Annotated in this window: 50 protein-coding genes and 2 pseudogenes (1 of these 52 cut by a window edge); 19 read left to right on the top strand and 33 right to left on the bottom strand. The window is 64.4% G+C overall.

Annotation, left to right across the window (positions count from 1 at the left end):
- The 3 genes in view from A5678_RS11540 to A5678_RS11550 are tightly spaced (at most 16 nt apart) and all read right to left on the bottom strand, a layout consistent with a single transcriptional unit that may run on beyond the window.
- Positions 1 to 52 carry the beginning of a MaoC family dehydratase N-terminal domain-containing protein gene (locus A5678_RS11540; protein WP_068042290.1) on the bottom strand. 500 nt of this gene lie to the left of the window's left edge, so 52 of the gene's 552 nt are visible here — the first part of the coding sequence; its start codon is at positions 50 to 52; its stop codon lies off the left edge, out of view.
- A gap of 16 nt (positions 53 to 68) precedes the next feature.
- Positions 69 to 1,250, bottom strand: coding sequence for an acyl-CoA dehydrogenase family protein (locus A5678_RS11545; RefSeq protein ID WP_068042294.1), 1,182 nt, complete (start codon positions 1,248 to 1,250; stop codon positions 69 to 71).
- Positions 1,250 to 2,422 carry a cytochrome P450 gene (locus A5678_RS11550; protein WP_068042539.1) on the bottom strand — a complete coding sequence of 391 codons (1,173 nt, stop codon included), beginning with the start codon at positions 2,420 to 2,422 and terminating at the stop codon, positions 1,250 to 1,252. Before A5678_RS11550 ends, A5678_RS11545 begins: the two co-directional genes overlap by 1 nt.
- 279 nt (positions 2,423 to 2,701) lie before the next feature.
- Between A5678_RS11550 and A5678_RS11555 the strand changes: the two genes are divergently transcribed.
- A complete protein-coding gene (locus tag A5678_RS11555) occupies positions 2,702 to 4,159 on the top strand; it encodes an aldehyde dehydrogenase family protein (protein WP_068042541.1) in 1,458 nt (485 codons plus the stop codon).
- On the top strand, positions 4,156 to 6,519 hold the full coding sequence (locus A5678_RS11560) for a CaiB/BaiF CoA-transferase family protein (protein WP_068042297.1): 2,364 nt from the start codon (positions 4,156 to 4,158) through the stop codon (positions 6,517 to 6,519). The genes A5678_RS11555 and A5678_RS11560 overlap by 4 nt, the downstream gene beginning before the upstream one ends.
- 2 nt (positions 6,520 to 6,521) lie before the next feature.
- Here the strand turns inward: A5678_RS11560 and A5678_RS11565 are convergent, their stop codons facing one another.
- The 3 genes from A5678_RS11565 to A5678_RS11575 all read right to left on the bottom strand — a co-directional run bounded on the left by A5678_RS11565 (position 6,522) and on the right by A5678_RS11575 (position 8,907).
- On the bottom strand, positions 6,522 to 6,992 hold the full coding sequence (locus A5678_RS11565) for a MaoC family dehydratase (RefSeq protein ID WP_068042300.1): 471 nt from the start codon (positions 6,990 to 6,992) through the stop codon (positions 6,522 to 6,524).
- A complete protein-coding gene (locus tag A5678_RS11570) occupies positions 6,989 to 8,182 on the bottom strand; it encodes an amidohydrolase family protein (RefSeq protein WP_068042303.1) in 1,194 nt (397 codons plus the stop codon). Before A5678_RS11570 ends, A5678_RS11565 begins: the two co-directional genes overlap by 4 nt.
- Before the next feature lie 80 nt (positions 8,183 to 8,262).
- The gene (locus A5678_RS11575) at positions 8,263 to 8,907 is read right to left on the bottom strand and encodes a cysteine hydrolase (protein ID WP_068042306.1); all 645 of its coding nucleotides are present in this window, start codon (positions 8,905 to 8,907) and stop codon (positions 8,263 to 8,265) included.
- A gap of 49 nt (positions 8,908 to 8,956) precedes the next feature.
- Between A5678_RS11575 and A5678_RS11580 the strand changes: the two genes are divergently transcribed.
- Entirely contained in the window at positions 8,957 to 9,394 is a 438-nt protein-coding gene (locus tag A5678_RS11580; protein WP_068042543.1) for a nuclear transport factor 2 family protein, read from the top strand.
- On the opposite strand, the gene A5678_RS11585 is transcribed toward A5678_RS11580, so the two are convergent.
- Both A5678_RS11585 and A5678_RS11590 read right to left on the bottom strand, forming a co-directional pair.
- On the bottom strand, positions 9,384 to 10,283 hold the full coding sequence (locus A5678_RS11585; protein ID WP_068042309.1) for a TIGR03619 family F420-dependent LLM class oxidoreductase: 900 nt from the start codon (positions 10,281 to 10,283) through the stop codon (positions 9,384 to 9,386). The genes A5678_RS11580 and A5678_RS11585 overlap by 11 nt on opposite strands.
- Before the next feature lie 13 nt (positions 10,284 to 10,296).
- The gene (locus tag A5678_RS11590) at positions 10,297 to 11,391 is read right to left on the bottom strand and encodes an acyl-CoA dehydrogenase family protein (RefSeq protein ID WP_068042312.1); all 1,095 of its coding nucleotides are present in this window, start codon (positions 11,389 to 11,391) and stop codon (positions 10,297 to 10,299) included.
- 116 nt (positions 11,392 to 11,507) lie between these two features.
- Here A5678_RS11590 and A5678_RS11595 point away from each other — a divergent pair, with 116 nt between their 5' ends.
- Genes A5678_RS11595 through A5678_RS11610 form a run of 4 tightly spaced genes read left to right on the top strand, consistent with a single transcriptional unit; the run spans position 11,508 to position 16,411 of the window.
- Positions 11,508 to 12,704: an amidohydrolase family protein gene (locus A5678_RS11595; protein ID WP_068042315.1), complete on the top strand. Its 1,197-nt coding sequence runs from the start codon at positions 11,508 to 11,510 to the stop codon at positions 12,702 to 12,704.
- A gap of 7 nt (positions 12,705 to 12,711) precedes the next feature.
- Complete coding sequence (locus tag A5678_RS11600) at positions 12,712 to 13,677, top strand: acyl-CoA dehydrogenase family protein (protein ID WP_068042318.1); 966 nt, start codon at positions 12,712 to 12,714, stop codon at positions 13,675 to 13,677.
- On the top strand, positions 13,674 to 14,873 hold the full coding sequence (locus A5678_RS11605; RefSeq protein WP_068042321.1) for an acyl-CoA dehydrogenase family protein: 1,200 nt from the start codon (positions 13,674 to 13,676) through the stop codon (positions 14,871 to 14,873). Before A5678_RS11600 ends, A5678_RS11605 begins: the two co-directional genes overlap by 4 nt.
- Positions 14,873 to 16,411 (top strand): class I adenylate-forming enzyme family protein, encoded by a 1,539-nt coding sequence (locus A5678_RS11610; RefSeq protein ID WP_068042323.1) that lies wholly within the window; start codon positions 14,873 to 14,875, stop codon positions 16,409 to 16,411. Before A5678_RS11605 ends, A5678_RS11610 begins: the two co-directional genes overlap by 1 nt.
- A 4-nt stretch (positions 16,412 to 16,415) precedes the next feature.
- Here the strand turns inward: A5678_RS11610 and A5678_RS11615 are convergent, their stop codons facing one another.
- From A5678_RS11615 to A5678_RS11665, 11 genes are all read right to left on the bottom strand, one after another.
- Positions 16,416 to 17,609, bottom strand: coding sequence for an amidohydrolase family protein (locus A5678_RS11615; protein ID WP_082945509.1), 1,194 nt, complete (start codon positions 17,607 to 17,609; stop codon positions 16,416 to 16,418).
- A 56-nt stretch (positions 17,610 to 17,665) separates the two neighbouring features.
- Positions 17,666 to 18,424, bottom strand: coding sequence for an SDR family NAD(P)-dependent oxidoreductase (locus tag A5678_RS11620; RefSeq protein WP_068042326.1), 759 nt, complete (start codon positions 18,422 to 18,424; stop codon positions 17,666 to 17,668).
- Positions 18,421 to 19,011, bottom strand: a complete 591-nt coding sequence (locus A5678_RS11625; RefSeq protein ID WP_068042329.1) for an SDR family oxidoreductase — start codon at positions 19,009 to 19,011, stop codon at positions 18,421 to 18,423. The genes A5678_RS11620 and A5678_RS11625 overlap by 4 nt, the downstream gene beginning before the upstream one ends.
- Positions 19,012 to 19,034: 23 nt before the next feature.
- Complete coding sequence (locus A5678_RS11630; RefSeq protein ID WP_068042547.1) at positions 19,035 to 19,457, bottom strand: hypothetical protein; 423 nt, start codon at positions 19,455 to 19,457, stop codon at positions 19,035 to 19,037.
- A gap of 36 nt (positions 19,458 to 19,493) precedes the next feature.
- Positions 19,494 to 20,153 carry a hypothetical protein gene (locus A5678_RS11635; protein WP_068042549.1) on the bottom strand — a complete coding sequence of 220 codons (660 nt, stop codon included), beginning with the start codon at positions 20,151 to 20,153 and terminating at the stop codon, positions 19,494 to 19,496.
- A 447-nt stretch (positions 20,154 to 20,600) separates the two neighbouring features.
- A complete protein-coding gene (locus A5678_RS11640) occupies positions 20,601 to 22,052 on the bottom strand; it encodes a class I adenylate-forming enzyme family protein (protein WP_068042331.1) in 1,452 nt (483 codons plus the stop codon).
- On the bottom strand, positions 22,049 to 22,849 hold the full coding sequence (locus A5678_RS11645) for an enoyl-CoA hydratase/isomerase family protein (RefSeq protein WP_068042334.1): 801 nt from the start codon (positions 22,847 to 22,849) through the stop codon (positions 22,049 to 22,051). Before A5678_RS11645 ends, A5678_RS11640 begins: the two co-directional genes overlap by 4 nt.
- A complete protein-coding gene (locus A5678_RS11650; RefSeq protein WP_068042337.1) occupies positions 22,846 to 23,658 on the bottom strand; it encodes an enoyl-CoA hydratase/isomerase family protein in 813 nt (270 codons plus the stop codon). The genes A5678_RS11645 and A5678_RS11650 overlap by 4 nt, the downstream gene beginning before the upstream one ends.
- Positions 23,655 to 24,902, bottom strand: coding sequence for an acyl-CoA dehydrogenase family protein (locus A5678_RS11655; RefSeq protein ID WP_068042340.1), 1,248 nt, complete (start codon positions 24,900 to 24,902; stop codon positions 23,655 to 23,657). The genes A5678_RS11650 and A5678_RS11655 overlap by 4 nt, the downstream gene beginning before the upstream one ends.
- 16 nt (positions 24,903 to 24,918) lie before the next feature.
- The gene (locus tag A5678_RS11660) at positions 24,919 to 25,725 is read right to left on the bottom strand and encodes an enoyl-CoA hydratase/isomerase family protein (protein WP_068042342.1); all 807 of its coding nucleotides are present in this window, start codon (positions 25,723 to 25,725) and stop codon (positions 24,919 to 24,921) included.
- Between the two features lie 8 nt (positions 25,726 to 25,733).
- Positions 25,734 to 26,993: a hypothetical protein gene (locus A5678_RS11665; RefSeq protein WP_068042345.1), complete on the bottom strand. Its 1,260-nt coding sequence runs from the start codon at positions 26,991 to 26,993 to the stop codon at positions 25,734 to 25,736.
- Positions 26,994 to 27,084: 91 nt separating this feature from the next.
- Here A5678_RS11665 and A5678_RS11670 point away from each other — a divergent pair, with 91 nt between their 5' ends.
- Positions 27,085 to 27,909: an enoyl-CoA hydratase/isomerase family protein gene (locus tag A5678_RS11670; RefSeq protein ID WP_068042349.1), complete on the top strand. Its 825-nt coding sequence runs from the start codon at positions 27,085 to 27,087 to the stop codon at positions 27,907 to 27,909.
- Positions 27,910 to 27,912: 3 nt separating this feature from the next.
- Here the strand turns inward: A5678_RS11670 and A5678_RS11675 are convergent, their stop codons facing one another.
- On the bottom strand, positions 27,913 to 28,779 hold the full coding sequence (locus A5678_RS11675) for an SDR family NAD(P)-dependent oxidoreductase (protein WP_068042352.1): 867 nt from the start codon (positions 28,777 to 28,779) through the stop codon (positions 27,913 to 27,915).
- Between the two features lie 56 nt (positions 28,780 to 28,835).
- Between A5678_RS11675 and A5678_RS11680 the strand changes: the two genes are divergently transcribed.
- Entirely contained in the window at positions 28,836 to 30,404 is a 1,569-nt protein-coding gene (locus A5678_RS11680; RefSeq protein WP_068042355.1) for a class I adenylate-forming enzyme family protein, read from the top strand.
- 3 nt (positions 30,405 to 30,407) lie between these two features.
- Here the strand turns inward: A5678_RS11680 and A5678_RS11685 are convergent, their stop codons facing one another.
- Genes A5678_RS11685 through A5678_RS11695 form a run of 3 tightly spaced genes read right to left on the bottom strand, consistent with a single transcriptional unit; the run spans position 30,408 to position 33,288 of the window.
- The gene (locus A5678_RS11685; protein ID WP_068042357.1) at positions 30,408 to 31,712 is read right to left on the bottom strand and encodes an amidohydrolase family protein; all 1,305 of its coding nucleotides are present in this window, start codon (positions 31,710 to 31,712) and stop codon (positions 30,408 to 30,410) included.
- Positions 31,709 to 32,143: a Zn-ribbon domain-containing OB-fold protein gene (locus A5678_RS11690; protein WP_068042360.1), complete on the bottom strand. Its 435-nt coding sequence runs from the start codon at positions 32,141 to 32,143 to the stop codon at positions 31,709 to 31,711. Before A5678_RS11690 ends, A5678_RS11685 begins: the two co-directional genes overlap by 4 nt.
- Positions 32,143 to 33,288, bottom strand: a complete 1,146-nt coding sequence (locus A5678_RS11695; RefSeq protein ID WP_068042362.1) for an acetyl-CoA acetyltransferase — start codon at positions 33,286 to 33,288, stop codon at positions 32,143 to 32,145. Before A5678_RS11695 ends, A5678_RS11690 begins: the two co-directional genes overlap by 1 nt.
- Before the next feature lie 58 nt (positions 33,289 to 33,346).
- Here A5678_RS11695 and A5678_RS11700 point away from each other — a divergent pair, with 58 nt between their 5' ends.
- Genes A5678_RS11700 through A5678_RS11715 form a run of 4 tightly spaced genes read left to right on the top strand, consistent with a single transcriptional unit; the run spans position 33,347 to position 37,231 of the window.
- Positions 33,347 to 34,174 (top strand): HpcH/HpaI aldolase/citrate lyase family protein, encoded by an 828-nt coding sequence (locus A5678_RS11700; RefSeq protein ID WP_068042365.1) that lies wholly within the window; start codon positions 33,347 to 33,349, stop codon positions 34,172 to 34,174.
- 32 nt (positions 34,175 to 34,206) lie between these two features.
- Entirely contained in the window at positions 34,207 to 35,322 is a 1,116-nt protein-coding gene (locus A5678_RS11705; protein WP_068042368.1) for a TauD/TfdA family dioxygenase, read from the top strand.
- Positions 35,319 to 36,410, top strand: a complete 1,092-nt coding sequence (locus A5678_RS11710; RefSeq protein WP_068042371.1) for a hydroxyacid dehydrogenase — start codon at positions 35,319 to 35,321, stop codon at positions 36,408 to 36,410. Before A5678_RS11705 ends, A5678_RS11710 begins: the two co-directional genes overlap by 4 nt.
- A complete protein-coding gene (locus A5678_RS11715; RefSeq protein WP_068042374.1) occupies positions 36,407 to 37,231 on the top strand; it encodes an enoyl-CoA hydratase/isomerase family protein in 825 nt (274 codons plus the stop codon). Before A5678_RS11710 ends, A5678_RS11715 begins: the two co-directional genes overlap by 4 nt.
- A gap of 19 nt (positions 37,232 to 37,250) precedes the next feature.
- On the opposite strand, the gene A5678_RS11720 is transcribed toward A5678_RS11715, so the two are convergent.
- The gene (locus A5678_RS11720) at positions 37,251 to 38,438 is read right to left on the bottom strand and encodes an amidohydrolase family protein (RefSeq protein WP_068042376.1); all 1,188 of its coding nucleotides are present in this window, start codon (positions 38,436 to 38,438) and stop codon (positions 37,251 to 37,253) included.
- A gap of 191 nt (positions 38,439 to 38,629) precedes the next feature.
- On the opposite strand from A5678_RS11720, the gene A5678_RS11725 reads away from it, so the two are divergent.
- Positions 38,630 to 39,424, top strand: coding sequence for a TetR/AcrR family transcriptional regulator (locus A5678_RS11725; RefSeq protein WP_068042379.1), 795 nt, complete (start codon positions 38,630 to 38,632; stop codon positions 39,422 to 39,424).
- Here A5678_RS11725 and A5678_RS11730 read toward each other — a convergent pair.
- The gene (locus tag A5678_RS11730; RefSeq protein ID WP_068042382.1) at positions 39,413 to 40,573 is read right to left on the bottom strand and encodes an acyl-CoA dehydrogenase family protein; all 1,161 of its coding nucleotides are present in this window, start codon (positions 40,571 to 40,573) and stop codon (positions 39,413 to 39,415) included. The two genes, A5678_RS11725 and A5678_RS11730, sit on opposite strands and share 12 nt — an antisense overlap.
- 103 nt (positions 40,574 to 40,676) lie before the next feature.
- Here A5678_RS11730 and A5678_RS11735 point away from each other — a divergent pair, with 103 nt between their 5' ends.
- Positions 40,677 to 41,696: an acyl-CoA dehydrogenase gene (locus A5678_RS11735; RefSeq protein ID WP_068042385.1), complete on the top strand. Its 1,020-nt coding sequence runs from the start codon at positions 40,677 to 40,679 to the stop codon at positions 41,694 to 41,696.
- Positions 41,697 to 41,704: 8 nt separating this feature from the next.
- Here the strand turns inward: A5678_RS11735 and A5678_RS11740 are convergent, their stop codons facing one another.
- Entirely contained in the window at positions 41,705 to 42,613 is a 909-nt protein-coding gene (locus A5678_RS11740; protein ID WP_068042552.1) for an enoyl-CoA hydratase, read from the bottom strand.
- Positions 42,614 to 42,738: 125 nt separating this feature from the next.
- On the opposite strand from A5678_RS11740, the gene A5678_RS11745 reads away from it, so the two are divergent.
- The 4 genes and pseudogenes from A5678_RS11745 (at position 42,739) to A5678_RS11760 (ending at position 47,111) form a co-directional block, all read left to right on the top strand.
- Positions 42,739 to 43,824, top strand: coding sequence for a dihydrodipicolinate reductase (locus A5678_RS11745; RefSeq protein WP_068042388.1), 1,086 nt, complete (start codon positions 42,739 to 42,741; stop codon positions 43,822 to 43,824).
- Entirely contained in the window at positions 43,821 to 44,474 is a 654-nt protein-coding gene (locus tag A5678_RS11750) for a nitroreductase family protein (RefSeq protein ID WP_197502106.1), read from the top strand. The genes A5678_RS11745 and A5678_RS11750 overlap by 4 nt, the downstream gene beginning before the upstream one ends.
- 11 nt (positions 44,475 to 44,485) lie before the next feature.
- Positions 44,486 to 46,006 (top strand): annotated as a pseudogene (gene fadD4 / locus A5678_RS11755) (fatty-acid--CoA ligase FadD4).
- A gap of 460 nt (positions 46,007 to 46,466) precedes the next feature.
- Complete coding sequence (locus A5678_RS11760) at positions 46,467 to 47,111, top strand: cutinase family protein (protein ID WP_068042555.1); 645 nt, start codon at positions 46,467 to 46,469, stop codon at positions 47,109 to 47,111.
- A 150-nt stretch (positions 47,112 to 47,261) separates the two neighbouring features.
- On the opposite strand, the pseudogene A5678_RS11765 reads toward A5678_RS11760, so the two are convergent.
- The 7 genes and pseudogenes from A5678_RS11765 to A5678_RS11800 form a co-directional block, all read right to left on the bottom strand.
- Positions 47,262 to 48,323 (bottom strand): annotated as a pseudogene (locus A5678_RS11765) (N-acetylmuramoyl-L-alanine amidase); the annotation flags it as partial.
- 1,353 nt (positions 48,324 to 49,676) lie between these two features.
- Positions 49,677 to 50,045 carry a VOC family protein gene (locus tag A5678_RS11775; RefSeq protein ID WP_068042398.1) on the bottom strand — a complete coding sequence of 123 codons (369 nt, stop codon included), beginning with the start codon at positions 50,043 to 50,045 and terminating at the stop codon, positions 49,677 to 49,679.
- A gap of 41 nt (positions 50,046 to 50,086) precedes the next feature.
- On the bottom strand, positions 50,087 to 50,848 hold the full coding sequence (locus A5678_RS11780) for an enoyl-CoA hydratase/isomerase family protein (protein ID WP_068042400.1): 762 nt from the start codon (positions 50,846 to 50,848) through the stop codon (positions 50,087 to 50,089).
- Positions 50,845 to 51,609, bottom strand: a complete 765-nt coding sequence (locus A5678_RS11785) for an alpha/beta fold hydrolase (RefSeq protein WP_068042401.1) — start codon at positions 51,607 to 51,609, stop codon at positions 50,845 to 50,847. The genes A5678_RS11780 and A5678_RS11785 overlap by 4 nt, the downstream gene beginning before the upstream one ends.
- Entirely contained in the window at positions 51,606 to 52,661 is a 1,056-nt protein-coding gene (locus A5678_RS11790; protein ID WP_068042403.1) for an acyl-CoA dehydrogenase, read from the bottom strand. Before A5678_RS11790 ends, A5678_RS11785 begins: the two co-directional genes overlap by 4 nt.
- Positions 52,658 to 53,794, bottom strand: coding sequence for an acyl-CoA dehydrogenase family protein (locus A5678_RS11795; RefSeq protein ID WP_068042405.1), 1,137 nt, complete (start codon positions 53,792 to 53,794; stop codon positions 52,658 to 52,660). The genes A5678_RS11790 and A5678_RS11795 overlap by 4 nt, the downstream gene beginning before the upstream one ends.
- A 281-nt stretch (positions 53,795 to 54,075) precedes the next feature.
- Positions 54,076 to 57,336: an adenylate/guanylate cyclase domain-containing protein gene (locus A5678_RS11800; protein WP_231983641.1), complete on the bottom strand. Its 3,261-nt coding sequence runs from the start codon at positions 57,334 to 57,336 to the stop codon at positions 54,076 to 54,078.
- Positions 57,337 to 57,671 lie beyond the last annotated feature (335 nt).

A 57,671-nucleotide genomic window follows, 5' to 3' on the forward strand; every position in this document is an offset into this window, starting at 1 on the left:
CGATTAGCGCGTCGAGGCGCTGCCGCAGTTCGTCTTTGGTCAATTCAGTCACTGGGTTGGTAGTCCTTTCAGGAGGCTCGCATGTCGCGGGGTGCGCGTGGCATTCCGAGACCTGCCATGGCGATGATGTCGCGTTGAAGTTCGTTGGCGCCGCCGCCGAATGTGTTGATGACGGCGAGCCGGTAGGCGCTCTCCAGTTCGCCCTTGAGCGGAGCCGACGCATCCTTGCGCAGGCCCGCCTGGCCCACCACGTCGAGCAGCTCGCGGGCGACCTGCTGAGTTAGCTCGGTGCCGAACACCTTTGCGGCCGAGGCCTCGCCCATCGCTAGGCCGCCCGAGCTCATGTTCGTGTTTACCCGCAGGTTGAGCAGCCGGTAGGCCGCAACCTGAGCCTCGACCCGTGCCAATGCCTGTTGCACCCAGGGCTGGTCGATCACGAACCCGTCGTCGAGCTCGGTCGTCTTGGCCCACTGCAGCGTCTTGTCGAACAATGGCTCCAGCGCACCGAGGTTGCCGAGTGCCGCGCGCTCGAGGTTCAGCTGGTTGGTGACCAGCTTCCACCCCTGGTTCTCGCCGAGCACGATGGCGCTCTCGGGCACGCGCACGTCGTCGTAGAAGGTGTAATACGTCGAAACGCCGGGCATCGTTCGCAGGGGTTTCCAGGAAAAACCGGGCGAGTCGGTGGGCACGATGAATACCGTGATGCCCTTGTGCTTCTTGGCTTCCGGATCGGTTCGGGCGGCCAGCCAGATGTAGTCGGCGAATTCTGCACTGCTGGTGAACATTTTTGAGCCGTTGATCACGAATTCGTCGCCGTCGCGCACCGCGCTGGTCCGTAGGGAGGCCAGGTCGCTTCCCGCACCGGGTTCTGAGTAGCCGATCGCGAAATCGACGGTGCCCTTGAGGATCGCGGGAAGGAACTTCTGTTTCTGATCCTTGGTCCCGTACTGAATAAGCGTGGGGCCCACGGTGTTCAGCGTGATCATCGGGAGTGGCGCATGGACTCGGCGTGCTTCCTCGGCGAAGATGTACTGCTCGAGCGCGGTCAACCCGCTGCCGCCGTATTCGACCGGCCATGCGACGCCAAGCAATCCAGCCTCGCCGAGCGCCCGCCGACATTCGGTCACCGCGGCCCCGCCCTCCATCAAGCCTGCGACCGCCTTGCGGCGTTCGGGGGTCATCACGGCTTCGAGGCGTTCGCGGTAGTCCTTGCGCAGCTGTTCCTGTTCGGGGGTGTAGTCGAAATCCATCAGACACCGGCTCCCATCCGTACCGGCATACGCTTGACGCCCGGCACCATCGTGGCGCGCAGCCGCGTCACATCGCCGGTCAGTTCGATACTCGGATAGGTGCCCAGCAGCACCTCGAACATCACCCTGGCCTCCAGCCGTGCCAGTTGCGCGCCCAGACACGCGTGTTCGCCGGCGCCGAAGGCTATGTGTGGGTTCGGGTTTCGGGTGATGTCGAACTCCTCGCTGGTGGGGCCGAAGATCTCCTCGTCGCGGTTGGCCGCACCGTAGAGCATGACCACCGTTTCACCGGCCTTGATCTGCTGGCCGCGGATCTCGACGTCCTCGGTGGCTTCGCGCGCCATGTGGGTCACCGGGCTGGTGAACCGCAGCATCTCTTCGACGGCCAGCGGCAAAAGCTCGGGCTTCGAGCGGAGTAAGGCGAACTGATCGGGGTTGTCCAGCAGCGCCAGCGTGCCCAGCGCGATCAGGTTGCGTGTCGTCTCGTTGCCGGCGACCAGCAGCAGGAAGGAGAAATTGAGCAGGTCCGCATCGGTCAGGCGCTCGCCGTCGACCTCGGCGGCCGCCAGGATGGACAGCAGGTCGTCTTGCCCGGTGACCTTGCCGGAACGCCGCGCGTCGATCAGTTTGGTGAAGTACTCGTAGAGTTCGCCAAGTGCCACCATGTTGTCCAGCTCGATGTCGGGATCGGCGGTACCCACCGCCGCGTCCGACCATGCCCGGAACTGTTCCCAGTCCTCGGCCGGCGCGCCGAGCATCTCCGCGATCATCCGGGTCGGAAGCGGCGCGGCAATCTCTTCGGCGAACTCGTACACCCGTGCCGGGTCGACGTCGTCGAGAATTCCCTTGACGATCTCGCGCACCTTGGGTTCCAGCAACGTGACCTGGCGACGGGTGAACCCCGAGTTGATCAGCTTGCGCAGCTGCCGGTGCCGTGGCGGGTCGGTGAAGATCAGGTTTCCCTCCTGCACCGGGCTTGGCATGGCGGGATCGGGTATCGAGATGCCCCTCGTCGAGGTGAACGTCATCGGGTGACCGGAGATGTGGCGGATGTCCTCGTATTTGGTCAGGGCCCAAAAGTTCGTGACGTCGTTCCAGACCACCGGCGTGCTGTTTCGCAGTTCCCGGTAGCCCGGATACGGATCGCCGGCGTAGTAGTCCGGCGAGTGCAGAGGCAGCGTGGACGTTGGTCTGGGGGTGGAGTCAGCGGGCACTGCGGGCCTTCCTCGACACACGGGAAATCGGACAGTTAATTCATGAATGTCCGGTAATGTCTGTGTCTACAGACAAGCACCGCAAATGTCAATCACCGTTTGCCCAGTTGAGTGGCAACAGCGTTGACGCCAGTGCATCCTCAGGTGTACATAATTGAAGAATTGTCGGACACGTTCGCATCGGCATCGGGCGACACCGCACAGTTCGGCGACCAACCGGGAAGGTCCAGTGATGTGATGGCCGAGTCGAGCCTGGTCGACAGCTATGGCGTCTATATCGATGGCAACTGGGTCGAACCGGACACCGCGCGGTATGACGTCGTCAACCCGGCAACCGAACAGGTGATCGCCTCGGCGCCGGATGCCGGCGTCGCGCAGGTCGAGCAGGCCATCGGTGCGGCGCGTGCCGCCTTCGATTCCGGGCCTTGGGCCGTGGCGGATCCAGCCGAGCGGTCTCGCAGCCTCCAACAGCTCAGCGACGCGCTGCTCGCCCGGGGCGATGAGATCTACGCGCTGGCGCAGGCCGAGTGGGGCTGCACAGCAAACGAGCGGCTAATCCATGTGGAGGGGCCCGCGTTCATGGTCGGCCACGCGGCCGAACTTGCGCTCGAACCGGCTGAGGCGCCCATGGACGCGTGGGGAGCAGCGGGCACCACCCTGTTGCGCTACGAGCCGCTCGGTGTGGTCGCGGCGATGACGCCATGGAATTTCCCGCACACGCTCAACGTGATGAAGCTGGGTGCCGCGCTGGCCGCGGGCAACACGCTTGTCCTCAAGCCCTCGCCGTTGACACCGCTGGCCGGTCTCGCACTGGCGCGGCTGATCGATGAGGAGACCGACATTCCACCCGGCGTGGTCAACGTCGTCACCCCGAGCAGTGTCGAGGCCAGCAGGATCTTGACCATCGATCCCCGGGTCGACATGGTGACCTTCACCGGAAGTTCGGCCGTCGGTCGCGATGTGATGGCTGGCGCCGCAACCTCAATGAAACGGATCCTGCTCGAGTGCGGCGGCAAATCGGCGAGCATCCTGCTTGACGACATCGACCTGACCGACGAGTTGTTCGAGCGGCTGCTGTTCGAAGGGTGCACGATGCATGCGGGTCAGGCGTGCATCCTCAACAGTCGTCTGGTGGTCGCGGACAAGTTGTACGACGATGTCGTCGATCGGCTTGCCGAGCTGGCTCGCAACGTCACAGTGGGCGACCCGACCGACGAGGCGACCGGTATGGGTCCGCTGATCAGCCGTCAACACCTGGACAGGGTCGAGGGTTTCGTCAGGCGCGCCGAAAGCGACGGAGCGAAGATCGTCGTTGGCGGTGGGCGGCCGACCGGACTCGACCGCGGTTTCTATTTCGAGCCAACGGTTTTGACCGATGCCACCCCCGAGTCGTTTATCGCGCAGGAGGAGGTGTTCGGGCCGGTGTTGACGGTCCTGCGTTACCGCGACGATGACGAAGCGGTCCGCATCGCAAACGATTCGGCCTATGGGCTCGGTGGCGCGGTCTGGGGCACCGACATCGAGCGGGCGGTCGGACTTGCGCGACGGATCAGGACCGGTCAGGTCTCGATCAATGGCACGATACCCGGCGACGCGCCCTTCGGCGGGTTCAAGCAGAGCGGAATCGGCCGCGAAGGCGGCGTGATGGGGCTTCGGGCCTACATGGAACCCAAGGCGATCGGAGTGCCTGCGTGACGGGAGCGCTCGCCGGATTGCGTGTCGTCGAAGTCGGTACAGAAATTGCGGCGCCGTATTGCGCGAAACTGCTCGTCGATCTCGGCGCCGACGTATACAAGGTTGAGCCCCCGGCAGGGGATCCGCTGCGAAGCTGGGGCCCGTCGAGCGGACTGTTTGAGTACTTGAACGCCGGAAAGCGCGGGCTGGCAATCGATCTCGAAGCACATCCCGACACCCTCGCTGACTTGATTGCTCAAGCAGACGTGTTGGTCGAGGATCTGCCAGCCGGATCAGCCGACAGGTTGGTTTGGGGGCTTGATCGCGAAGCTCTGCAACGCCTCAACCCGAATCTCGTCGTCGTCCGGATCTCCGACTACGGCCAGGAGGGCCCACGCCGGAATCGCCATTCGACGTCGCTGACCCTGCAGGCCGCATCAGGGTGGGTCAACACTCGCGAACTCGGCCGGGCGCCGGTACAGGCCGGCGTCCGTATCCCCGAGTACATCGCCGGCAGCTACGCCGCGCTCGGGGCGCTGACGGCCCTGCGGGTCGCGGATGCCGGTCTTGAGCGAGTGATCGAGGTCGATGTCTCGGCGTTCGAGTCTCTGTTGTCAACCTTGGCCTATCCGATGCTGATGGCCGAACGCTTGAAAAGCCTTGGTCTTCCGCCGAATTCAAAGGCGGGCCCGATGCTCGGCATCGTGCGCGCCGCAGACGGCTGGATCGGGATCAACTGCTTGACCGGGCAGCACTGGCTGGACGTCTGCGCGATGGTAGGGCTGCCGGAATTCGGAGAGCACCAGATAGCCATCATGCTGGGCGGTCCCGAACGCGAGGAGTTCTTCGCGAAGGCGCAGCCCTGGCTCGATTCGATGACCGTGGCCGATCTGGTCGAGTTGAGCCAGGCGATGCGCATCCCCGCGGCGCCGGTCAACGACGGAGCATCCATCCTCGACTGTCCCCAGTACCGCGAACGGGGATTCTTCGTCGAAAGCGAAGCGGGCGGCCAACGCTTCCTCCGCCCCGGCGCGCCGTTCCGGTTGGCCCGCACGCCGGTCGGGCCACCGAAACCAGCGCCGCGGCTCGGCGACAGAGCGGCAGCTTCCTCGCACGATCGCCGGACGACGCCCGCCGCATCCGAAGTTCACGATGTCGCAATGCCATTCGCAGATCTCAAGGTTTTCGACCTGAGCACATTCTGGTCCGGCGCGTACCTCACCTGCTATCTGGGTGCGTTCGGCGCTGATGTCGTGAAGGTCGAGTCGATCCAACGCCCGGACGGGCATCGGTATTCGGGTGCACTGTTGCGCAGCACCGAGCATTGGTACGAGATAGGACCGATGTGGCAGGGCACCAACCTCAACAAGCGCGATATCACCTTGGATCTCGGCACCCAGGCCGGCCGCGAGTTGGCCCTGAAGCTCGCCGCCGAGGCAGACGTCGTGGTGGAGAACTTCTCGCCGCGGGTGGTGGAGCAGTTCGGGCTGGATTACGCGTCGCTGGTAGAGGTGAATCCGGACGTCATCATGGTCCGCATGCCGGGCCTTGGGCTCGAAGGCCCATGGCGCGACTACGTCGGATGGGCACTGAATTTCGAGCAGATATCGGGGATGTCGGCAGCGACCGGTTACCCCGACGGTCCACCCTGCAACCTGCAGGGGCCTGCCGATCCGATCGTGGGTGTACATGCCACCGTCGCACTGCTGGCTGCGTTGGAGCACAAGCGCAGAACCGGTGAAGGCCAACTGATCGAGGTCGCGCAGATCGAGGTCGGCGCGGCGGTTACGGCCGAACCCGTCATCGAATACTCGCTGACCCGCCAGTTGCGCGAACGAGAGGGCAATCGACACCGGCGCTACGCGCAAGGTGTCTACCCGGCCAGTGGCGATGACGAGTGGGTGGCCATCTCGGTCCGGGATGATTCCGACTGGGCCGCCGTCGTCGACGTGATCGGCCGGCCCGAACTCCGCGACGACCCGCGGTTCGCCTCACCGGCGGCACGGCTGCACAAGCACGCCGCGTTCGACGAAATCCTTTCTGGATGGACGGCGGGTCGACCGCCCGACGAGATCGCCGAAGCGCTCCTTCGCCGTGGTGTGCCCGCGGAGCGGATTCTCACCGCCGACCGGATGTACGACGTCGACCAGCTCGAGGCGCGCGGCTTCTACGAGGCGCTTGAGCATCCGCTCTCTGGGCGGCATCGGTTCCCGGGCTGGCCATTTCGGATCACACCGGGGCCCCTGCGGCATCACCGCGCACCATCGCCGACACTCGGTCAACACAATGACGAGGTGCTAGGCGCCCTCGGACTATCGGCCGACGAGCTGACGAAGCTGCGTGACGAACAGGTTATCGGCGAACGGCTGCTGAACGCGTAAGTTCAGGCATCGACCATGGCCGCGATGGTGTCGACCACGCATGCCGGTCGGTCGGACCCCTCAACCTCGACGGTGACCCGCACGGTGGCCCTGCCGCCCGTCTCGTTGCGTTCCAGTTTGACGAGTTCGGCGCCGGCGCGGATCCGCGAGTCGACCGGCACTGGGGCAGGAAAGCGAAGCTTGTCAGAACCATAGTTGACTTGCATCGACAGTCCCGTCACCCGGTAAATCTGTTGCACGAGAATGGGAACCAGCGACAGCGTGAGATATCCGTGCGCGATCGTCTTACCGTACGGACCTTTGGCCGCCCGCTCCGCGTCGACGTGAATCCACTGGTGGTCACCGGTCGCATCGGCGAACAGATCGATTTCCCTCTGGGTGACCTCGTGCCACCCGCTGTAGCCCAGGTGTTCGCCGACGTGCGCTTCGAACCCCGAGATGCCCTCGTAGACCGTGGGCGAGGGCTGCGTCATGCCGGGACCTTGAGCCCCAACTGCTCAATGGCGTTGCCGCCCATGATCTTCGCCTTGGCCGTCTCGGAGATGCCGTCGAGACGGTCGACGAAGCTCAACGGGTCGCCGATGCCCTCGGGGTGCGGAAAGTCCGAGCCGAACATCACGTGATCCTCACCCATGATGTCAACGATTCCCTTGATGTCGTCCTCAAGGAACGGGTGGATGTAGATGTTGCGCTTGAACACCTCGACGGGATGCTCGTCGAACTCTTTGGGCATGATCTTGTACGCGGTGTTGAGCTGTTCGAGAAGATTGCGCACCCAACCGCTGCCGTTTTCGACGCAAAAGATTTTCAGGGCGGGGAAGCGCGACAGCGCACCATGGCAGATCATCGCGGCCAGGGTGTCCTCGATGGCGCGGTGCCCCATCACCACCTCGCGCAGCGCGCTCGGCTTGAACGACAGGTACTCGTCGCCGCCCTCCCATTCCATCAGGTGCTTCTGGTATCCGCTGTCCGATGCGTGCATGGTCACCGGAATGCCAGCCTTGACGACTTCTTCCCAGAACGGATCGAACTCGGGCAGACCCATGGACCGCGAGCCGCCGAAGCGACTGGGCACCGGAGCCGGGCGAACCAAGAACGTTTTCATTCCCCGTTCGAGGCACCAGTGCAGCTCCTTGATTGCCTCGTCGACCAGAGGCAGGCAAACGACGGGCGTCGCGAAAATTCGGTCGTGGTAGTTGAACGTCCAGTGTTCGTGCATCCACTCGTTGAGGGCGTGGATGATCGCGTGGGTCAAGACGACGTCATCGGTGGTGCGCTCCTCGATGAGGCTGGCGAGAGTGGGGTACATGACGCATTGGTCTATGCCGAGCTCGTCCATCAGCTCCAGTCGGGGACCCGGATACTGGTATGCGGGGATGACATCCATTGCTTCACCGATGAACTCGCGGAAATTGAGTCCCTCTGGATTGTTGCCCAAGAAGTAGTCCTCGGCGCTGCCCGGTCTCGCGACCCGCTCGAATGTCGGGTTGGGAATCATGTGGCTGATGTGGTCCTTGACGACGAGCTTGGGCCGTCCGTTGACCTCGACGTAGCCGACCTTGCCACGGTGTTCCTTCGGCAGGTACTTGGTGAGCGCGTCCGTCGTCTCGTACATGTGGTTGTCGATATCGAAGACCGGATACGGCAAGGACCGGGTAGACATGTGACTGATCCCTCCAGAGCAGCGAATATGACCATTTACGTTATATGAAAATGACGTTATCACTGAATGCGCCGCGACAGCTATCCGGGGCCAGGTCGCGCGAGCTCGTTCCACGCTTTCACGACGGCTTCGGTGGTGGTCACCGTGGCCAGCAGGGCCAACGTGTTGTCGATGATCGATTCCGCGTATTCGCGTGGGTAACCACATACGCCATCGCGGGGAAGCACGAACTGATAGCTGCGATTGACGGCGTCCATCACGAAGTTCTGAATCGCGATGTTGACCGAGACACCCACGCCCACAATGGTCTGAACACCGAGGTTGCGTAGCACCGAGTCGAGGTCGGTACCCGTCATCGGTCCGACACCGTGCGTGCGGGTGAGGACCAGATCGCTTGGTTCCGGGCCGAACTCAGGAAGTACCGAGCCGCCCGGGCTGCCGGGGGTCAACTCGGCCGCGAACGACTTCCCGGCCATGAACAGCCTGGCGTTGGTATTGGACCCGCGACCGTCTGGGCGCTTTTGCATGACGCAGTGCACGACCGAAACGCCAGCCGCGCGAGCCGCCTTGAGGAGCGCGGCGATGTTCGGGATCGCTTCCCGCCTAGCTTCCTCAGCGAGCATGGGAAGACCCGCCTGGGGGCCGATCACGCCTCCCTGGCATTCCTGGGTGATCAGCGCGGTGGTGGCGGGGTTCAGCAAATTCAACAGGCTCGGTTGCGGCATGAGAATAAACGTTATCGTGAGCGAGAACGCAATTTCCAGAGGAGTGCAGATGGAAGCCTGGGAACTCGACATTCGTGAGTCGGTGCGCCAGACACTCGCCGACTACACGGCCGCCACCGACCGGTTCGATCTGCGCGGCCTGGCAGCCTGCTTCGGACCCGAAGGCGTCCTCGAGTTCACCGGAGGGGCACAACCGCTCATCGGTCCCGCTGAGATCGAGACCGGGCTCGGGGCTGCCGTGTCGCAAGGGCCGGACCCGCAGAGACAAACGCCAACACATGTGCGCCATCACGTTTCGAGCATCCGGTTCGGGTCGGTCGCCAGGGACCGGGTGGAGGTCAGTAGCTATTTCGCCGTCCACACCGACATCGGCCTCGATCATTGGGGACGCTATCGTGACGTCCTTGCACCGTTGAACGGACGGTGGTTGTTCGCGCATCGGCGCATCAGCGTGGACGCCTTTGCCACCGACAGCCTTATGCGATGAACTCCGCTGCGAACGCCTGCGCGTGTGCAACGTATTCGGCCCGGGTGGCCCCCTGGGGGGCGATCGTCAGCCAGGTCACGCCCATGGCTTCCAGCTGCGCGATTGTGGCGTGCCGTTCGTCGGTCGACTTGGTGTCATCGAGCAGGTTGCCTGCCGAGAAACAGATGTCCAGCGGTTCGGTACGGCCGATCTCGGCCGCGTATTTCTTGGCCCAGGCGATGGCCGACGCCAATTCCTCAAGCGTCGAGATCTCCGCGGTTCGTGACGCGGTCGCGTAGCCGAACGTGTTGAAAGGCGCCCATCCCTGTGCGCGGGCAACCGCACGGCGGACGGCGGGCTTGCTGTTGCCGCCAACCCAGATCGGGGGCGGTGTCGCCGGCACGGGGTACAGTCGCACACCGCGGGCGGCGAACGAGGTGCCCTCGTAGGCGACATCCTCACCCGTGAGCACCTTCGCCAGTACATCCAGCGCCTCGTCCAGCAACGCCCCGCGGTTATCGAAATCCATTCCCAGCGCTCTGAATTCGGGCTTCAGGTAACCGGCGGCAGTACCGAGTATCAGCCGGCCACCGGATAGGACGTCCAAACTTTGGATCGACTTCGCGCCCAGGAATGGGTTGCGGTAGGCGGCGATGTAGACATTGGTGAGTAGCTTGACGTCCGTCGTAGCGGCTGCCGCAAAGGACAGCGCGATGAACGGGTCCAGGGCGTGGTGGCCGCCGTGGTCCAGCCATTTCGCGTCGGGGGCGGGGTGGTCGGTGACGTGCACGGCGGCGAAGCCGCTCGCCTCGCCGACGCGCGCGATCTCGGAGATCGCTTCGGCGGTGACGAATTCAGTCACGGCGTCTACCCGCTGGGTGGGCAATTCCAGGGAGTACGAAATGGTCACGGTGGGGGTCCTTTCATGGTGCGGCCAATGCGGCCAACCGTTGGGCATGGTGATCGGGGCTGCCGAAGATCAGCTCGGTGGCCTTGGCGCGCCGAACGTAGAGGTGTGCGTCGTGTTCCCAGGTAAACCCGATGCCGCCGTGGATTCGCATGTTGTCCAAGGCGACTTGCAGAACGGCTTCCGAGCAGGCCATCTTCGCCACTGACGCAGCAATTGATAGGTCGCTGCGGTCAGCGGACTCCGCAGCGTGGATGGCGGCAGAGCGGGCGCCCTCGACAAGCACCAGCATGTCCGCGCAGCGGTGCTTGACGGCCTGGAAGCTGCCGATGGCCCGCCCGAACTGAACTCGCTCCTTGGCGTAGCCCACGGCCATGTCGAGGCAGCGTTGGGCGGCGCCGACCTGCTCGGCGGCCAGCGCGGCGATCGCGAGGTCGGACGTGCGGGCCAGGCCCGCGGCCGCCTGCCCATCGGTTCCGATCAACCGGGCGGGGACGTCCTGAAACTGTAGACGCGCGACCTTTCGCGTGCGGTCGAGCGTGGCGAGCGGTTTGCGAGTCAGCCCCTCAGCGTCCGCCGCGACCGCGAACAGTGATGTGCCCGCGCTCGTATCCGCCGCGGCCAGAACAACATCGGCGGTATGGCCATCGAGAACGAGATCGGCATCGCCATGAATGCGATGACCGGTGCCGTCGGCGCGCGCGGTCAGGGTGACCGCTCGCGGCTCCCACGCATCGAGGCGGCCGTTGAGGATCGCCGTCGCGGTGATGGATCCGTCGACGAAACTCGGCAGGTAGTCGGCCATCGCAGCGGTGTCGCCGCTGCAAAGGATCGCTTGCGTCGCGAGTCCGACGGTGGAGAAGAATGGCGCACACAGCAAGGCTGCACCCATCTCCTCGAACACGACCGCGAGCTCGGACATGGTGGCACCGGCCCCACCGAACTTTTCGGGAACGGCGATGCCGTGCAGTCCCAGTTCGCGGGCCATCTGGTGCCACACCGATTCGTCATATCCCGCCGCGGTGGACATGAGGTCGCGTACCCGGTCGGACGGGGAGGTGACCGCCAGGAACTCACGTATCGCCTGCCGGAGTTCGTCGGCTTCGCTCATCGGGGGTTCCTTTGGTGTGGGTCTACCCGGCCCGGCCCGGGATAGGCATTGCCGGGAAAGGATAGTATGTTTTCTGAAATAGGAGAATCCTCATTCTCGCATGAAGGAGCCGCGCAGTGACGACGAAACTCGACTACGGGATCTTCGATTGCGACACGCACTGCTATGAGACGCGGGACGCGTTTACTCGGTACCTGCCCAAGGAATTCAAGGATCGGGCAATCACCACCGTGCGGGGAGCGGACGGCGTCGAGGTGATTCTCGCCGGCCATCGTGTCGCGACCTTCAACAGTGAAGGCGGTCTGGGCCTGGACGTCGCGTACCGCCCTGGATCTCTGAAAGAGATGCTGAGGCAGATGGGATCCGGAAACCCCGAGGAGTCCTACGAGCCCCAGCCAATGCAGCCCGAGTACATCGAGCGTTCGGCACGGCTGGCTGTGATGGAGAAGCAGAACGTCGAGCGGATGGTGATCTATCCGAGCGGAATGGCCCTGGCTGGCGAGCACTACGTTGACGACACGGCGGCGCTATACGCGAATCTCCGGTCGTTCAACCGCTGGTTCGACGAGGAATGGGGCTTCAACTACGAGAACCGCATCTACGCAACCGGGCTGCTCTCACTTCGGGACCTCGACCTGGCCGTCGCCGAAACCGACGCACTGATCGCGCAGGGTGCGAAGTTTGTCATGCTGCCGACGGGCCCGGCATACGGCAGATCTCCGGGTGACCCCTACTTTGATCCGATTTACGCGCGTCTTCAGGAAGCCGGCTGTGTCCTGGTGTTCCACATCATGCCCTTCTGGTACTTCGATGCGATCTCACCTGCCTGGGGCCACAGTGCGGATCCTGCCTCCTGGCACATGTCGGCCTGGCAATGGATGAACGTCTACGGCCAACGCCCGATCGAGGACACCCTCTCGGCGCTGATCTTCGACAATCTCTTCGGTCGCTTTCCCGGGTTGGATGTGCTTGTCGCCGAGCACGGTGCGGAGTGGGTGCCGTTCTTCACGAAACACATGGACAAGAGCCGCGGCATGGGGCGAAATGGTCCGTGGATCGGCGGGAAGCTGACGGAGAAGCCGTCTGCCATCTTCCGGCAGCACGTTCGGGTGGTGCCATACCCCGAGGACGATACGCCCGCGATCGTCAGCAGCCTGGGCTACGACGACTGCCTCGTGATGGGTTCGGACTACCCACACGCCGAAGGGCTCGCCGAGCCCGCCGACTTCGTCAAGTTGCTCGACCCGCTCGACGATGCCACTAAGAAACGGATCATGCGCGACAACGCTGTCCAGTTGCTCAGTCGGAGCTAGACGCTCTATGTCAGACGACGACGTCGACCTCGTTCTGCTGCGCGCAGGCGCGCGCGATTTCCTGACCGGGCGCGGCGCGCAGGACTCGGTCAAAGAGCTGGCGGCCATGGATTGGACGGGGCTGCTTGTCGAGGAGAAACTCGGCGGCAGCGGATGGCGCCCGGTCGAGACGACAGTCATCGCCGAGGAACTCGGCCGCGCGCGGAACTCCTCGACGTGGTTCGGCTGTGTGCTGGCAGCTGCGGCATTGACTTCTGCCCCTGGCGAGGTGCGCGACCGATGGTTGCACGCGATGCTCGACGGGACCGCGACGGCAGGCTGCGCGCTGGCAAGCGACACGGTCCGGGTTGCGAGGGGCGATGTCATCGACATCTTGGTCACACTGGGGCGCAACGGAGTCCACCTTTTCGAGATATCGGAAGCGACGCCGAGAAGCCGAGATGGCGAGCTGCTGGATGTCGACCGCGCGGCATGGCGCGTCGAACTCGTTGGCGCGCACGGCGTGTTGATCGGTGGACCCCAACGGGCGGCTCAGCTGCTTGCGGTGGGCAGGATCCTGCTCAGCGCGGATTCGCTGGGAGCCTTCGCGACCACATTCGAGCGGCTGGTCGCCTATCTGAAGGAGCGCATCGCTTTCGGTGTGCCGATCGCGAGTTTCCAAGCGGTGCAACACCGGCTGGTGGATCTGCTGGTCTTCGAGGCGAAGGCACGCGCGGTCATCATGAAGGCCGCCCGTGCCCTGGAGGCCGACGAAATCTCGGACGGCGCCAACGCGTTGTCCGCCGCCGCGCACGCATTTGTCGCTGCGAAAGCAGCCGCTGCCGTCGACGAGTGCATGCAGCTCTCGGGCGGTATCGGATTTACGTGGGAGTACCCCTTGCACCACGAACTGCGCCGGGTGTTCACGAACGGCTATCTGCTCGGCACAGCTCGCTCCAGTCGTGCGCTTCTCGCGGAGGGGTCGGGTTGTTGAGCGCCGCACCCACTCGGCCCAGCGAAGCGCAGCTGACCGAGTTCAGACATCGTGTCAGGGCGCATATCGCCGAACACGCACCCCCATTCGACGCGCGGGAAGGCCACCGTGCGCCGGAAAACCCTGAGCAGGAAGCGCAATTGCGCAGTTGGTTCGCCACGTTGTTCGACGCTGGTTTCGTCGGCGCAGACTGGCCCGTCGAGCACGGCGGACGCGCCGACCACCACCCGCGGCACGACCGCATCCTCAGCGAGGAGATCCTGCGTGCCCGTGCTCCGCGGCCCATCGATCAGGTCAACCTTGCGGCCCATGTGCTGCTGCACTTCGGGTCGGACGAGCAGAAGGCCGAACTGCTTCCGCCGATACGCCGCAGCGAGCACGTATGGTGTCAGTTGCTCAGTGAGCCCGATGCCGGGAGCGACATCGCCGCCGTCCGCAGCAAAGCTGTCGAGCAACCTGATGGCACGTGGGTGATCGACGGCCAGAAGATTTGGATCACTGACGGGCACTGGGCCGACATGGGGCTAGCGCTCATCCGCACCGACCCGACTTCATCGCGCCATCACGGCCTTTCGGTGTTCGCCGTGCCAATGTCGGCACCCGGCGTCGAGGTTCGTTCGATCCGCACGATTAACGAGGCGATCGAAGTGAACGAAGTTTTCCTCGACGGCGCGACGGTGCCGGCGAGAAGCCTGATCGGCGAGGTCGGCCAGGGCTGGTCAATCATCATGGCGGGCTTGGACTTCGAACGCTTCGGGATCGGCGGCAACGTCATCCTGCTTGAGCTGCTGATCGATGACCTGGTGATGGTGGCGCGCAACGCCACCGTCGATGGCGTCCCGGCGTTCGAGCACGATGACATCAGGCAGACAGTGGCCGAATTGGCTGTCGAAGTCGAGGTGGCGAAGTCCTTCATCGACGATCACGTCGAACGGCTCATCATCGGTGCGGATCAACCGGGCGACGGTTCGATCGCCAAGCTCAGCTTCTCCGAGACGTATCATCGGGTTTCGGCCTACGGCACCGAACTCGCCGCCATGGTGTGCACCGTGGCCGCCGATCCGAGCGTCGAGCTGGCGAAACAGCGTCTGCGAGAATGCTGGCTGTGGTCGCGTGCTTATACGATTTCCGGCGGAAGCAATGAGATGATGCGCAACATCCTCGCCAAACGTCGGCTTTTATTGCCGAGCCGGTGATGTCCGAAACTTACTGGGGTCTCGTCGACGCGGTTGCGCATGAACATCCGGACCGAGTGGTTCTCGCCGATGACTTCGGTCGCAGCCTCACGTGCGCAGCCCTTCGCGACGAGGCGTTGCGGACGGCGGCAGCGCTGTCGGGTTCCGGAGTTGGCGAGGGCACCGTGGTGTCGTGGCAATTGCCGACGACGTTGGAAACGATGGTGGTGATGGTGGCGCTCACCCGATTGGGCGCCGTGCAGAATCCCATCCTGCCCATTTGGCGCGAACGCGAAGTTCGCTTCGCGACCGAACAACTCGCGACCGAGGTCCTGGTCGTACCCGGTCACTGGCGCGGTTTCGACCACACTGCGCTCGCCCGCGAACTGGCGGAGCAACGGCCCATGTCCGTCCTCGTGATCGATCACGACGCGCCGATCACCGAGGCGCTCCGCCTGCCTGCCGGCGACCCGGCCGCGCTGCCTGCGCCGCCGGCATCCGCGGAGGACCCCCGCTGGGTCTACTACTCCTCGGGTACCACGGCGGCGCCGAAAGGCGCCCGGCATTGCGACCGTTCGGTCATCGCGGGTTCTGCCGGGGTGGTCGGCATCGTGGGGGCATCGAGCAGTGACGTCAACCCGATCGCCTTTCCGGTCTCGCACATCGGTGGTGCCGCCATGCTCGCGGCGAGCCTGCGCACCGGCATGCGCTTGGTGCTGTTCGACTCGTTCGATCCCGCGACGTCACCGCAAGCGATCGCCGCACACCGACCAACGCTGTTGGGCACCGCGACGCCGTTCCTAGTGGCGTTCATGGCCGCGCAGCGCGCGCACGGGACGCAACCGCTCTATCCCGATCTACGTGGCTGCGTGGGCGGTGGCGCACCGATCACCGCCGAGCTGGGACGCCAAGTGCGGGAGACGTTTTCGGTCAACGGTGTCGCCAACTCCTGGGGCCTGACCGAGTTCCCGGTCGCGACGTCGCAGCGGCCGGAGGCCGCCCCGGATCTCCTCGATCGGACCGTGGGGCGCCCTGTCGCCGGAGTGTCTGTGCGGGCCGTCGACGACAGAGAGCGCGAGGTCGGCGTCGGCGAGGAGGGTGAACTTCGGCTCAAGGGACCCCAGTGCTTTCTGGGATATGTCGACGGCTCGCTGGACGCCGACGCATTCGACGACGACGGCTGGTTCCGCAGTGGCGATCGGGGGCGCATCGACGGCGATGGCAACGTCACCATCACCGGACGCATCAAGGATGCGATCATCCGCAACGCCGAGAACATCTCGGCGCTGGAAATCGAGGACGTGCTGGTTACTCACCCCGCAGTCGCGGACGTCGCGGTCATCGGCGTTCCGGATCCGCGCACGGGAGAACGGGTTTGCGCTGTCGTGGTCGCTGAACACGGATGTGATGTGACACTCGCCGCGTTGGCCGGACACTGCCAGGCGCAAGGCTTGAGTCGGCACAAATACCCCGAGCGACTCGAAGTGGTGGGTGCGCTGCCGCGAAACCTCACTGGGAAGGTGCTGAAGAACGAACTCCGTGCGCGGTTCGGTGGGTGACGTCTTAGAGGCCGATGAGCTGCTTCAAATTGCCGCCCATCACCCGTGCTGTGGTGTCGGCGGGAAGGTTCGCGAGTTCCGTGACGAAATCCGCGGGGTGGGCGAGTCCCTCCGGATGCGGAAAGTCCGAACCGAACATCACCCGGTCAGCGCCGAGCACGTCGATGAGGTGTGACATGTCCTCTTCATGGAACGGGTTGACCCAAACGTGCCTACGGAAGACGTCGCAGGGGTGTTCGCTGAAGTCCTTGGGCTTCTTGCGGTAAACCCGATCGAACACCTCCATCAACCGCTGGGCCCACGATCCGCCGTTTTCGACGACACCGATGCGCAGGCCGGGGAAGCGCTCGAACACCCCATGGGCGATGAACGCCGCGAGCGTGTCGAAAATGTGCCGGCTCTCTTCGTAGATGAACCCGCGAAGCTTGGTGAGCTGGAACCCCTGGAACTCGTCGCCGCCTTCCCAGTCGTCGACGTAACGGTCGTAGCCGGAGTCCGAGTTGTGCATCTGCACCGAGATGCCCGATGACTCGACGAGCCGCCAGAAGTCGTCGAACTCGGGCAGCGCGGGCGAGCGGGACGTGCCGTCTTCGCGCGGTACCGGGGCCGGCCGGATCAGCGCGGTCCTGGCTCCCTTCTCCAGGCACCACTCGAGTTCCTTGACCCCTTCGGCCGGGTCGTTGAGCGAGATCGCGGGCACGGGGAAGATGCGGTTCTGATAGTTGAACGTCCAGTCGTCGAGCAGCCAGCGGTTGAAGGCATGCGTCACCGCGTGGGTCAGTTCGGTGTCGGACTTGGTGCGTTCCTCGAGCATGCCCGCCGTGGTCGGGAACATCACCGCTCCGTCGACACCTTGGGAGTCCATCAGCTCTAGCCGCAGGTCCGGACGCCGGAACGCGTCGGGGCAGCGGATGGGCTCGGCCAGTTCACGCAGCGACTTGCCCTCGGGATTGATGCCGCGGTAATAGTCGGCCCACGCACCCGGCGTCGGGATTACCTCGTACGTCGGGTTTGGGATGCACTCGGTGACCACGCCGAGGATCTGCAGCTTCTTGCGGCCGTTAACATCGACGAACTTCAGCGCCTCGGAATATTTTTCGGGCAGGTAGCGCGTGTAGGCATCGATGGTCTCGTACATGTGGTTGTCGGCATCCCAGACCTCGAATGCTTTTCCGTCGGTCACCAGCGCCTCCAACATGCCTGAGAATGTTGATTCTCAAGATAGCAAACGGCTGTCTACGGCCGCCACCGGGCCTAAAGGTTCATGAAATGTCCGCCGTCGACGCCCAGCGTCTGGCCGGTGATGTAGCGGGCGTCGGGGCCGATCAGGAATGCCACGGCCGACCCGATATCGCGCTCCGGATCGCCGATGCGGCCCAGCGGGATTCTGCGGGACAACCTCTCCTCCATCGCCGGTTCGGCCTCGATCGCGGCGATCATTGCCGGCGAATACGCAAGCGGTGAGACTGCGTTCACCGTGATGCCGTGCGGGGCCCACTCGCGCGCCAGGCTCTTGGCGAAGCCACGCAGCGCGCCTTTCATCGTGGCGTAGAGCGGCAGCGTCGCGCTGCCCTCCATACCCGCCGGCGAGGTCATGACCACCAGTGATCCTCCTCGGGCGCGGAGAGATTCGAATGCTGCCGACGCGCAATGGAAGGCCCCGCCGACCGACACCGAATAGTGGTCGTCCCAGAGGCCATCGTCGACCTGAACAAGCTGGTGCGGCTGGCTCGATGAGTTACTCGTCGCGTTGTGCACAACCGCATCAAGCCGTCCGGTGGTGTGAATCGCCTGCGCGACGGCATCAACGACCGAGCGTGACAGGGTGACGTCGCAGCGAATCCAGGTCGCCAACTGTCCTCGAGCGGTGATCTCTTCTGCCACCGCCTGTCCGGTCTCGGACCGTGTGGCAACAAGGACGTGGGCTCCGTCGGCCGCGGACGCGAGCGCGATGCCTCGTCCGACTCCGCCGCCCGCGCCCGTGACAAGCACGGTCAACTCATCGAGGCTCATGGAGACATCACCGAACCTCCGTCGGCGACGATCGTCGCACCGACGAGATGGGTGACCGCATCGCTCAGCAGGAATCTCGTTGTCTCGACGATCGTCTCGATGGGCCTGTGCTCGTCGCTGACCGCGGCGGCTGTCAGGTGGGACGTTGTACCGCTCAGCGTCGGCGCGAACAAGTGCGCGGGAACCGCGATCATGTTGACGACGATCTGCGGGGCCCACTGGCGGGCTGCGGACTTGGCCATCGCTCGAATGCCCTCGATCGCCGTGGTGTACGGCACGAGATCTACCGCTCCGCTCATTCCGATGGTCGGCACGATTAGGACGATCCGGCCGCCTCGGCCGCACATCGACGCGTGCGAGCGTTGGAGAGCCGTCAAGGTTTGTCGCATCGGCTGTTCTGCGAGTCGACGCCAGTCGACTTCCCCGATGGTCGTCAGAGGTGTCTGTCGTGCACCGCTACCTGCGACGATGACGACACCATCCAGGCCGGGGGGTAGCGACGCGTCGAGCTGGTGAACAGCAGAGCCGAGGCAGTTGGCGACGGCGCCCGAGACAACGTCGTCAGAGCCCAGGACTGCGGTACTCATCGGCGGCGGATGTGCTGTCGGCCTCAATGACTCGGCGGCGCGAGGCCCGCCGATTGGCGTGCGATGCGTTCTTGATGAATCCTGACCAACTCTCTGAAGCCGATACGCTCATAACGCGGCTTGGGCTGAATACCCCAGTCGTCCTTCGCCGTTCGCTGACCGGCTGCCTCCGGTGCACCGCCGAATGGCGGCCCGCCGAGCGGGTAGGGCTGCTGGCACTCCAGCGCATCATTGGAAAAGCGCACCTTCATCAGTTCGCTGCAGATTTCGGTGAGTGACAGCGTCGGCCAGCCGTACCAGACAGCCATCACCGGGACTGTCAGCGAGCCCTCGATGACCAACCCGAAGAGGCAGATATACAGTGCCCGCTTGAGCCAGCTATGCATTCGCGCCCACGTCGAAGTGGTGCCGATCGGCAGCGAATCGGCCGAATTCTCAGTCTGGATAGTGGAATCAGACACGATAGCCCTTTCTCGGCTCGGCTAGTCGGAGAAGACTTCCCGATTGACGGTGTGCAGGTACGGAATGGCGAGGAACGGCGTGATGTAGAAGACGTTGAACGCCCACCACCCGATCACCGGAAAACCTACTGCGGTATAGCGGACGTCGGCGTACATCGTCATGTTGAAGATGTAGCCCATCCACACGATGATCCCGAACCAGCAGGTCACGATCAGCCATTGATGACCCCATCGCTTCATCTGGAGGAAGGCGATTGCAGCGGCAATGCGCATGGGGAATGCGATGAGAACGCAGACCATTACCCACGCCTTCTCGCCCGGTGCGCCGGCACCGCCGATCCATAGCTCGTTGTAATGCCAGAAGTAACCGGCGTCGACCAGGTTGCCCCACGCGGTGAACACGGTGCGGGTGATCAGGGCATGGTTGGCGAACAGGTCCAACGCCCAACCGATGCTGTTGAGCGCAGCATCCAGGATGATCACGAAGCCGATCAGGGTGACCATCGTCGGACGTACAGACAGACCTCCGCGTTGGGCCTTCCGCAGCAGGTAAAGGCCGCGACAGAATACGGGGAGCCCGACGATGCCGAGCACGAGCGTGCCCATCAGGCCCGTTCCGGCAATTAGCCATCGGTCGGCGCGCCGCTGTATTGCTCGGCTTTGCTGTTCATGTTCGCCCATGCTGAGCGGGCCGCCGGCGGCTGCCTTGGTCGGAAAGGTCATGTCGCTACCAGTGCCTGGTGAGATACATCTGCAGCTGAATTGCAAACATCGCGATCAACATTCCGTAAACAAAGACCTGAAATGCGATGAGTCCCCGCTTACGCCGGCGGTCCAGGTCGTCCATGCGTTCTCCTAACTTGACGTTGCTGAAAAGCATTGCAGTTAAGGGTAAGTGGCGGCGCGAGTTCCTCAGAACGTGCCGATGTTGCCCAGCATCCAGTAGAAGAAGGCGACCAGGCCGCACATCGCCGCCCAGGTCACCGCCATCCGGACTAGTTCTTGCCACACGATCCGACCTCCAGGGCCTAGCAAAAATGCAAGTTTACGCTTTAGGGTAACATCACTCTCGGAAATGAGAGTAGACGTTTCCAACATAGGTGCCCATGGCCCGCGGTTGGCCAGACATCAGGCGCTGGCCATGGCGGCCAGCTCGCGTTTCACGACTTTGCCGACATCGTTGCGCGGCAGCTCCTCAACGAACACGACCCGCACGGGTACGCGGTAGGGCGTCAGGCGCTCGCGGCACCAGGCGAGTAGGTCGTCTTCGGACAGTTCGCGGCCGTGACAGGCGACGAACGCCCAGGGCACCTCGCCGAGGCGCTCATCGGGAATCCCCACCACGGCCGCTTCGCGTACACCCTCGGCGGCCAGCAGTACGTCCTCCACGGTGCCCGGGAAGACTTTCAGCCCACCGCGGTTGATCATGTCCGACACTCGGCCGTCCAGCCACAGGAACCCGTCATCGTCGAACCAGCCGAGGTCGCCGGTGTGAAACCAGCCGTCATCGGTGAGCCTGTCGAGGAAGGCCGGGTCGATCTTGCGAGCCGCCGTCGTCGGCGTGCGGACCATCACCTCGTCGTCGGCGATCGTGACATCAATGCCGAGCAGCGGGCGTCCGACCGAGCCGAGCTTGGTCTCGCCCCATTGCCGCGCGTCGGCGGCCGACCATCCGACGACTTCGCCACCGAGTTCGGTTTGGCCGTAGGAGTTGAGCACGATCACGCCGAACTTCTCCCGGAACCGGCCTGCTTGCACGGGGGAGAGGGGAGCGGTGATCGATCGCACGATCTTCAGCGGCGCGAGGTCGGTGACCGACTCGTCGTGCAGGACCATCGTCAAGGCCGCGGGGGGCAAAACCGTGGAGCGCAACCGGTGCCGCTTGACCAGTGTGGCGAACTCGGCAGGTGAGAACTTGTCCATCAGCACGACCCCCGAGCCCGCCCGAAAGGCGAACAGCACCTGGTAGATGCCGGCCCACAAGGACAGCGAGAGCGGAACGAGGTTCGGCATCGGTGTCCGGTTCGCTTGGGCCGCCGTAGGTTTTGCGCCGCGGAGCCTGGCCAACAGCCGGTCGATCAGGTCGAGCACGGTTGCATGACGCAATGGCACCGGCTTGGGTGGGCCGGTGGTCCCCGACGTGAACTGCAAGAGCGCCACGTCCGCGTCGTATTGCCGTGGATCGGGCGGCGGTTCGGACGATAGCGACAGCGACCACGTCATGTTCGACCCTGCCATCACGGGCAGCATAGAGTCCGAGAACCGGTGGGCCAGCTCAGGAGTGGTGATTATTGCGACTGGCCGCAATATTGCGAGCTGGGACGCCAACTCCGCATCGGCGGCCCGGGGGTTCAGCGGCGTGTAAACACCCCCGGCGCACCATGTTCCGAACAGCGCGGCCACCGTGCCGGCGTCATTGGGCAGCATCGCCGCGACCACTTGTCCGGTCACCAAGCCGGCTCCGGCCAGTAACGCGGCCAAGTCGTCCGCGCTCGCCATCAGGTCGTCGCGCGAGACATCGACGGTCAGCGTGTGCACGGCCGTGTCGGGCAGGTCGGTCAAAAGTCCGGCCAGACTCACGAGTCCGCCTCCAGCGGTTGCCAAACGGGCGTGCGCTTGTCGGCGAATGCCTGCGGTCCTTCGTTCTGGTCGGGATGGCCCCACATCGAAGTCAAGTGCTTGGCGCCAGCTCGGCACGCATCCGTCAAGCCGTATTCGAGCGCGCCCCACAGCGCGCGCTTGGTCGCCCGCATCGCGGCGGGCGAGTTCAACGCGATCTTCTCGGCGAGTTCCTGCGCGACCTCGCGCAGCTTGTCGGGCGGGTCGACGATCTGGCTGATCATGCCGAGGTCGTACGCGCGTTGGGCAGTCAGGCGTTCGTGGCTGCCGACGAGCGCCATCCTCAACACCGCCTCGGCGGGCATCTTTCGCATCAGGGCGATTGTTTCCAAAGCGCTGACCTGGCCGATGGAGACGTGCGGATCAACGAAGGTCGCGTCGGACGAAGCGATGACGATATCGGCGTCGGCGACCCAATGCAGTCCGCCGCCTGCGCACACCCCGTTGACGGCAGTGATGATCGGCTTTCCCACGTTGCAATGCCAGCCCGTCAACTTCAGGTCGAGCGTGCGCATCGACTCCTGGAACTGCTGCACCGCCTCGCCGTCCAGGTCCTCGACGTCGGCACCGACCTGAAATGCCCTGCCGTTGCCGGTATGCACAATGACGCGTACGGCGGGGTCCGCGTCCAATTCCGCCCATGCCCTGGGAAATTCCGAACGCATAACCGCGTCGTATGCGTTCAGTCGATCGGGCCGGTTGTTGGTGATCCAGCCGACCGGGCCGCGCCGCTCGACGACCAGCCTCTGATAGCTCACGAAACCTCCGTGGGCTCAAGCGGCTGCCAGCTCGCGGGTCGCTTGTCACGCCACGCACGGACGCCCTCGGCATGGTCGGGGTGATTCCGCAGCCGCCAAATCTCTTCGCTGGCAGCGTGTGTGGCTGCGGACAGGCCGACTTCGAGGGAATGCCACAACGCCTTCTTGGTGGCGCGCATCGCGGTGGGCGAGTTGGTCGCGACAGCGGCGGCCAGCCGGCCAGCGGCCGCGCGAAGCTGACCGGCCGGCACGACATCCGAGACGATGCCCAGCTCGTATGCCCGTTGCGCCGAGATACGCTCGCCCTTACCCCTCAACGTCATTCGGGTGATCGCCTCCATCGGCGATTTGCGTAGCAGCGTGATTGCCTCGTACGCGACGGCCTGCCCCACCGAGACATGTGGGTCGACGAACGACGCTTCCTCGGCGGCGATCACGATGTCGGCGTCGGCAACCAAGTGCAGGCCCCCGCCCGCACACACCCCATTGACCGCCGCGATCACCGGCTTCCACACGGCGCAGTGCCACGACGAAATCTTCAGCTCGGCGTCCCTTGTCCGGCGTGAGTGCCGTCGCATGGCCTCCTTGTCGCGAGCCACCTGCACGACGTCCATTCCAGTGCAGAAGGCCTTGCCGTTGGCGGTATTGACGATCACATGCACGTCGCGGGCGGTATCCAATTCGGCCCAGGCAGCCTCGAGTTCGTCAAGCATCAGCGCATCGAATGCGTTGCCGGCATCCGGGCGGTTCAGGATCAGCCAGCCGACGCCGTCCGACTTCTCGACGATCAGCCGCTCGTAGCCGGTCACGAGCGTGGAACTTCCTTCCAGGGCTTGCCCTTCCACGGATCCGGCTCTCTGGGCAGGCCGAGCACGCGCTCGCCGAGGATGTTCTTGTTGATGTCGGTTGTGCCGCCCTCGGTGGCGTTGGCCAGGCTGCGCAGCATGCCCTGCACCTCCCGGGGCAACACGTCGGGATCGTCGGTCGTCGGCCAAGCCACCGCAGCGGTGCCCAACAGGTCGACCATCAAATTCTGGATCTGCTGATTGAGCGTGGCCTGATGGACCTTGCCGATCGAGGACGCCGCACCGGGCGACTGGCCGGCCGAAAGTGCCGCACGCACGCGCGCGTTGGTCCAGCCACGGATCTGTTCCTGCGCCCACAGCCGCATGATCTTGCTTCGCACCACGGGGTCGTCCCAGCGCCCGGTTTCTCGGGCCAGGGAGATCAAGCGCTCAGCACCGGAACCGCCGAGGCGGCCCATACCGCCCGATCCCGATCCGGAAACCATCTGCCGCTCACTGGACAGGGTCGACGCGCTAACTCGCCAGCCGTCATTGATGTCTCCGACCCGATGCTCGTCGGGAACCCGCGCGCCATCGAGGAAGACTTCGTTGAACTCCGCTTCGCCGGTGATCTGGCGCAGCGGTCGCACGTCGACGCCCGGTTGATGCATGTCGAGCAGGAAGTACGTAATTCCCTTGTGCTTGGGCTGGTCCGGGTCGGTGCGCGCGAGCAGGATCGCAAAGTCCGCCTCGTCGGCCCACGTGGTCCACACCTTCTGTCCAGAGATCACCCAGTGATCGCCGTCGCGCACGGCCCGGGTTGCCAACGACGCGAGGTCGGAACCTGCCCCGGGTTCGCTGAAAAGCTGACACCATTTCTCTTCGTTGCGCACGATGGGCGGCAGGAAGCGCAGTCGCTGTTGCTCGGTGCCGTGACTGAACAATGCCGCCGCGGCGTTGTTGAGCCCCAGGGGATTCAGCCGGGTAAGCCGCAGCGGGGCGAGAACGGTCTCGATGGCGCGTGCAACGTCGTTGCCGACGCCGAGGCCACCGTGCTCCGGAAGCCAAGTCGGTGCAACCAGTCCCGAGTTGGCGAATGTCGGATACCAATCGCGGTAGTCGGCCGCGGAGCGGACTGCCCGCAGGGCCGCGGGTCCTTCGGCGGCGGCCGAGCGCCACGCCGCGGGCACCTCCGCGGCGATCCATTGCCGCACGGCCTCGACGGCGTCGGCGACGGCGGTCTCGGGGGTGATCGGCAACCGAGTCATGATCCCGCAGCGGCCTTCATCGGCCCTGGAACTTCGCGTCGCGTTTGTCACGGAAGGCCGCCAGGCCCTCCTTGAAATCGTCGCTGCGACTCGATAATTCCAGCGCCAGGGCCTCGTTCTGGAGATGGCGGTCGAGATCGAGTCCGTTGCCGCTGTGCAGCAGCCACTTGGTGAGCCCGAGGGCAACCGTGGGCGCCTCACCGAGTTTGGCGACAAGCTCCTCTGCGGCAGAGGCCAGTTGCTCGGGTGCGTAAGCGCGGTGGATGATGCCCCAGTCGGCCGCGGTGGCCCCGGAGATCTCCTCGCCGAGCATCAGTAGCTGTCTGGTGCGCACCATCCCGATTACACGTGGCAGCAACCATGCGGCGCCGCTATCCGGTGTGAAGCCGCGGGCCATGAACGGTTCCCAGAACCGAGCGTCGTCGGCGGCCAAGCAGAAGTCGGACGCCAAGGCGATGTGAAACCCCAAGCCGGCCGCCCAGCCGCGGACCACCGCGACGATCGGCACCTGTGTCTCCAGCATCAACGGGATGAGCCGGTTGGCCTTGTTCGGTAGCCGACGCTGAGTACTGCCCACCCGCGGCTTTCGCTCCGACTTCGCGTTGTTCGCGATGAGATCGGATCCCGCGCAAAAGTCCGGTCCGTCGGCGTCGATGCGGATGACACGCACCGCCTCATCGACGCCAGCGGTCGCGAGATATTCGATCAATGCGTCGAGCATCGTGTCATTGACGGCGTTGCGGCGCTCAGTGCGGTCCAGGGTGAGGCACAGAACCGGGCCTTGCTGCTCGGCCCGAAGCCCGGGAACGCTCGCATATTTCACGGCAGCTGTCACCGTTCTGCGAATTCAGCCGATACGGCGGCGAGCAGATCCGTCAGGTTCGTCGCTCCGCCGGGCGGATCCGGCAGCCGGACCGGGCCGCGGTCCCGGCTGGGTAACAGGATGGTCGCGTGTCCCGGTGTGGTGATCTCGTTGCGGTGGTTGGTCGCCGCGAGTTCGACATCGACCGCGGGGCGCTCGCCTTCGGCAAGGTACTTTCGAGTTACGGTGCCGGCGATTGTGTGCAGATCACCGACGTAGTTGAACAACCGGAACTCGCAGTCCAGCTTCCACAACCAGGCGTCGTCCCCCATCCAGTCCGTACACAGATGGATCAACCACGTCTCACGCATCCGGCCGTAATCGAAAGTGGTGGGGTTGCCGGCATTTCTGGCCGCGTCCGGTTCCCAGTGCACGCGCTGCTGCGCATCGGGTACGCCGTGGTCGTTCGGGCTGTAGAAGCGGGGAATGCGTTGCCGGTTGCGCCACGCCAACCGCAGGGGACGGACCCCGTACATACCGGTGCCCATGCCGACATGCCAGCAGACCATGTCGGTGACGGTGAGCGGTCCCTTGGTCAACGTGCCGATTGCATCGCCCTCGTTGACGTCTTCCCACCACCGCGGTTCAGCACCACGCAGGGATTCCCGCGCGTAGCGTTCGTCGATCTCGGCGATCTCCTCGGCTGTCCAGGTCTTGAGTTCGATCGACTCGTATTTCTTGCGGCCGCGAGCCTTGCTGCGCTCGGTGCGGATCATGTTGCGGTACTGGCCGCCGAGAATGGTGCCCTCGTCGTCTCGGAAGACTTGCGCCGACCACTCGTGAATCGCCCGACCGGCGAACTCACTGCTTTTGTCGAGCGCGGCGACGAGCGCGTTGCGCCTGAATACTCGGTGGTTGGCCCGCAGCGGAGCCCACCATTCTCGTGCGGACGACGCATAAAACGCATGCACCCCGCGCAGCGGGTCGCCCTTGGTCAGGGCCCGATCCTTCTCCGAGAGCTCGGTGACTTCGTCTTCGCCTATCAACGTGTCACCACCGACCAGTGCCGGCGGCGCGATCGATTCACCCCACACCGACTTTGCGGCGTAGTCCGGATCGGTCCACATGGGATTGGCGTCACCGTAGGCTTCGGCGACGTGGCGGAAAGTGTCCTCGTTGGGGCGGAAGTAGTGCGGTGGCTGAGTGTGCGGAACGGCGATGCCGATGGTGCGACGCAACCTGGCCAGCCCCTCATCGGTGATTTGGCCCGGTTGAGAGGAGCGGGTCATGGCGCGCCTCCTCAGTTCTGGCGAATATCGTGGCCCGGACAACTGTGGAAATTAAGATACCCGAAAAGCGGAAACGCCGTTAACGGCAGGGGTGAGTGAGTTGAGCGAGGAGCAGCCAGGGATCCTGGAGGCCGTTGGTGCAGACGGTGTTTGCCGCATCACCATCGACCGCCCCGACGTGGGAAATTCGTTGTCACCGTTGGCTCGTGACGCGCTGACCGAGGCTTTTCAACGCGCTGACGACGACCCAGCGGTGCGCGCGGTGTTACTGGGCGCGACTGGGCAGCGGCACTTCTGCGCGGGGGCCGGCTTGCCCGCCGGATCAGCGCCCCAGCCGTCTGTTGCCGACAAGCGGTCAGGGGACGTTGCTCGCATGCTGCAGAATGGATGGCAGAGGTTGGTCGCATCGATCCTCGACTGCGATAAGCCGGTGGTCGCTGCGGTGACGGGTACCGCGGCCGGTGCAGGAATCAGCCTGGTGCTCGCTTGCGATCTCGTCGTCATGTCCACGGAGGCAAAGCTTGTCGCGGCGTTCGTGCATCGCGGGGTGCTGCCTGATTCCGGCGCCATTCATCTGCTGACGAGGATCGTGGGGCTGCGCAAGGCCACCGAGCTGCTGATGCTCGGCGAACCCGTCGACGCCGCCACGTGTGAGCGGCTGGGACTGGTCAACCGCGTGGCCGAACCGGACGTTACGGGCGCGGAGGCAGAGAAGCTGGTCAGCAGGCTTGCCGCCGGCCCGACGGTGATGCTCGGGCACACCAAGCGCCTGCTCTTGGTGTCCTCGGAGTCGGGCCGTGATCGAGCTTTCCAGCAGGAGGCGTGGGCACAGGAGGCGGTATCGCGCACCACCGATCTTCAGGAGGGCCTGCGGTCGTTCGCGGAGCGCCGCGAACCGCGATTCCTGGGCCGCTGACCCTCACTGCTTGGCTGGCCCACCGCGGATCGTGAACTTCGCGGCGTCATCGATCTCGTCGATCGCCTCAGCGACGGATTCCGCAGTGAGCGAGGTGTTCTCGATCCCTTTGGTCACGCCGATGAATACCCGTGACACCTTGCCCGCTCCCACCGAATAGATGTGGGCAGTGCGGTCGCAGTCGCGATGCGACAGGTAAACCACGACCGGAGTCACCAACTCAGGGTTCATCGCCTGACCGGCTTCGCCCATGATGGTCTCGGTCATGCGCGTCCTTGCGATGGGGGCGACCGCGTTGATGGCGATGCCGTTTCGTGCTCCTTCGATGGCGAGCACGTGCATCATGCCGACGAGCCCCATCTTGGCCGCGCCGTAATTGGCCTGCCCGAAGTTGCCGAACAGGCCGGTACCCGAGGTCGTTTGGACTATCCGTCCATAGTTTCGTTCGCGCATGACCGGCCATACCGCGCGGGTGACGTGGAACGCCCCGGAGAGGTGAACGGAGATGACCGCATCGACCTGTTCGGCGGTCATGTTCTTGAATGCCGCGTCACGCAGGATTCCCGCGTTGTTGATGAGAATGTCGACCTGTCCAAATTCCTCCATGGCCGCCGCCACGATGGCCGCGCCGCCCTCCTCGGTAGCGACCGAGTCGCCGTTGGCGATCGCCGTGCCGCCCGCCGACGTGATCTCGTCAACTACTGCCTGCGCGGCCGATATTGATGCACCGGTACCGTCCACTGCGCTGCCAAGGTCGTTGACCACTACGCGCGCGCCCCGGCGGGCGAGTTCGAGGGCATGACAGCGACCGAGGCCACCGCCTGCACCGGTGACAATGGCGACATGATTATCGAAATTCATTGACGGCATGGTGAGAGGTTACATTTACTCCTAATGAGAACCATCATTTGCATCGGACGGCATCCATGAGTGGCGCGCCGGCGCTGTTGCAGTGTGCGCAGCGGCGCGCAGCGGCATTGCGGGACCGATACCGCGAGGCGGGGTTCTGGTCGGGCCAGCCCGCCGACGTCGTTCGTGCTGCCGCGGCACTACATCCGGAGAAGGTGGCTCTGTGCGCCAGGGGGGCGGAGTTCAGCTATGCCGAACTCGACGCGCGCATCGATGCGGCATGTGGCGCTTTGGCCGCTTCGGGCGTCGGAGCGTCGACACCGACCGTTGTGGTCGTGGGTAACGACGTGGATTCAGTGGTTGCCGTCCATGCGACGATGCGCCTCGATGCCGTGGTCCTGCTGGTCCCCCGCAGCGCCGGCGAGGCACAGGTTGCCGACATCATCGCGCGCACGGGAGCTGAGTTCGGCGTCGCGCCGAATTGGCCTGCGACCCCGCGGAAAGCGCTGTCCGCGCAATTCGCGTGGATCGCGATGGACGCCGATTACCGACCGCAGACTGCGTACCGATCCCAGCGCGCGGCCGACGAGCCCTGCCTCGTGCTCTACACGTCGGGAACCACCTCGGCGCCCAAGGGAGTCATCCACTCGCAGAGCACGCTGATGAAGGCTTCGTCCAATTACATCGCGGCGGCCGGACTCGGCCCGGCAGACCGGATTTTTCTCATCAGTCCGCTCGCGTCGGTGACCGGGGTGTTGCAGGCGTTGGTCATCGCGCCGATGCTTTGCGCGCCCGTCATCCTCGAGGACAACTGGGACGCCGCCGCAACGTGTGAGCTGCTGGTCTCGTCGGGTGCGACGTGGTACGGCGGTCCCGATCGCTTGCTGGACAGGCTGCTCAACGAGGCGGTGGCGCGCGGCCTGGACGTGCCGCTGCAAGCGGTCTATTTGGGCGGAACCATGCTGGACCGGCGCATCGTCACGCGCATCGAAGACGATTTCGGGATCATTGTGATGCGCGCCTACGGTTCATCCGAAGTACCAGTGAGCACCTCTGGTCTCCGGTCGGAGCCTGCCGGGGTGCGTCACGCCGACGACGGTGTCGCGCTGGAGGATGTCGAGGTGAGGATTGGATCCGCGGGGGATCCGACCGAGTGCTGCATACGGGGGCCGCACACGTTCCTCGGGTACACGGACGTCGATGACGACGCGCAGGCGTTCGATGGGGACTGGTTTCGCACCGGCGACGTGGCCGAAATTTCGCAAGGCCGGGTACGCATCGTCGGGCGCCTGAAGGACATCATCATTCGCAACGGACTGAAGATCGCGGCCGTCGAGGTGGAGGAGGCCGTCGCCAGGATCGCCGGGGTGCGCGAGTGCGCGGCCTACTCGGTGGCCGACGTCACGACCGGCGAACGACTGGCCGTTGCCATGGTGCTCGACGCCGATGTCGACATGTCGCTCGCGAAGGTCACCGACGCGCTCGTTGCGGCGGGAGTGCCCAAGTACAAGTTGCCCGAGGAACTGGTGTTCTGGAACGAGCCGCTGCCGGTCAATGACAACGGCAAGGTCGAGCGCAACAAGCTCGCTGCGCGCTCGGCGGGGCGGCCGCGGGCGCTTGCCGACCGTCTCGTTGCAACGGGCTGAGCGTCAATCCTCTGATTTGCCAGTCGTATTCATGGTCAGCTTGCCCAGCTGATCCTGCCAACCGGAACCCTTGCCGTGGTCGTGCTTGGACAGCGCCTGGATGGAGACGTCGTGCCCTTCGGCAGCCTCACGCAGGGAGCCGACGGTGGCCTGTTCCTTGGCGATGTGAGAGGTGAACGGATCCCAGTGATACCAGCGCATCGCGTTCTGGTAGGTCATCTTGTTGACCTCGTCGTCGGGCACGTTGTTCCGCTGCAGCACCTCGTGCAGCTGCTCGGGGGCACCGGGCCACATGCTGTCGCTGTGCGGGTAATCGGCTTCCCAGCAGATGTTGTCGATGCCGATCTCGTTGCGCAGCGCCACTCCGGTGTGGTCGGAGATGAAGCAGGTCAGGAAGTGATCGCGGAAGACCTCGGACGGTTTCTGCTTGCCGAAGTCCTGACCGGTCCACGTGGAGTGCATCTCGTAGGTGCGGTCGGCTCGCTCGAGGAAGTAGGGGATCCAGCCCGTCCCGCCCTCGGAGAGTGCGATCTTGAGTTCCTTATATTCCTTGACCGGCTTGGACCACAACAGATCCGCCGCGGCCTGCACGATATTCATCGGCTGCAAAGTGATCATCACATCCATCGGCGCATCTGGAGCGGTGATCGCCAACTTGCCGGATGACCCGATGTGGACGTTCATCACGGTGTCGGTGTCGACCAACGCTTGCCACATCGGTGTCCAGTAGTCGTCGTGAAAGCTCGGATATCCCATCGCCGCTGGGTTTTCCGTGAACGTCAATGCGTGCACACCGCGTTCGGCATTGCGACGGATCTCCCTGGCACACAGTTCGGCATCCCAGATCACCGGCAGCGTCATCGGAATGAATCGGGCCGGGTAGGCCGCGCACCACTCCTCGACGTGCCAGTCGTTATACGCCTGAAGGAGGGCCAAGCTGAATTCGGGATCTTCGGTGACGAACAGTCGGCCGGCGAATCCGGGGAACGACGGAAAGCAGATCGAGCCCAGGATGCCGCCGGCATTCATATCTTTGATGCGCTCGTCGACTTGCCAGCAGCCGGGGCGAATCTCATCGAGACCCTGCGGTTCGATCCCGTATTCTTCTTTCGGTCTGCCCGCCACGGCGTTGAGCGCCACGTTCGGGATCACCACGTCGCGGAATCGCCAGGTGTCTGAGCCATCGGGGTTGTGCACCAACCGCGGCGCTTCGTCCAGGTACTTCTGAGGCAGATGGTTGTTGAACATGTCGGGTGGCTCGACGATGTGGTCATCGACGCTGACCAGGATCATGTCTTCTTTGTTCATCCCTGTTCCTTCCCAACATCTGCTGTGACCGGCCGAAAAACCGGGACAACAAAGCCGTCATCGTCATCGCGAAAGGCGATGGTGAGTTCCATATCGGTACAGAGCGTTTCGGCCGAGCAGTCTTCGAGGACCGTCATCAGCCGGGGCCCCTCGGTGAGATCCACCATTGCCACCACATACGGCGTGCACGTGTCGAAGGGCGCCGCATTCTGGTGCACCACGGTCCACGTGTAGAGCCGTGCCCGCCCGGACGCCGGTGCCAGCGCGACGTCCTCGCTCCAGCAGTGCGGGCACATCGGACGCGCGTAGAGCGAGTTCTGGCCGCACCCGGCGCACGTGTTGATCATCAGTCGGCGATCCTGGATGGCCTGCCACCACGATTCGCTGTCGGAGTCGATCGTTGGCCGGTTGGCGGCCACCGGCACGTCCATCACTGCCTCCCGAGGATCATCGTGGCGCTGTGGGTGAAAAAGCCCCCCATTGCATGCACGCATGCCAGACGCGCGTCGTCAACCTGTCTCGGCCCGCATTCGCCGCGGAGCTGCCTGGTCGCCTCGACCATCAGGAACATTCCCCGCATCCCGGGATGGCAAGAGGCCAGACCGCCGCCGTCGGTGTTGGTCGGTAACGCCCCGCCCGGACGCAGCACACCCGATGCGATGAACGGCCCGCCCTCGCCCTTTGCGCAGAAACCCAGATCCTCGACCGTGAGCAGCACGGTGGAGGTGAATGAGTCATAGAGCTGACACACATCGATGTCGGCGGGCCCGACGCCGGCTTGCGCGAACGCGCGGGGGCCGGACAGCGCGGCGGCCGACGTGGTGAAGTCGGCCCACTCGCTCATGCTGACATGCGATGTCGAGTCGGCGGCACCGAGAATCCAGATGGGCTCCTTGGCGCAATTCTTCGCCACTCGCTCGCTGGCCAGCACTACCGCGCCGCCGCCGTCGGTGCGCAGGCACACGTGCTTGGAGGTGAAGGGATCGGCGAGCATCGGCGCCGCGGCGACCTCGGCGGCGGTGATCCGTTCGCGCTCGAATGCGTTGTCGTTCATTGCCGCCCACTCGTGGGCCGCGACCGCGACTTCGGCCAATTGCTCTGCGGTGGTGCCGTATTCGATCATGTGGCGCCTGGCGGCCATCGCATACTTCGCGATCAGCGTGGCGCCGTATGGCGCCTCGTACTGCATGGCGCCGCCGGTGCTCATCGCCGCCGCTGATGCGCGTACGCGGCGCTTGACGTCGGAGCGCGCCGTTGATCCGTACGTCAGCAGTGCCACGTCGATCGCGCCGGCGGCGATGGCGTCGGCGGCGTGCCCCGCCATTACCTCCCAGGACGATCCGCCGACGTTGGTCGCGTCGACCCAGGACGGTCGCAGGCCGAGGTATTCGCTCACCTCGACGGGCGGCAGCAGCGCCCCGTGACCGCCGAAACCGTCGACGTCATCCTTCGTCAGACCGGCGTCGGCAATGGCGCGGCGTGCGGACTGAGCCATCAGCGCCAGCGCGGTCTTGTCCGGCGCCCGTCCACAATCCGACAGGCCGGCGCCCACGATAGCGACCCGGTTCGCTGGCATACGTAATGGTTACCACATCGATAATGCCGTTAACGACTTGGTGGAATGAACGTTCTCAGTGGGCTACCGTGAGCGTGTGCGTAAACCACTGCGCGAGGCATTGCGCGGCGACGAGCTGGTGCTGTGTCTGGCGCTGATGAGCGCTCGCACTCCCGATGTCCCCGCGATCGCAGCAGCATGCGGATACGACGCGGTCTACGTCGACCTCGAGCACACTTCCACGTCGCTGGAGACGGCGGCGATGCTTTGCGCGAGCGCATTGGGCGCAGGAATCTCGGCCTTGGTCCGCGTGCCGTCTCATGATCCGAGTGTCATTGCGCGTGTCATCGACAACGGCGCAACTGGAGTGATTGTGCCGCATGTGAATTCGAAAGAAGAAGCAGCAGCTGCCGTCGATGCCGCGCGGTTTCCTCCGATCGGACACCGCTCCATTTCCGGGCCCAATGCGGTCAGCGGTTACCAGCCCAGATCACCGGCCGAACTCACCGCTGTCCTCGAGCGTCGCACCGTGGTCGCGGTGATGATCGAGACGCCGCAAGCGGTCGACGCCGCAGACGCCATCGCGGCTGTCGAGGGTATCGACATGATCCTTCTCGGCCCCAGCGACCTGACGGCCGAAATGGGCATCCACGGCGACTATGAGAATGACCATTTCCGCCATGCAGTAGAATCGGTCGCGGCGGCTTGTCGTGCATACGGCGTGGCGCTGGGAATAGCCGGCATTAAGTCCGTTGGCCTGCTGAAACGCTTCACAGATCTGGGTCTGCGTTTCATTTCGGCAGGTACGGACATCGGGATGATGACCGAGGCGGCGACCGCCCGCGCGGACGCGTTGCGAGAGCTCGACGGCCGCCGCACAAGTAGTACCGACGGACTACCCGGATAGCCGAAAGCCTCGCCGCCACAACAGGAGGACGGATGCCCACCGCGATCTACACCGAGCAAGTCGCCGATTCGATGGCCTGGACCGGCGCCGATTTCTCGAGCAAGGACGATTTCGCTTTCGACCTTTCAGCCCGCAATCTGGCGGCCCTGGAATCGATCTTGGCCAAGACGTCGAAAAAGGACCGCGACGACATCACCCCCGAGGATGCTCGCCACCCGGATCTCGACGACGATCTGGCGAGGCTGTACCGGGACCTGATGTTCGGAAAAGGCCTGGCGTGCGTGCGCGGATTTCCGGTCGAACAACACCCGATCGACGACCTCGAGCGCATCTACTGGGCGTTCTGCACCCATCTCGGCTACCTGGTATCCAACAACTCGTTCGGGCACCGAATGGTTCGGGTCCAGGAGGAGATACTGCCGAACGGCGTGCAGCCCGCACGTGGCACCAAGTCGCGCGCGGAGCTGGCCATGCACAACGACGCCGCCGACATCCTGTCGCTGCTGTGCGTCTACCCCGCGGCCACCGGCGGTGAAAGCCAATTCGCCAGCGGGCCGGCGGCGCACAATCGGATTCTCCAGGAGCGGCCCGACCTGCTTCCGGTGCTGTATCAGGGGTTTCCGCACCACCGGCGCAGCGAGCAGCCCGATGACCAGCCGGACGTGACACCGTACGACGTCCCGGTGTTCTCGCAGATCGACGGCAGGATCTGCATCAACTTCACCTACAGCAGCATCCTGCCGGCGATGCACGCCCTCGGCAGGGAGTTCACGCCCGAACAAGCCGAGGCGATCGAGTTGCTGCGTACCATCCTGGTCGAGCAGCAGGTCGAGTTCCGGCTCGAGTCGGGCGAGGCGGCCGTCGCGAACAACTTCGCCATGTGCCACTCGCGTTCCGACTTCGTCAGCAGCAACGATCCGAAGAGGGCCCGCTGCTTCCTGCGCGCATGGATGGAGGTGCCGCGCGAAGACCGGCGACTGCCGGTCGGCCGTGAGTACTTTCACATGGAGAACAAGGACCTGCGCCTGGGATATGACATAGTCCCGGGCCGGGACGGCTCGATCGCGCGCAACGACTACAAGAACGTCAACGCCGAACTCGCCGACATGTTCAAGGCGGCACAGGCGAAACCGAAACTCAAGCAATGAGCGAAAGCCCAACTCCTAAGCTCGTCTACGAGCGATGGACCGACCCCGTCGCCGGGGACATCCTCGAGGCGGCCGACGTTGACGTCATCAAACTCGACCTGACGGAACCGGCTGAAAAACTCTGGACCGTAATGGAATCCGCCCACGGGTATCAGGTCGCCACTCGCACTGATGTAGCGTCCGTACCCGATGGTGAACAGTGGTTGGCGGGGGCTCCTCTGGTCAAACGCTGCGAGCAGCTACTGGCCGTCTGTTCGGCGGGCGCCGGCTATGACGTGATCGACGTCGAAGCGTGCACCGGGGCCGGAATCGCGGTGTGCAACAACTCCGGGCCCGGCGCCGAGGCCGTAGCCGAGCACGCGCTCGGCTTCATGCTCGATCTCGCCAAGAAGATCACCGTCGCCGACCGTGCGCTACGCAGCGGACCGCTCGGCGACCGCCTGGCCTTGCGGGGCGGTCAGCTGCTGGGAAAGACGCTCGGGGTGGTCGGTCTGGGCGCCATCGGCGGGCGCCTGGTGGACTTGTGCGCGCCCTTCGGGATGGAGATCCTGGCCCACGATCCGTATGTCGACGAAGCGACGGCTCAGCAGCGGGGTGCCGCCCTGGTCGAGCTCGACGAGTTGGTCGAGCGCTCCGACTTCGTTCAGGTCACCTGCCCACTCACGGCCGAGACACGCGGCTTGTTCGGATCCGAACAGTTCGCCGCGATGAAGCCCTCCGCGTTCTTCATCACCACCGCCCGCGGTGCCGTTCACGACGAAGCCGCGCTCTACGACGCCTTGGTCACAGGAGGCATTGCAGGGGCGGCCCTCGATGTCTTCCATGAAGAGCCGCCGCGACCCGACAATCCGTTGCTAGGCCTCGACAACGTGATCGCCACACCCCACGTCGCAGGCATCACCGTGGAAGCCGCCCGTGACATCGCCGTCGCCACCGCAACTCAATGGCAAGCGATCTTCGGGGGCGGGATGCCGCCACGGCTGCTGAATCCCGATGTCTGGCCGCGCTACTGTGAGAGATTCAATGAGATCTTCGGATTCCGTCCCGGCGCCGCAACGGCTTTGGAGAAAGAGAGCCATAGCAGGTGACGGATTACGACACCCTTGAATTCGAGCTGCGGGGCCACACGGCATGCGTGACGCTAAACCGACCCGAGGTACTCAACGCCATCAACGACGAGATGATCGCGGAGCTCGCCGAGGTGTACGCCGAAATCGAACGCTCCCAGGAGATCTGGACGGTCATCATCACCGGTGCCGGCCGCGCGCTGTGTGTCGGAGCTGACGTCAATAAGGCTGCCGACCACGACATGGAGAACGCGGCGGGGATCGACAACCAGGGGGAGCCTATCCTCAGCTCGATGCGGCAGTGGGATGCCCCGCAGGAGGCGACGCCGCCCTGGCTCCAGATGACCAAGCCGATCATCTGCGCGGTAAACGGCATCGCCTGTGGCGCCGGGATGGACTTGGTTACCACCGCAGACATCACGATCGCATCCGAGCGTGCGACCTTGATGGACCCTCATGTCAGCATCGGCGTGAGCTCCGGACGCGAAGGAGTCAGGCTGGCCCGGATCTTGCCGCTGCCGGTGGCGATGCGGCTGATCTTGATGGGCAAGCACGAGCAACTCGACGCGCAGCGGGCCTACGACTTGGGAGTCTTCACTGAAGTGGTGGCCCACGACAAGCTCATGGATCGGGCGTGGGAGATCGCCGAGATCGTGAATTCGAATGCGCCTCTGGCGGTGCGGGGTTCGCGCATGGCCGTGCGCAAGGGGTTGACACTGCCCATCTACGAAGCCGAGCTGCTCGCCGAGAACTACCGAATGAAGGTGGCCCTGACGAAGGACGCCATCGAGGGGCCACGTGCCTTCCTAGAGAAGCGTCAGCCGGACTGGAAGGCACTGTAGCGCAAAAAGTCCAGAGCGCTTAGACCATACCGAAAAACGTTTTGGCGTTGGTGGACAGCACCTTTCGCTTGGTCTCCTCGTCCAGACCCTCCGTCGCCTTATTGGCGACGTCCATGCTATGCGGCCAGTTGGTGTCGTTGTGCGGGTAGTCCGTCTCGAACATGAGCTGGTCCTCACCGACCAGGTCGAGGATGCGGAAGGCGACCCGATCGCCGAACGTGGAGAACCAGACGCGGCCGGGCACTTGAGTGCTCGGTGGTTCGGTCAGCAGGGGGTGTATCCCGCCCCACGCCCGCCGGTCCTCCCAGACCTCGTCGACGCGCTGCAGGTAGTACGGAATCCAGCCCGCCTGCGCCTCGGCGAACGCCAGCTTGAGATTCGGGAATTGCCTGAGCTTGCCGGAAAAAAGCCAGTCCACCATGGCGATGGTGCAGTTGACGGCCATCAGCGCGCTGGTGACGACGTGCGGGGAGTCGGGTGAGGACTTCGTCAGTGACGAACTTGACCCGATATGCAGCATGATGCCCACCTGGTTTCGCTCGCAGGCGGCGAAGAACGGGTCCCAGTAGCCGCTGTGAATGGAGGGCAGGTCCAGACGTGCAGGCAGTTCGGAGAAGCACACGGCGTGCATGCCGCGGGCGGCCACCCTGTCCACCTCCTTCGCGGCCAGCTCGACGTCCCAGAGCGGAATGATGCCAAGCGGGATCAGCCGACCGTTCGAACTGCCGCCCCATTCATCGATCTGAAAGTCGTTATAGGCCTCAACGCAGAGCTTGGCGAGCTCCTTGTCCTTGCCGTACAGGAAGCGTTGGCCGCAGAAGCGGACCAGCGTGTTAGGGAAGCACGCCGAAGCCTCGATGCCCGCGATGTCCATATCGGCGAGCCGGTCAGCCGGACGAAAGCAACCGGGGCGCATCTCGTCATAGGTGATCGGGTCGGTGGTGAGCTCGTCGAGTTCATAGCCGGCCGCCGCGCTGATGAGCGGGATCGGGATCACCGCGTCCTCGTAGCGCCAGATGTCCGCGTCGCGACCTTCGTCGTCCTCGACGAACGCGACATCGGAGGTGACAGCTGGATCCATCCGCCCGCGGGTACGAACGATCCGCGGTCCGATATCGCGATAGCGCTCCGGCAGCCGGCTGGTCCACAGATCGGCAGGCTCAACCAAATGGTCGTCTGGCGAGACAATTCGGATGTCTGTGCTCAACGCTGACTCCTTCGAAGGCTGGGGTGTAACCTGCGAAACCCTGATTGCCGAAGACGAGAATCGTCGTTTCCACAGTATCGCATGGCCGTACCTCCACGAGCCCGGCACCGCCATGCTCCGACGAACGGATCAACATACCGGTGTAGGTAGATTGGGCGAATCTGGCTGGCAACGCGTATTCTCAACCCATCATGACTGCCAAGAAGCGCCCCGGACAGGACACCGAAGCCAGCATGGAGATCGTCGATGCCGACCTCGACGAGATGCCGACGAGCTGGCAAGAACGAACGATAGAGCGGCGTCTTTCCGCCGCCCGGGCCCGCGCGCTGGCACGTAGTTCAAGGTTCCTTGCCACTGCGCTGGAGTTGGTCGAGGAGTCTGGGCGCGCCGATTTCACCATCCAGACTTTGATCGATCGGTCCAACCTGAGCCTGCGCGCGTTCTATCAACACTTCGCGGGTAAGGAAGAACTCCTGCTCGCGCTTTACGAGAACGCTACGAGTCAATTCATCGAAGCGATCCGCCATGAGGTTGACATGGCAGATGGCCCGATGGAACAACTCGAGGCGTTCTGTCGCGGATTTCTGTCCCGGGCGGAATCGTCCGAGGCAATCGGCGGCCGGGTGATGACCATATACAACCTGAGCTTGGAGATTGAGCGGCCTGCCGACTTCGCGAAGATCTGGGAACCGCATCAGAAGCTGCTCACGAAGATCCTCACCGCATGCTCGCGTGCCGGGTTGATCCGAAAAGACTTGACACCAGCGCAGTTGACCACGCTGCTGAACTCGACGCTCATTGCACTCGCCCAAATAGGGGTGTTCCATCTCGGGGTCAAGGGCGCAGAGCTTGCCGAGGACCAGTTATGGGCCTGGTGCAAGCAAGCCCTCACACCACCGGCAGGGTCCGCCAAGCCGAAGGCCGTCGCCGCTAAGACCGCGGCGAAGCAAAGCACGGCTCGCAAGCCTCGGAAGCTAACGGGGTAGCCCCAGCCCGCGCTGGGCGATGATAGAGCGCTGCACCTCGCTTGTGCCCGCATAGATTGTGGTGCCCAACGCGAACCGCATCAGGTATTCGATCCGGCCTTGCTCCGGGGCCGTCGGCTCGAAGTAGCTCCGCGCCGCATCCGGCCCCACCAGCTCCACAATGTCCTGGCTGGCGCGCACCAGTGCTTCCGTGCTGAACACTTTGGACATCGGCCCCTCCGCTATCGGGGTCTGGCCGGTCTCTGTCATCCAGACGCACCGACGCAGGAGGAGTCTCGAAACCTCGTCTTCCATTGCCACCCTGGCGATTCGACGCCGCACATCGGTCTTGGCGAGCTGAGGCGAACCGTCGTCGGCTTCAGTGGTCGCGGCCCACTGCTCGACGTGCTGCAGGAGCCGAGAAAGATGCGGACCCCACCCGGACGCGTGCTCGTCCTGCAGCGACAGCCCCATCACCTGCCAGCCGGCGTCGACATCGCCGACCCGCCACTCGTCTGAAACGCGGACGTCGCTGTAGAACGTGATGTTCGTGCGTTCGCCCGAAAGCGTCCATACCGCTTGAGCTTCGAATCCCTCGGAGTCACGCGGGAGGAGGAACATGGTGAGTCCCTTGTGCTTGGGCTTGTCGGGACTCGTGCGTGCCAGCAGGAACAAGTAGTCGGCGATGTGACCGTTTGTGGTGAACATCTTGGAGCCGTTGATGACCCATTCGTCGCCCTCGCGCACGGCCTTTGTGGTCGCCGCAGCGACATCCGAGCCGCATTCGGGTTCGGTGAACCCCAATGCAATCGTGATATCGCCCTTCATAGCACCGCCGAGAATGCGGTCCTTCATCTCCGGTGTACCAACGTCGCGGATGATCGACGCCACCATTCGAGTGGTCTCCGAAAGGTACATGGGTGCTTCCGCTCGCATGAGTTCTTCTCGAAGGACCTGCTCATCCCATGCATTGCGGTTCTGGCCGCCGAATTCGGTCGGCCAGCTCGGGGCGAAATATCCTTCGTTCACCAGCCCCTTGGCGAAATCGTCGTCATGTGAAACGCCGCTGCGGTAGATCCGTTCCTCGCACTCGGGCGTGATCACTTTCGCGAGGTAGCCACGAACTCCGTCGCGGTATGTCGCGGTCTGGGTGTCGAGCTGAAAGTGCATGGATCAGAACCAATCTGTCTCACAGCGGGCAGGGGCTCCCACGCGCGATAATGCTACTCTCATTTGTGAGAGTAACCATATCCGCATGTGACGGGACCTCAGCGTGGACTTGAGCCTTTCCAGTGAACAGCGCCAGCTCGTCGACTCGTTTGCCGCGATGTATGCGCGCGAGTCGACGTCTGAGCGTGTCCGGGCCGCGGAGCCCTTGGGTTTCGATTCCCGGTTGTGGAAGGCACTGCTGGAGATCGGTGCGGTGCAGATGGCCGTCGGCGAAGCCGCGGACGGCTGGGGTGCAACCGAGCTCGAATTGGCCTTGATCGCCGAGCAGTACGGTCGGGCGGTCGCCTCCGCCCCCGTCATCGAGGCCCAGGTCGCAGCCAGGCTGCTCGCCGGGTCTGGGGATACCGGCGCGAGTCTGCTGGCTAAAGCGATCGCGGGTGACAAGATGGTCAGCTTTGCGCCGCGCCCCGCACGGGACCGCGTACTCGGCCTCGTGCCCGCCGGGGCCGTCTCGGATGGGGTGGTGGCGCTTTTGGGCGAGCGCCTGATCGCGTTGCCGCTCGGGGAGAACCGTCGATTCGTGCAGAATCTCGGGTCGCTCCCGCTGGCCGATATCACAGTCGATGACGACTTAGTGGTTCTTGCCGAGGGAGACGCTGCACGGCGGATGTTTTCCGATGCACTGGATCTGTGGCTCGCCCTGACCGCTTCGGCGCTCGCCGGCGCGGCGAAGAGGGCCGTCGAACTCGGTGTCGAGTACGCCAAGCAACGACACGCATTCGGGGCCCCGATCGGATCTTTTCAGGCGGTGTCTCATCCGTTGGCCGACAGTGCCACTGCGGCCGACGGTGCGCTGTTGCTGGCGCTCGAGGCGGCGTGCGCGTTCATCGACGAGCCGGAGCGCGTGACCGAGCTGGCAGCCATGGCATTCGCATTTGCATACGAGACTGCCCGGGACGCGACGCAGCGCAGCCTGCATATCCATGGTGGGTACGGATTCAGCATGGAAGGTGACATCCAGCTCTACTACCGCCGGGTCCGGGGTTGGGCGATGGTGTACGGCGAATCGGCCGTCGCCCTCGACCGCGTCGCGAACGCCCGATACGGGGCCGTGGCCGACTGAACCGGCTATTACGCCTCGGCTCGCACCCGGTCTTTGACCGACAGGACTATCGGGGGAGCGGTTCGCCAATTCGGCACACCCTGCTCCTCGCCGGCCGTGGCACGCTTGTCATCCCGTACGCCGACCCAGTGCGAGTGGTTCAGCTGGTGCAGGGTGAAGCAGGACTGCAGGGCATTGTAGAAGCCCATGTTGTCCACGGACTGATTGACCGACTCCTTGATGAGCAGAGCGGCCATCGTCGGCACCGTGGCGATGCGCCGGGCCATTTCGAGTGTGCGGTCGGGTAGCTCCTCTCTTTTGAAGATCTTGCTGACCATGCCGAGTCGGTAAGCCTCCTCGATGTCGATCGCATCGCCGGTCAGCATCAGCTCCTTGGCGCGACGGGGGCCGAACTCCCATGGGTGGCCGAAATACTCCATGCCGCACATACCGAGCCGGGTACCGACGACATCGGCGAAGCGCACCTCTTCACTTCCGACGATCAAATCGCATGCCCAAATCAGCATCAGTCCCGCGGAGAACACGTCCCCGTGGACCTGCGCGATCGTGATCTTGCGCAGGTTTCGCCAGCGCAGGTTGTTCTGGAAGAAGTAATGCCACTCCTGCAGCATGATCTTCTCCGCGCCCTCCCGGGTCCCGCCGTTGATAGCCGCTGTCGGGTGTTGACCCGGTCCAGGAGAAAACTCGGCACGCGCCTGCTCGGAGCCGATGTCGTGGCCAGACGAGAACATGGGCCCTTCGCCGGCGAGGATGACGACGCGGACGTTGTCGTCGGCCTCAGCGCGTCCGAAGGCATCGTCGAGTTCGACCAACATCCCGCGGTTTTGCGCGTTGCGTTGCTCCGGACGGTTTAACGAAATTCGGACGATCTGGCCGTCGTCGAACGTCTCCCACTTCAGGAACTTATAGTCGGTCACTGTCTCCTCCATGGTTCTTCTGATGCGGCAATGGTGTTATCAATATCCGAGAAGGTATGTTCTCACAGGTCGGACGGGGTCAACCGGGAAGGGCGCAGATGACGGACTGCCAACGTAAGCCGCGGGTGATTCTCTGGGGTCCCGGTCAAGTCGGCGTCGGCGCTTTGCGCGCGCTGATCGCGCATCCGGGGTTGGACCTCGTGGGCGTCATCGTGCATGCCGAAGCCAAAGAGGGCAAGGATGCGGGCGATCTGTGCGGGATGCCCGTGACCGGCGTCATCGCCACCCGTGACGTCGATGCCGCACTGGCTCTCGACGCCGACGTGGTCGCCTACTTCGCGTCGGGGGACTACCGGTATCGCGAGGCAGCGCAGGACATCGCCGGCTGCCTGCGCGCAGGGAAGAACGTCGTATGTACCTCGCTGGTACCGATGTGTTATCCACCCGCCGCCGACAAGCCAACCGTCGATCTCATCTCGGCGGCGTGCGAGGAGGGCGGCGCGAGTTTCTTCAACAGTGGGGTCGATCCCGGTTGGGCCAACGACGTCATCGCGTTGACGATGACGGGATTCAGCAGCCGCGTCGACACCATCACCATGCTCGAGATACTCGATTACGGTCCCATCAACCAACCCGACATCATGTTCGACTTCATGGGATTCGGCCACCCGCCAGACCATCCGGCGCCATTGTTCGACACCGTGCGCCTGGAATCGTTGTGGGCGCCAATCGTGCGTCTAGTGGCCGACGGCGTCGGATTGCCGCTCGATCGCATCGACACAACCATCGGAAAGTGGCTGGCGACAGAGCGTTACGAAGTGGCATCGGGGTGGGTCGAGCCCAGCACGGTCGGCGGAATGCGATTCAAGCTCGCAGGAATAGTCGACCGTGAGGAGCGGGTGGTGCTGGAGCACATCACCCGCATGGGCGAAGGGTCCGCTCCCGAGTGGCCGCGGCATCCGTCGCCGCACGGTGGTTACCGTGTCATTGTCGACGGTCTACCCACGTACACGGTCGACGTTGAAATGCACGGCCGCGGAAACAATATGCGGGGTTTGACGTATGCGACGGTGATGCGGGAACTTAATGCGATTCCGGCAGTCATCGCAGCGCCCCCAGGTCTTTTGTCGACGCTGGATCTACCGCTTATTACGGGCCCGGTCCGCGGCGGGACTTGGCAGGGCGTGCTGCCCACGGCGGTGAAGTCATGAGCGAGCAAGCTGTCCCGCGGACCTCGGCGGACCTGTGGGAGGTCATGCACACCGCGTCGAGCGTGCGGCGGTACCGCGACGAACCCGTCTCCGACGAGGTCATCGACACATGTCTCCGCGCGGCGAGCTGGGCTCCGTCCGGAGGCAATCAGCAGCCATGGAAGTTTGTCGTGCTGCGATCGGCGAGCTTGCGCGACGTGATCACGGCTGCGGCCCACAAGACATGGGAAGTGATGACCGAGTTTTATTCGATCTCGCTGCCTGACAACGACGCTGACGACCCGAAATCGCGTGTCCTCCGAACGATGGCCGAACACATGAGGGTTGGTGGCGCGGCCCCCGTGCTGGTGCTGTTCTGTGTCCAGCCGCAGCGAGGAACCACCGAACTACAGCAGGGGGGTTCAATCTTTCCCGCGGTGCAGAACTTCCTATTGGCTGCCCGCGCGCAAGGGCTTGGCGCGGCGATCACGCTATGGCACGGGTCCTGCGAGGACGAACTGCGGTCGATGGTCGGAATTCCTGACGACTGGAAGATCGCGACCCTGCTGACGGTGGGCTGGCCGCGCGGCCGGCACCACGCCGTGCGCCGCAAGCCCCTATCCGAGGTGGCGACGATAGATCGCTGGGACTCGCCCTGGCCGACCGGGTAAGTGACGCACGAATGGACCTCCGCGATCACGCCGCTTCCACCAAACCCGCGGTGATACTTCACCCTTCTGGGGTGAGGGTCAGTTTCGGCCAGCTCGAGGCCAATGCGAATCGGCTGGCCCACTATTTGCGCCGACAAGGTCTCGCGACGGGGGACACAATCGCCGTCGTGATGGAGAACAACGAGCACATACATGCGGTGATGTGGGCTGCGAGGAGAAGCGGTCTGTACTACACGCTGATCAATACGCAACTGCGCGCCGCCGAAATTTCCTACGTTGTGGGTGACAGCGGCGCGAAGGCGATCATTTCGTCAGTGGCGATGCGCGCTGTGTGCCAACAGCTGTCGAAATCACTCGCGGGTGGATTGCCACCCGTGGCGCTTATCGCCGACGGTGAACTAGAAGGGTGGCGACGCTATCCGGACTGCGTGGCCGCCATGCCAGTGACACTTTTTGCGGATGAATGCGACGGGCAGCTTCTCCAATACTCAGCCGGAAGTACCGGACGCCCAAAGGGAATCCGGCGCCCATTGAAGCCGGCCAGCTCTGCTCGAACGAGTTTGTCGACGCCCGTCTTCGAAGCACTCAGGGTGACAAGCGATTCCGTGTACATGAGTCCGGCGCCGACGTATCACACCGCACCGGCGATGTGGACGATGGCTGCCCAGGCCGCTGGCGCAACCACGGTCATGATGGAAGCGTTCGACGCCGAGGGTGCGCTGGACTGCATCGAGCGGTACGGCGTCACCCATGCGCAGTTCGTCCCGACGATGTTCGTCAGGATGCTCCGGCTCCCCACAGCGACGCGTATGCGGTTCGACCTGTCGAGCCTTCAGCGTGTTGTTCATGCCGCGGCGCCGTGTCCACCCGAGATCAAGCGGCAGATGATCGATTGGTGGGGTCCGATCGTCGATGAGTACTACGGGTCCTCAGAAGGTGCGGGTATCTCATTCATCCGGGCCGAAGACTGGCTGCGCCACCCCGGTTCGGTTGGCCGGCCATTACTGGGAGTGCCGCACATCCTTGACGAGAACGGCAACGAGGTCGCACCGGGACAGGTCGGCGATATCTACTACGAAGGCGGCTACCCGTTCGAATACCTCAACGATGCAGAAAAGACCGCTGCGACACGCAATTCAAAGGGGTGGGCGACCGTCGGCGACGTTGGTTACCTGGATGACGAGGGCTACCTGTACCTCACTGACCGTCGTCATCACATGATCATCTACTGAGGCGTCAACATCTATCCGCAGGAGACCGAGGATGCCCTGGTGTGCCATCCGTTGGTAGTCGACGCCGCGGTGTTCGGCGTACCGGACGAGGTGATGGGGCAGTCGGTCACGGCAGTAGTTCAACTAGTCGATCCGGCGCGGGCCACGCCACAGCTTGCCGACGAGTTGACCGGGTGGCTCCGAAGTCGGCTAGCTCACTACAAGTGTCCGCAATCGCTGTTCTTCGAACCGCAATTGCCGCGCAGCGACGCCGGGAAGTTGTACAAACAGGAGCTGATCGACAAGTACTCACGGCGTTGAGTTCGGCCGGCCTGACTTCGGCGAGCGAAAGAGGCGGTTGCGGTTTCTAAGTTGGCGATGCGGTGTTGATGCCATATCCGCAGGTCGTCCGACGTGCTTTCGCGTCGTTTCGACGTGACCGTATCCGGGATTTGCTCGGGTCGAAGTCATATTCGGGACGGGTTCGATTCCCGGCGGCTGCACAAAACTAGCTGGTCAGCGTCGGTGCCTGGACGGCCAGCAACCTGCGGCGTCCACCCCAACTTCGCGCGCTGACGCCGCCCCGTCGTAAGTGGCGGAAAAAGTGTCCCCTAGGACCGGCGTCGCTGCTCCTACGTGTGAGAGCTGCCAATCGGGCGGCGACCAGATCAAGGGCAACGATCATGAGCTTTCATCGTCGGAGCGGCGCGTCCGGGCCGTCAAGGCGGCCCGCAGAGTCGTTCCGAAATCGTCTTCGAAGCGACAACGTGACATGCAAGCCGTGACCGCACGTCCGATTTCTGGTCTGCTCGGCGCGGCTGTCGTTGCAGCGTGGGCTTCGCTGACCGCTGCCTCGTCCCTGCCATCCGCTACCGGCGCTCCCTGCTCTGACGTCGACGTGGTGTTCGCCCGGGGCACCACCGAGCCTCCCGGCGTCGGGGGGGTCGGACAGTCATTTGTTGATTCGCTGCGTTCGCGAGTAGGGCGGAGGACTGTCAGCGTCTATCCGGTCAACTACCCTGCCACCAACAATTTCCGTAGTTCCATCGCTGCCGGTGCCACTGACGCGAGCGCTCATGTCCAGTCCATGGCGGCCAACTGTCCCAACACCAGGATGGTCCTCGGCGGGTACTCCCAAGGTGCGGCCGTGGTCGACGTCATCACCACGCAGATGCCACCCGGTGTCGCCGATCATGTCGCTGCGGTCGCTGTCTTCGGAAACCCCTCGGCGTCAGGCACATTCGCGCGGAGAATGGCGGCCGGCGCGCTTCCCACCATTGGCCCGCTGTACGCCGCGAAAACGATCGACATGTGTATGCCCGGGGATCCGATTTGCACGCGGGGTGTGAGCATGGCGCCACATGGTCAGTACATTCAGTCGGGGATGACAAACCAGGCGGCGACATTCGCCGCGGGCAGGTTGTAGGGCCCGAATCAGTCGTCTCCGCCGATGCGCTCCGGGTGAAGCATCGGCACATCGCGACACTGTTCGAGAATCCCGAAGCCGTCGATTGCGGCCGACTTTTATAGGAAATTGGGTGTGACAGACGGGTGCTCATTCATACCGGGCGGCCGGTCAAACTCGGCTGCGAGCCCGCGAAAACCGCTCAAGCTGCACGGCCGGCCCGTCCGCGGACGGCGGCGGCACCAGCCGAACGACACCGTCAATCACGCTTGCGACTGACCCGTTCCCACGATCAAAGTTGAGGGTGCCGTGTTGAAAGTTCTGGACGACCCACTGGGGCTCTTGGATTTCGGCGCTTGTCGGTAGTCCCAGCGCACTGTGTTCGTAGCCGAGGGCGCCCCACGCGGCGTAGATGGCGCCGGTGACGGGTTGGGCCCCGCTGGCCGGCGACCAGTACATCGCCCCCTTCTCGAAGACTACGTAGCGCGTCGCGCCCGCCCCTTGCGATTCCGGCGACGTCGGTGCGCCCAGTTCGCTGTTCATGCCGCCCATCGCCTGCCACCGCTCATAGATGGCACTACCTTGTAGCGACTGCGCAAGATCCTGGGCGCTGGGGCGAAGATTAAACCGCGCGGCAATGTCGCGGACATGGTTCATCACGGCGTATCCGAGGTGACCGGGGCAATCAGTGTCGCTGACGTCGCGGTGGGCGAAGACGCAGGGCAGGGTCACGACGGCGCCTTGGGGGTGACGGGTGTAGGGGCCGCCGTCCGATGTCAACGCGACACTGCCATGCGGGTCGATGCCATCCATGGCCAGCCGCCACCCGAGCAAGCGCCCGACGGTGCCCACCTGAACCGGCGTAGGGCCCACCGCGTCGAATTCGCCAATCATGCACACTGCCCACGTGTTCCGGTTGAACCCGCCAGTGTGGGTGCCCTGAATCGCTCGGGTCATCCCGCCGAACCGGCCCTCGAATACCTGGCCGTACTTGTCGACCAGCGCGTGGTAGGCGATGTCCGACCAGCCCAGGGTGCGGGTGTGGTAGGTGTAGATCGCCCGAACAATCGCCGCCGAGTCCTGCTGCGCGTAGTCATTGACCCCCGCGGAATGGTGCACGACGCCTGCCTTGATTCCGTTGTCGTACATCGGTGCTCGGCTGCGAATCGACTCGTCGGCGCCCCACTGGGAGCGGCTGATGATATTGGGGGCCTGGCCGGGCGCTTCGACCGCCGCGACCAGGACGGGATCCGCCTTCGCGCTTGGGGATTGGGCCAGCCCCGAGGCGGCCGTGCCCAAAGCCAGCATTACGGGCGCAGCCGCAGCGTATGTGAGGACACTGCGGCGCGAAACAGGTGATGGCGCTGAGCGCCCGCACCAATCAGGCACGCACCACGGTATCCCGCGGTAACAACATTCATAACGCAACCCGCCGCAGCCGGATACGGTCAATCCTCGCGGCCTCTGCAAATTCGGCCATCAGGGCCATACTCGACGGTCGTTCGGTCGCGCCGGGTGGCGGGTCAGTGGCCTTCCCGTACCCGCCGCGAGGGCAAGCGCGGCCATCGCGACGCCCTGTTAGCAAATCCGACAGACGATTCGCGTAGGTGCCTCCGGTCAGCTCGTTCGAGCCGCCCTTGACCCCCATCGCCCGAAGCCGACCGGCGCGGAGACCCCGAACCACCTTGGGACCGCGTGCGGCGACGACATGGACCGGACTCAGCGGCAGATTCCGCAGCGCGCCACGATGGGCCGCCCGCCAGACGGCAGCGTGTCCCGCTGCCGAGCCATAATCCCTACTAAAATCGGGCGACGCGGCGGCTGCGACATTTTCGGTTCCGTGATTGTCAGGGCTCGAAGAGATGCAAGCCGAAGGACTCGCACACCTATGAAAGTGATCGTTGCGGCTGGTCCGCCACTGGGAATGGCCAGCGACTAGGAAGCGTCACGCAGGCGGGTCTCCACATCCTTGATTCCCTGGCGCAGGTGCTCGGCCAAGTACCATTCCTCACCGCTATGGGCATCGCGTAACGCCACGTCGACTGCCAATTTGGCGGCCGAGAGGTGTCCTCGCCGTTCCTCCCCGTGAGTGGTGATGGCATGAAGGACGGCCCTCACGGCCTCCTGACAGGCATTGGGGAACCCGCTGCAATGTGCGACCGACATGCCGACCCCTTATGAGTAGATGCAGATACCGGCCGTAGACAGCGGTGTGGTCACGCGAATTGCTCTGACCGCGCCCTGTGTACGCCTGCTCACTGTGATGCCCGCTGCACAGGGCTGCAAACCTTCCTTCATCGTTTAGGGTCCCGGCGATTCGAGTCCCGGCGGGCGCCGCCGACGAGCATCCGAGCGGAGCGCTCGTCAGTTGTCAGCCGTCGCCGCTCTCGTCGCCCAGCTCGCGCCGCATCCGGCGCCGCCAGCGCCCGGCAGCACCCACCATCACCTCGTCGACCCGGCCGAGCTCGCGCGCTAAATCACTGGCCAAAGCCAGGATCGCCGACTCCGCGGACAGCGCGCCGCCAGGCGTTGCGAGCCTGAGCGCGCTGTCGGTTGCCTCAATTCATTGGATCCGGTAGCGGTGAATCACCGCAGTTTCTCCGCGAATTCGACGATGTTGCCGTCCGGGTCGGCGATGTGCAGCGTCCTTTCACGCCATGGCCGATTTACCGGTCCGGTGAGGATCTCGACGCCGAGCCCGCGCAGCCGCTCCGCTTCTGCATCTGCGTCCTCAATCAGGAAGCCGATCTCGCCGCAGGGCGGATTGCCGCCTTCGCGACCGATGAGCTCGGGCAGCTTCGAGCGTTCGAAAAGCGAGAACTTCGTGTTTTCCAGTGCGAACTCGACATAGCCGTCGCCCTCGATTCGCACCTGGAGCCCGATCACGTCGCGGTAAAACGCCACCGACCGGCGCAGCGATTCGACATATTGGATGACGTAGTCCACACGACGCATGCAATGCACCGTATCGGTTTCCGCTGTGAACTCGCGGGAGTTCAGCGACCGATGAACAGGGGAGCGCGGCGCTGAGCCGCCGCCGTCACGCCCTCGCGGAAGTCGGCGGTCGCCTGGAGTCGATTTTGTTCCTCGAGCTCGTGGGCGGTGGCGGCTGCGACGGCCTCGGCGAGTCCGGCGCGCATCGTGGCACGGATGCTGGTGAGCGCCAGGGGCGCCGAGGCGGCGATACGCTCGGCGAACCGGACCGCGGCCGGGCGAACATCACCGTCGGCCGCTAGTTCATCGAAAAGCCCTGCCGCATAGCCGATTTCACCACCACAACGCTCACCGGTGAGCATCCACTCGAGGGCTTTTTGCTGGCCGACGACACGCGGCAACGTGGCGGTGATGCCGAAGCCGGGATGAAAACCGAGCCGGCTGAAGTTGGCCGCAAATCTCGAGGAGGGCGCCGCCACTCGGAAGTCTGCGCTGAGCGCGAGCCCTAGCCCACCGCCGATCGCCGCACCCTGAACCGCCGCGACAACCGGCGTGCCGGCGCGGAACAACCGAATGGCTTGGGCGTAAAGCTCTTTGGGAGACGAGCGATGCTCGGCGGGCAGGGAGAAGTCGGCACCCGCGCAAAAGTGTTTTCCCTCCGCGCACAACACGATCGCCCGGCATTCGATGTCGTCGTCCAGTTGCTCGTAAGCGTCGGCGATGTGCGTGATCAAGGCGGTGTCGAAGTAGTTGTTCGGGGGCCGATGGATTTCCACGATGGCGACGTGGCCGACGGATTCGATGGTGACATCGACAGTGGTCATAGCTGTTCCAGCAGTTCGCGCACGGCGGCATTGAATATCTCGGGCTGGTCCATATTCGCCGCATGCCCGGCATTGTCGATGACCAGCTTGCGGGAATTGGCGATCTTACGGTGCATGTAGTCGGCCGGGGCCAGGAAGTCGGTGTCCTGGGCCCCGACGACCACCAACGTGGGCACCATGATGCTGTCGAGCGACGTGATCACGCGAGCGTCCTTTTGCGCCATCACACCGCGGGCAGCGCGAGGCAACCCCTCGGGATGGGCATGCAACGCCTGAGCGACTTCCGCCGAGACGTCGGCGTGCCCTTCGCCCCGCTCAAGTTCTCGAGCGCGTCGTTCCACCCACGCATTCCACTTGTCGCGTGCTTCGTCGTTCCGATAACCCGGCCCCGTGTCGACCAGCACCAGCGCGGCCACGCGCTGCGGATGGACGATATAAAAGGCCAGGGATAGGTAGCCGCCCAAGGACATTCCGCCGAGCACGGCGCGATCGGCACCCGCGGCGTCGAGAATGGCAGCCATGTCGGCGACGCTGATCTGCTCGGTGTAGCGGTCCATGTCGTCGGGTGCATCGCTGCTGCCATGGCCGCGCTGGTCCCAAACGATCACCGGTCGGTCGACGCTCAAGGCATCGATATTGCGGTTCCACATGCCCGCGGTGGCGCCGAAACCGTGTGTGAGCAAGAGCGGCAAGCCCGGCGCGTCCGGGTTGTGCACCTCATAAGCCAGCGTGACCCCGTCTGGGCGCTGCAGTCGGTTCACGACACCACCTCCGACCCTGACTGGATGGCGGGGTACAGGGCGTCGGGGCCACTGGCGACCAAAGCCGCGCCGAGCCGGTCCGCCCAGCGATGATGCGCCGCGGCTTCGTCTCGCCAGGCCCAGAGGCGACGGGTCAGATAATGCAACGGATATTCCTTCGTCATACCGATAGCGCCATGCGTCTGGTGGGCGGCCGCCGTCACCAACTGTGCCGCCCGGTCGGCAAGCATTTTGGCGCAGGCGATTTCGAAGCTGCCTCGACCGAATTCGACCGCCTCGACGGCACCGTCGATGGCCGACGCGACCACGGCGGCCTGCTGGTGGATGGTGACCAGATGGGCTTGCACGCCCTGGAAACGATTGATGGGGCGCCCGAACTGCTCACGTTCGCCGCTGTAGCGCAATGTCATTGCCGCGACGGCACTGATCGCGCCGGTCATCAACGCGGCCCGCCCCAGCGCGATGCGCTCCCAGAGCGTTTCCTCGGTGACCGCGTCAGGTGCGTCAGCGCGCGCGGTTACCGGCACACCATCGAAAATTACTGTGTCACGGGGCTCGGCGGCAAGGTTGACCCCGCGGCTGACGGCCGGTCCTGCTGATGAGGCGGCCGGTCCGGGCGCGAGTACCACGACGCCGTCGACGAGTCCGATGACATGCTCGGCGCGGTGACCCCACGCGACCGCGGGCGCCGTACCGAACAGGCGGTCACCGTCGAGGCGGAGTGCCGCGACGGGCGCCAGCACCGTGCGAACGCCTTTGGGCAGTGGCAAACCGGCAGAAGCCAATAGCCACCCACCGACCAGTCCGGCCTCGGCCAGGGGCGCCGGCGCGGCGTGCGCTCCCGCCGCTCGCAGCAGCTGGACCGCGTCGGCAACGCTGCCCCCGGCTCCGCCCAGCTGCTCTGGGACGGGGACGTCACTGAATCCGCCTTGCTGCAGGGCTTGCCACAGTTGCGCCGCCCAACCGGTAGCTTCAGCTTCGCCCACATCCTCCCAACGGCTGTGCGCGGCAAAAAGTTTGGCGGCCGCGCCATACAGTCCGTCGTCGCTCATGACAAACCTTTGGCGGCGACTGAACGCAGTATCTCGTTGGTACCGCCCCGGATGGTGAACGACGGCGAGTCCAGCACGGCGCGGCGTAATAACCGTTCGAAGAGCGACGGCTCTTGTCCGCATACGAGCTCACGGTCCATCAATTCGCGCAGCGCGCTCACGACATCCTGTTCGAACCGGGTGCCCATTTCCTTGATGAGCGCGGCCTCGGCCGAGGGCGTGTCGCCCGCGTCGATGGCGCGGGCCACCGTCACCGACAGCCGGCGCAGCACCCAGTACTGGGCCGCGAGTTCGCCGATCAGCCGACTCCCGGCAGGACTGGCGGCCAGGTCCGGCCACTCGCGCATGAACTCCTGGACGAGCAAGAAGGTCGAGATCCAGCGGTCCGGCCCGCTGCGCTCGTAAGCCAACTCGCTGGCATTCTGCGCCCAACCTTGCCCGATTTCGCCGATCACCATGTCGTCGGAGACGAGCACGCCATCAAGGACCACCTCGGCGAAGTGGTCGGTGCTTCCGTTCAGGTAGGGGATCGGCTTGACCGTCACGCCGGGGCTGCGCATGTCGATCAGGAACCGGCTCAGCCCCGCATGACGTTCGCCCTCCCCGGTTCGACACAGCGCGATCATGAAGTCGGCGCGCATCGCGTTGCTCGTCCATACCTTCACGCCCGACACTCGCCAGCCATCCCCGTCGCGCACACCCCGCGTCCGCACCGAAGCGAGATCGCTTCCGGCGTCGGGCTCGCTCATGCCGATACAAAAACACAACTCGCCCCTGCAGATTCGCGGCAACAGCCACTGCTTCTGGTCCTCGGTGCCGTAACGCAGCAGCACGGGGGCGATCTGTCGGTCGGCCACCCAGTGATGCGCGACCGGGGCGCCCCAGCGCAGCAACTCCTCGACGACGACAAAGCGGTCGACGGCGGTGGCGTCGCGACCGCCGTAGCCCACTGGGACCGCCATGCCGATCCAGCCACGCTCGGCCAACGCGGCGGAGAACGCCCGATCAACCCCCGCGCCCATCCCGAGACCGGGCTCGAACGTTCCCCAGGGCAGCGTCTCGGCCAGGAATGCCCGAACCCTTTGCCGCAATTCCAGCTCTGCGGCGGTGAGCGCGGCAGGCGGCGTGACCATACTTGGCAGGCTAACCACCTGCCGTGAAGCGTGGAAAGGTACCGCCTCACCCGGGATGCCACTAATGAAACCGCCGAGCGCGGCACATGGGGCATCCGCCCCGAATGTTGGGCTCGACCCGGTTGGCGGAGGTTCAGCTGGTGTAGCAATAAGAGTCGCTGGAAGGTCCGCCGCGTTGCAGCCGGGTTTGATGCACCCGGCCACGGAAATCGTCGCCGTCCGGGAAGACTCGGACGCATGACCTCAAGCGAGTGGCGTCAGGTTGGTGCCTCGCCTATCCGTTATCCGCCCGCCTTGTGTTTGGTCGGTGTGAGTGCGGCGCGCGCCCGGGCCAGCTCCGGCAATGCGCTGTCGGTGGGCATTCGGCTAACGGCGGCAGCAAGGGCGGCCCGGGAAGGGCCACCATTCAGTTCGAAAAGGTCGAGGGCAACGCGTAATTCGAACAGCCGGGCCCCCTGACGGTCGGCTAGGTCAAGGGCGGCTTGGAGGTCGGCACCGACGGCGCTTGAGTTGCTGTGGGTATGCGCCCGAAGCCGCAGCAATTCGGCATCGTAGAAGTGCATTCCCGTATCCCGGGCCAGGGACAGTGCGGCATCCAGCTGGTCGCGCGCGTGCTGTGGTTCGCCGAGCGCCAGCAGGAGCTGAGCGAGCACGCCGTCGAAAAAGGTGAGGTAGGCGTTCAGACCGGCTCTGGCCAAGACGTCGACAAGTTTGGTCATCGTGACCATGTGACGTGATAGCGCAGAGGGGTCCAGCGGCTCTGCCCTCAATGCGGTCAACGCCGCAACCGTGGTTTGCTGGGTTTCGCCCCAGAGGTGCCAGGCATCGAAGCCATGGCGTTGCGCCTGCTCGGTCACCCCGGCGGCGAGTACCGACGCCTGGTCGAGCTGGCCGCCCTCGATCCGCATCCAGATCTCCACGAAGTTCGCGAAGGCCGCACTGAATGGGCCCTGGGGGAACCCTAGTCCTCCGACCCTTCCTGCGACCTCTGCGAGCTCAGCCTCCGCGCCGGGCAGATCACCCCGAACGAAGTTGACCAATGCCCGGTGGACGCGCGCTGTCGTGATGGGATCGTTCGGTTGATACCACAGCGCGTCTAGCTGGTCGGCTGCCACGAGATCCGGCATGGCGTGCTCGAGACGCGAACTGGCGGCGTTGAACTCCCCGCGGAGCGTCGCGACCACACCGAAGGAGGCCTCGATGACCGGGCGTAACCACTCCCGTCCTTGCTCGAGGCCTACACGCAGTGACCTGAGCACCCGCACCACCCGGCGCAGGTCGGCGCGCGTGAAGTAGTAGACCATCAGGGCAACCATGGTGGCGAGGAGCTCGTCATCATGCAGGTCGGTTCCGCTCAACTGCAGGCAGCGCTCGAAATCGACCACAGCCGCGGGGCTTTGATTGCCTTCTGCCGCCGCGGCGAGGAATCCACGCTCGAGCCGCACCGCGATCTCGCTGCGGTCGCGGTCGGCACCTGTCGAGAGGCGGTCGAGTTGGGTGAGGGCAAGGCTCAGGTATGTGCGAGCCTCGGCGAGCGCCCCCCGACGACGTGCTTCGGTTGCGGCCTGCCGATAGGCCGATATGGCGTCGACGAACCGCTCGGCCTGCTCGTAGTGGCCGGCCACCAGCCGCCAGTCCGGGTCGACGCCTCTAACCCCCTGCAGCAGAGCATCGGCCACCTTCCCGTGCAGTCCTCGGCGCACGCTGGCGGGCGCCAACTCGCGGGCCACCTCGTGGAGCAATTCGTGGCGAAAGCGCCAGCTGTTTGTTCCCGACGGCTCGACGACCAAGGCGTCTTCCAGTTCGTCGAGGACGTCGTCGACTTCATCGCCACTGCGCTGGCACACCGAGCACAGCAATCCACGATCGAATTGGCGACCGATCACCGCCGCTGCCTCCACCACAGGGACCGCGTTGGGGCTCGCGCGCAGTCGCGCGAACAACGGCTCATACAGGGCGTCCGGTATGCCGGTCCGTTCTCCGTCGGGCTGGTCGCTGAAGCCCCGGACGAGTTGCTCGATGTAAAACGGGATGCCGTCGCACCGGGCGCGTATCTGGGAACGCTGCTTCGGCGACAGGCGCGGATTTAACGCGCTGACCAGGATGTCGGCTTGTTCGTCGGTCAATGGCTTGAGGTCGAAGATCTTGACCGGCCAGCTTTGCGGCAGCCAGCCGCCGTCCTGTCCCGTGATCACCACGAGGAGGCGCCCGTCGGCGGCGCCGAGCAACTGGCCGAGAACGTCCAGGGTGGACGGATCGAACCATTGCACATCCTTGGCCACCACGAGTCCTGAGCCGTCCCTAAAACATCCCAGCAGGTATTCGTGCACTGCCCCCATGATCAATTGGTGCAGCTTGTGGCCTTCGGCGGCAACCGGCTCATAGCCCGCCTCGGGGGCAATACCTATCACCGGTGCCAGCAACGGCAGCATGCGCGCCGTATCCAGTGATCGTGCGGCCACCTCCGCTTGCAGAAGCCGCAGGCGATCCGCGGGCTTGGTGAGACGGGCGATGCCACAACGACGTTCGAGTAATGTGCGCACCGGATGTAGACCAGCGTCGCTGTGCAGTGGGGATCCGACCAACTCCAGCGCCACCCCGCCCGCGCTCTCGGCCAGCTCGACGGCCGCCGCCGCTAATCGCGACTTACCGATGCCAGGCTCGCCGCGAAATACCAGCCCAGGCGTGCGAAGCGTGCCGCGCTGCGCACGTCGCCAACAATTCTGCAACCGGGCCAGTTCGCGTTCACGGTCCACAAGCGGACCGCGACCCACGCCAACCCGGCCTGCGTCGGACTGCTCACCGAGCACAACGTAATAGCCGATGGGCGCCTCGATGCCCTTGACCGCCACTTGTGTCCGGCTCGTCAGCTCGAACGCCTCGCCAACTAGCGGTGCGACCGCGTCGGAAACCACTATCCCGCCCGGAGGTGCCAAGCTCGACACACGCTGGGCCAGGTTGGCCGCCATGCCGTAGACGTCGTCTTGGGCGGTGTCTAAATACACCAGCCCTCGATGCACCCCGACACGTACCGCGATGTCGACTCCAAACCGACGTTTCGCCTGTCCCCCCAGCTTGGCCACCTCGCGACTGATCTCCAGCCCGGCTAGCACGGCCCGTTCGTCATCGTTCTCATGGGCTTCGGGGTGACCGAAGACTGCGAACAAGCCGTCACCTTTTGTCGAGCTGACATGTCCTCCATAGCGGTCCACGATCGCGAGAACTTGGTCGCGGTAGCGGCCCACAATTGTTCGGTAGGTTTCCGGGTCGATCCGCGTCGAAAGCGCTGTCGACTCGACGAGATCTGTGAACAAAAGCGTCAAACGGCACATCTCACCGCCGCTAGCGGGAGCGGACAGGAGGTCCTCAGCTTCCACGTTGCCCACGTCGACCGCCAGCACCCGCTCCGCCAACACGCTGGCGGTTGCGCGATCACCCCGGTTTATCGCCGCCACCGCCTGATCCAGCAACTCATCCACCGAGGCGGCGTGTGCGTGGCCGGCACCCCTTCCCGCCATGCCCTCGTTTTGAGCATCCGTCACATCAATATCGTGGCACCGGTGGTCAAGCATGATGTGCCGTATTGGGTCGACGAATTTCTTCGCCTGCAGGGACTGCCCGCGTGGCCGTCGGGGTGGTTCAGCGCAGGTGCGGGTCAGAGGCCAGCATCGCGATAAGGGGTCGATTCCCGGCAAGTCCACAGAGAATGTGCTGTTCAATGCGATAGATCGGTACGCGCCGCAAACGCCGGGAGACCTACGGGTTGGATTACGCCCGGGGTGAGCGGCTTTAATCGTCATACGACGGCGATGTCACGTTGTGCGCGCCGACACCGCCTCACGAGAACGCTTCAGATGAGCGCTCTTGTCGCGGAGGC

The sequence above is a fragment of the Mycobacterium sp. E2733 genome (assembly GCF_001667585.1).
Lineage (GTDB): Bacteria > Actinomycetota > Actinomycetes > Mycobacteriales > Mycobacteriaceae > Mycobacterium.

Excerpts from the sequence above, each read along its gene's own strand:
- A5678_RS11730 (WP_068042382.1), bottom strand. The coding sequence starts at position 40,573 with ATGCACTTTCAGCTCGACACCCAGACCGCGACATACCGCGACGGAGTT.
- A5678_RS11545 (WP_068042294.1), bottom strand. The coding sequence starts at position 1,250 with ATGGATTTCGACTACACCCCCGAACAGGAACAGCTGCGCAAGGACTAC.
- A5678_RS11695 (WP_068042362.1), bottom strand. The coding sequence starts at position 33,288 with ATGCCAGCGAACCGGGTCGCTATCGTGGGCGCCGGCCTGTCGGATTGT.
- A5678_RS11570 (WP_068042303.1), bottom strand. The coding sequence starts at position 8,182 with ATGTCTACCCGGTCCTTGCCGTATCCGGTCTTCGATATCGACAACCAC.
- A5678_RS11795 (WP_068042405.1), bottom strand. The coding sequence starts at position 53,794 with ATGGTCACGCCGCCTGCCGCGCTCACCGCCGCAGAGCTGGAATTGCGG.
- A5678_RS11590 (WP_068042312.1), bottom strand. The coding sequence starts at position 11,391 with ATGAGCGAAGCCGACGAACTCCGGCAGGCGATACGTGAGTTCCTGGCG.
- A5678_RS11625 (WP_068042329.1), bottom strand. The coding sequence starts at position 19,011 with ATGAGTACCGCAGTCCTGGGCTCTGACGACGTTGTCTCGGGCGCCGTC.
- A5678_RS11790 (WP_068042403.1), bottom strand. The coding sequence starts at position 52,661 with ATGAGCGACGACGGACTGTATGGCGCGGCCGCCAAACTTTTTGCCGCG.
- A5678_RS11780 (WP_068042400.1), bottom strand. The coding sequence starts at position 50,848 with ATGACCACTGTCGATGTCACCATCGAATCCGTCGGCCACGTCGCCATC.
- A5678_RS11680 (WP_068042355.1), top strand. The coding sequence starts at position 28,836 with ATGAGTGGCGCGCCGGCGCTGTTGCAGTGTGCGCAGCGGCGCGCAGCG.
- A5678_RS11575 (WP_068042306.1), bottom strand. The coding sequence starts at position 8,907 with ATGCCGCAACCGAGCCTGTTGAATTTGCTGAACCCCGCCACCACCGCG.
- A5678_RS11690 (WP_068042360.1), bottom strand. The coding sequence starts at position 32,143 with ATGGACGTGCCGGTGGCCGCCAACCGGCCAACGATCGACTCCGACAGC.
- A5678_RS11600 (WP_068042318.1), top strand. The coding sequence starts at position 12,712 with ATGTCAGACGACGACGTCGACCTCGTTCTGCTGCGCGCAGGCGCGCGC.
- A5678_RS11610 (WP_068042323.1), top strand. The coding sequence starts at position 14,873 with ATGTCCGAAACTTACTGGGGTCTCGTCGACGCGGTTGCGCATGAACAT.
- A5678_RS11555 (WP_068042541.1), top strand. The coding sequence starts at position 2,702 with ATGGCCGAGTCGAGCCTGGTCGACAGCTATGGCGTCTATATCGATGGC.
- A5678_RS11565 (WP_068042300.1), bottom strand. The coding sequence starts at position 6,992 with ATGACGCAGCCCTCGCCCACGGTCTACGAGGGCATCTCGGGGTTCGAA.
- A5678_RS11620 (WP_068042326.1), bottom strand. The coding sequence starts at position 18,424 with ATGAGCCTCGATGAGTTGACCGTGCTTGTCACGGGCGCGGGCGGCGGA.
- A5678_RS11725 (WP_068042379.1), top strand. The coding sequence starts at position 38,630 with ATGACTGCCAAGAAGCGCCCCGGACAGGACACCGAAGCCAGCATGGAG.
- A5678_RS11655 (WP_068042340.1), bottom strand. The coding sequence starts at position 24,902 with ATGACTCGGTTGCCGATCACCCCCGAGACCGCCGTCGCCGACGCCGTC.
- A5678_RS11615 (WP_082945509.1), bottom strand. The coding sequence starts at position 17,609 with ATGTTGGAGGCGCTGGTGACCGACGGAAAAGCATTCGAGGTCTGGGAT.
- A5678_RS11580 (WP_068042543.1), top strand. The coding sequence starts at position 8,957 with ATGGAAGCCTGGGAACTCGACATTCGTGAGTCGGTGCGCCAGACACTC.
- A5678_RS11750 (WP_197502106.1), top strand. The coding sequence starts at position 43,821 with ATGAGCGAGCAAGCTGTCCCGCGGACCTCGGCGGACCTGTGGGAGGTC.
- A5678_RS11675 (WP_068042352.1), bottom strand. The coding sequence starts at position 28,779 with ATGCCGTCAATGAATTTCGATAATCATGTCGCCATTGTCACCGGTGCA.
- A5678_RS11705 (WP_068042368.1), top strand. The coding sequence starts at position 34,207 with ATGCCCACCGCGATCTACACCGAGCAAGTCGCCGATTCGATGGCCTGG.
- A5678_RS11710 (WP_068042371.1), top strand. The coding sequence starts at position 35,319 with ATGAGCGAAAGCCCAACTCCTAAGCTCGTCTACGAGCGATGGACCGAC.
- A5678_RS11685 (WP_068042357.1), bottom strand. The coding sequence starts at position 31,712 with ATGAACAAAGAAGACATGATCCTGGTCAGCGTCGATGACCACATCGTC.
- A5678_RS11775 (WP_068042398.1), bottom strand. The coding sequence starts at position 50,045 with ATGCGTCGTGTGGACTACGTCATCCAATATGTCGAATCGCTGCGCCGG.
- A5678_RS11635 (WP_068042549.1), bottom strand. The coding sequence starts at position 20,153 with ATGGGCGAACATGAACAGCAAAGCCGAGCAATACAGCGGCGCGCCGAC.
- A5678_RS11665 (WP_068042345.1), bottom strand. The coding sequence starts at position 26,993 with ATGACCCGCTCCTCTCAACCGGGCCAAATCACCGATGAGGGGCTGGCC.